49 protein-coding genes and 1 pseudogene (2 of these 50 running past the window's edge) are annotated in these 57185 nt (G+C 70.6%); 15 read left to right on the forward strand and 35 right to left on the reverse strand.

What is annotated here, in order from left to right; translation table 11 throughout:
- Nucleotides 1-321: the end of an Mrp/NBP35 family ATP-binding protein gene (locus ACLF6P_RS16575; RefSeq protein ID WP_415951121.1), read on the forward strand. The gene continues 864 nt to the left of window position 1, outside the view; 321 of the gene's 1185 nt are visible here — the last part of the coding sequence; its start codon lies beyond the left edge, outside the window; the stop codon is at nt 319-321.
- A gap of 110 nt (nt 322-431) precedes the next feature.
- Here the strand turns inward: ACLF6P_RS16575 and ACLF6P_RS16580 are convergent, their stop codons facing one another.
- From ACLF6P_RS16580 to sigE, 5 genes are all read right to left on the reverse strand, one after another.
- Nucleotides 432-1046, reverse strand: a complete 615-nt coding sequence (locus ACLF6P_RS16580; RefSeq protein WP_415951122.1) for a hypothetical protein — start codon at nt 1044-1046, stop codon at nt 432-434.
- 212 nt (nt 1047-1258) lie between these two features.
- Nucleotides 1259-1708: a sec-independent translocase gene (locus ACLF6P_RS16585; RefSeq protein ID WP_415951123.1), complete on the reverse strand. Its 450-nt coding sequence runs from the start codon at nt 1706-1708 to the stop codon at nt 1259-1261.
- 169 nt (nt 1709-1877) lie between these two features.
- Nucleotides 1878-3977 (reverse strand): trypsin-like peptidase domain-containing protein, encoded by a 2100-nt coding sequence (locus ACLF6P_RS16590; RefSeq protein WP_415951124.1) that lies wholly within the window; start codon nt 3975-3977, stop codon nt 1878-1880.
- 231 nt (nt 3978-4208) lie between these two features.
- Nucleotides 4209-5327, reverse strand: coding sequence for an anti-sigma factor family protein (locus ACLF6P_RS16595; RefSeq protein WP_415951125.1), 1119 nt, complete (start codon nt 5325-5327; stop codon nt 4209-4211).
- On the reverse strand, nt 5324-6100 hold the full coding sequence (sigE, locus tag ACLF6P_RS16600; protein ID WP_415951127.1) for an RNA polymerase sigma factor SigE: 777 nt from the start codon (nt 6098-6100) through the stop codon (nt 5324-5326). The genes ACLF6P_RS16595 and sigE overlap by 4 nt, the downstream gene beginning before the upstream one ends.
- Nucleotides 6101-6307: 207 nt before the next feature.
- Between sigE and ACLF6P_RS16605 the strand changes: the two genes are divergently transcribed.
- Nucleotides 6308-7021 (forward strand): O-methyltransferase, encoded by a 714-nt coding sequence (locus ACLF6P_RS16605; protein WP_415951202.1) that lies wholly within the window; start codon nt 6308-6310, stop codon nt 7019-7021.
- A gap of 186 nt (nt 7022-7207) precedes the next feature.
- Here ACLF6P_RS16605 and ACLF6P_RS16610 read toward each other — a convergent pair whose 3' ends face one another.
- A complete protein-coding gene (locus tag ACLF6P_RS16610) occupies nt 7208-7375 on the reverse strand; it encodes a DUF3117 domain-containing protein (RefSeq protein WP_003966491.1) in 168 nt (55 codons plus the stop codon).
- Between the two features lie 353 nt (nt 7376-7728).
- On the opposite strand from ACLF6P_RS16610, the gene chcB reads away from it, so the two are divergent.
- Nucleotides 7729-8529, forward strand: coding sequence for a 2-cyclohexenylcarbonyl CoA isomerase (gene chcB / locus ACLF6P_RS16615; RefSeq protein ID WP_415951128.1), 801 nt, complete (start codon nt 7729-7731; stop codon nt 8527-8529).
- On the opposite strand, the gene ACLF6P_RS16620 is transcribed toward chcB, so the two are convergent.
- Complete coding sequence (locus ACLF6P_RS16620; RefSeq protein WP_415951130.1) at nt 8492-9100, reverse strand: DNA-3-methyladenine glycosylase I; 609 nt, start codon at nt 9098-9100, stop codon at nt 8492-8494. The genes chcB and ACLF6P_RS16620 overlap by 38 nt on opposite strands.
- On the reverse strand, nt 9097-9558 hold the full coding sequence (locus ACLF6P_RS16625) for a DivIVA domain-containing protein (RefSeq protein ID WP_415951131.1): 462 nt from the start codon (nt 9556-9558) through the stop codon (nt 9097-9099). Before ACLF6P_RS16625 ends, ACLF6P_RS16620 begins: the two co-directional genes overlap by 4 nt.
- A gap of 214 nt (nt 9559-9772) precedes the next feature.
- Here ACLF6P_RS16625 and folP point away from each other — a divergent pair, with 214 nt between their 5' ends.
- Nucleotides 9773-10642 (forward strand): dihydropteroate synthase, encoded by an 870-nt coding sequence (gene folP, locus ACLF6P_RS16630; protein ID WP_415951132.1) that lies wholly within the window; start codon nt 9773-9775, stop codon nt 10640-10642.
- Nucleotides 10643-10665: 23 nt separating this feature from the next.
- Here folP and ACLF6P_RS16635 read toward each other — a convergent pair whose 3' ends face one another.
- The 3 genes from ACLF6P_RS16635 to dapE form a co-directional block, all read right to left on the reverse strand.
- Nucleotides 10666-11625: a hypothetical protein gene (locus ACLF6P_RS16635; RefSeq protein ID WP_415951133.1), complete on the reverse strand. Its 960-nt coding sequence runs from the start codon at nt 11623-11625 to the stop codon at nt 10666-10668.
- 110 nt (nt 11626-11735) lie between these two features.
- Complete coding sequence (locus ACLF6P_RS16640) at nt 11736-12485, reverse strand: LOG family protein (protein ID WP_415951135.1); 750 nt, start codon at nt 12483-12485, stop codon at nt 11736-11738.
- Nucleotides 12486-12657: 172 nt separating this feature from the next.
- On the reverse strand, nt 12658-13794 hold the full coding sequence (gene dapE, locus ACLF6P_RS16645; protein WP_415951137.1) for a succinyl-diaminopimelate desuccinylase: 1137 nt from the start codon (nt 13792-13794) through the stop codon (nt 12658-12660).
- Nucleotides 13795-13984: 190 nt separating this feature from the next.
- On the opposite strand from dapE, the gene ACLF6P_RS16650 reads away from it, so the two are divergent.
- Together ACLF6P_RS16650 and ACLF6P_RS16655 are read left to right on the forward strand one after the other, a co-directional pair.
- On the forward strand, nt 13985-15016 hold the full coding sequence (locus tag ACLF6P_RS16650) for a heavy metal transporter (RefSeq protein ID WP_415951138.1): 1032 nt from the start codon (nt 13985-13987) through the stop codon (nt 15014-15016).
- Between the two features lie 276 nt (nt 15017-15292).
- Entirely contained in the window at nt 15293-15733 is a 441-nt protein-coding gene (locus tag ACLF6P_RS16655; RefSeq protein ID WP_415951139.1) for an ATP-binding protein, read from the forward strand.
- A gap of 252 nt (nt 15734-15985) precedes the next feature.
- On the opposite strand, the gene ACLF6P_RS16660 is transcribed toward ACLF6P_RS16655, so the two are convergent.
- A complete protein-coding gene (locus tag ACLF6P_RS16660; protein ID WP_415951140.1) occupies nt 15986-17089 on the reverse strand; it encodes a bifunctional succinyldiaminopimelate transaminase/glutamate-prephenate aminotransferase in 1104 nt (367 codons plus the stop codon).
- 282 nt (nt 17090-17371) lie between these two features.
- Nucleotides 17372-17692 carry a ferredoxin gene (fdxA, locus tag ACLF6P_RS16665; protein WP_018089397.1) on the reverse strand — a complete coding sequence of 107 codons (321 nt, stop codon included), beginning with the start codon at nt 17690-17692 and terminating at the stop codon, nt 17372-17374.
- A 140-nt stretch (nt 17693-17832) separates the two neighbouring features.
- Between fdxA and ACLF6P_RS16670 the strand changes: the two genes are divergently transcribed.
- Together ACLF6P_RS16670 and ACLF6P_RS16675 are read left to right on the forward strand one after the other, a co-directional pair.
- Nucleotides 17833-18855: a GNAT family N-acetyltransferase gene (locus tag ACLF6P_RS16670; protein ID WP_415951141.1), complete on the forward strand. Its 1023-nt coding sequence runs from the start codon at nt 17833-17835 to the stop codon at nt 18853-18855.
- A 72-nt stretch (nt 18856-18927) separates the two neighbouring features.
- Complete coding sequence (locus ACLF6P_RS16675; protein ID WP_415951142.1) at nt 18928-19755, forward strand: transglutaminase-like and tetratricopeptide repeat-containing protein; 828 nt, start codon at nt 18928-18930, stop codon at nt 19753-19755.
- A 52-nt stretch (nt 19756-19807) separates the two neighbouring features.
- On the opposite strand, the gene ACLF6P_RS16680 is transcribed toward ACLF6P_RS16675, so the two are convergent.
- The 6 genes from ACLF6P_RS16680 to ACLF6P_RS16705 all read right to left on the reverse strand — a co-directional run bounded on the left by ACLF6P_RS16680 (nt 19808) and on the right by ACLF6P_RS16705 (nt 26370).
- Nucleotides 19808-20425, reverse strand: a complete 618-nt coding sequence (locus tag ACLF6P_RS16680) for a response regulator transcription factor (protein ID WP_415951144.1) — start codon at nt 20423-20425, stop codon at nt 19808-19810.
- Nucleotides 20422-21726 (reverse strand): sensor histidine kinase, encoded by a 1305-nt coding sequence (locus tag ACLF6P_RS16685; protein WP_415951203.1) that lies wholly within the window; start codon nt 21724-21726, stop codon nt 20422-20424. The genes ACLF6P_RS16680 and ACLF6P_RS16685 overlap by 4 nt, the downstream gene beginning before the upstream one ends.
- Before the next feature lie 196 nt (nt 21727-21922).
- Complete coding sequence (locus ACLF6P_RS16690) at nt 21923-24187, reverse strand: hypothetical protein (RefSeq protein WP_415951145.1); 2265 nt, start codon at nt 24185-24187, stop codon at nt 21923-21925.
- Between the two features lie 268 nt (nt 24188-24455).
- Nucleotides 24456-25022 (reverse strand): DUF6113 family protein, encoded by a 567-nt coding sequence (locus tag ACLF6P_RS16695; protein ID WP_415951146.1) that lies wholly within the window; start codon nt 25020-25022, stop codon nt 24456-24458.
- Nucleotides 25019-25975 carry an N-acetyl-1-D-myo-inositol-2-amino-2-deoxy-alpha-D-glucopyranoside deacetylase gene (mshB, locus tag ACLF6P_RS16700; protein ID WP_415951147.1) on the reverse strand — a complete coding sequence of 319 codons (957 nt, stop codon included), beginning with the start codon at nt 25973-25975 and terminating at the stop codon, nt 25019-25021. Before mshB ends, ACLF6P_RS16695 begins: the two co-directional genes overlap by 4 nt.
- 200 nt (nt 25976-26175) lie before the next feature.
- On the reverse strand, nt 26176-26370 hold the full coding sequence (locus ACLF6P_RS16705; protein WP_415951149.1) for a hypothetical protein: 195 nt from the start codon (nt 26368-26370) through the stop codon (nt 26176-26178).
- A gap of 225 nt (nt 26371-26595) precedes the next feature.
- Between ACLF6P_RS16705 and ACLF6P_RS16710 the strand changes: the two genes are divergently transcribed.
- Nucleotides 26596-28773, forward strand: a complete 2178-nt coding sequence (locus ACLF6P_RS16710; protein ID WP_415951150.1) for a S9 family peptidase — start codon at nt 26596-26598, stop codon at nt 28771-28773.
- 183 nt (nt 28774-28956) lie between these two features.
- On the opposite strand, the gene ACLF6P_RS16715 is transcribed toward ACLF6P_RS16710, so the two are convergent.
- The 16 genes and pseudogenes from ACLF6P_RS16715 to ACLF6P_RS16790 all read right to left on the reverse strand — a co-directional run bounded on the left by ACLF6P_RS16715 (nt 28957) and on the right by ACLF6P_RS16790 (nt 50127).
- A complete protein-coding gene (locus ACLF6P_RS16715; protein ID WP_415951152.1) occupies nt 28957-30018 on the reverse strand; it encodes a hypothetical protein in 1062 nt (353 codons plus the stop codon).
- A 146-nt stretch (nt 30019-30164) separates the two neighbouring features.
- Nucleotides 30165-31064, reverse strand: a complete 900-nt coding sequence (locus ACLF6P_RS16720; protein WP_415951204.1) for a type II toxin-antitoxin system HipA family toxin — start codon at nt 31062-31064, stop codon at nt 30165-30167.
- A gap of 60 nt (nt 31065-31124) precedes the next feature.
- Nucleotides 31125-31436: pseudogene (locus ACLF6P_RS16725) on the reverse strand (HipA N-terminal domain-containing protein); the annotation flags it as partial.
- Nucleotides 31433-33130, reverse strand: a complete 1698-nt coding sequence (locus ACLF6P_RS16730; protein WP_415951153.1) for a DUF262 domain-containing protein — start codon at nt 33128-33130, stop codon at nt 31433-31435. The gene ACLF6P_RS16730 and the pseudogene ACLF6P_RS16725, both read right to left, overlap by 4 nt.
- Nucleotides 33131-33213: 83 nt before the next feature.
- Entirely contained in the window at nt 33214-34350 is a 1137-nt protein-coding gene (locus ACLF6P_RS16735) for an ABC transporter ATP-binding protein (protein WP_415951154.1), read from the reverse strand.
- A complete protein-coding gene (locus ACLF6P_RS16740; RefSeq protein WP_415951155.1) occupies nt 34343-35353 on the reverse strand; it encodes an ABC transporter ATP-binding protein in 1011 nt (336 codons plus the stop codon). The genes ACLF6P_RS16735 and ACLF6P_RS16740 overlap by 8 nt, the downstream gene beginning before the upstream one ends.
- An 8-nt stretch (nt 35354-35361) precedes the next feature.
- Complete coding sequence (locus tag ACLF6P_RS16745; RefSeq protein ID WP_415951156.1) at nt 35362-36351, reverse strand: ABC transporter permease; 990 nt, start codon at nt 36349-36351, stop codon at nt 35362-35364.
- Nucleotides 36344-37276 (reverse strand): ABC transporter permease, encoded by a 933-nt coding sequence (locus ACLF6P_RS16750; protein ID WP_415951157.1) that lies wholly within the window; start codon nt 37274-37276, stop codon nt 36344-36346. The genes ACLF6P_RS16745 and ACLF6P_RS16750 overlap by 8 nt, the downstream gene beginning before the upstream one ends.
- A gap of 59 nt (nt 37277-37335) precedes the next feature.
- Entirely contained in the window at nt 37336-38961 is a 1626-nt protein-coding gene (locus ACLF6P_RS16755) for a peptide ABC transporter substrate-binding protein (RefSeq protein WP_415951158.1), read from the reverse strand.
- A gap of 225 nt (nt 38962-39186) precedes the next feature.
- Entirely contained in the window at nt 39187-40254 is a 1068-nt protein-coding gene (locus ACLF6P_RS16760) for an ABC transporter ATP-binding protein (protein ID WP_415951159.1), read from the reverse strand.
- Nucleotides 40247-41305 (reverse strand): ABC transporter ATP-binding protein, encoded by a 1059-nt coding sequence (locus ACLF6P_RS16765; protein WP_415951160.1) that lies wholly within the window; start codon nt 41303-41305, stop codon nt 40247-40249. Before ACLF6P_RS16765 ends, ACLF6P_RS16760 begins: the two co-directional genes overlap by 8 nt.
- A gap of 11 nt (nt 41306-41316) precedes the next feature.
- On the reverse strand, nt 41317-42270 hold the full coding sequence (locus tag ACLF6P_RS16770; RefSeq protein WP_415951161.1) for an ABC transporter permease: 954 nt from the start codon (nt 42268-42270) through the stop codon (nt 41317-41319).
- Complete coding sequence (locus tag ACLF6P_RS16775) at nt 42263-43192, reverse strand: ABC transporter permease (protein WP_415951162.1); 930 nt, start codon at nt 43190-43192, stop codon at nt 42263-42265. The genes ACLF6P_RS16770 and ACLF6P_RS16775 overlap by 8 nt, the downstream gene beginning before the upstream one ends.
- Before the next feature lie 133 nt (nt 43193-43325).
- Complete coding sequence (locus tag ACLF6P_RS16780) at nt 43326-44987, reverse strand: peptide ABC transporter substrate-binding protein (protein WP_415951163.1); 1662 nt, start codon at nt 44985-44987, stop codon at nt 43326-43328.
- Between the two features lie 519 nt (nt 44988-45506).
- The gene (gene typA / locus ACLF6P_RS16785) at nt 45507-47414 is read right to left on the reverse strand and encodes a translational GTPase TypA (protein ID WP_415951164.1); all 1908 of its coding nucleotides are present in this window, start codon (nt 47412-47414) and stop codon (nt 45507-45509) included.
- A 292-nt stretch (nt 47415-47706) separates the two neighbouring features.
- Nucleotides 47707-50127, reverse strand: a complete 2421-nt coding sequence (locus ACLF6P_RS16790) for an ABC transporter family substrate-binding protein (protein WP_415951165.1) — start codon at nt 50125-50127, stop codon at nt 47707-47709.
- Nucleotides 50128-50490: 363 nt separating this feature from the next.
- Between ACLF6P_RS16790 and ACLF6P_RS16795 the strand changes: the two genes are divergently transcribed.
- The 6 genes from ACLF6P_RS16795 to ACLF6P_RS16820 all read left to right on the forward strand — a co-directional run.
- Nucleotides 50491-50781, forward strand: a complete 291-nt coding sequence (locus tag ACLF6P_RS16795; RefSeq protein WP_415951166.1) for a hypothetical protein — start codon at nt 50491-50493, stop codon at nt 50779-50781.
- Between the two features lie 115 nt (nt 50782-50896).
- The gene (locus ACLF6P_RS16800; RefSeq protein WP_415951168.1) at nt 50897-51736 is read left to right on the forward strand and encodes a hypothetical protein; all 840 of its coding nucleotides are present in this window, start codon (nt 50897-50899) and stop codon (nt 51734-51736) included.
- 58 nt (nt 51737-51794) lie between these two features.
- Nucleotides 51795-53744, forward strand: coding sequence for a fumarate reductase/succinate dehydrogenase flavoprotein subunit (locus tag ACLF6P_RS16805; protein WP_415951169.1), 1950 nt, complete (start codon nt 51795-51797; stop codon nt 53742-53744).
- Entirely contained in the window at nt 53741-54529 is a 789-nt protein-coding gene (locus ACLF6P_RS16810; protein WP_415951170.1) for a succinate dehydrogenase/fumarate reductase iron-sulfur subunit, read from the forward strand. Before ACLF6P_RS16805 ends, ACLF6P_RS16810 begins: the two co-directional genes overlap by 4 nt.
- Nucleotides 54530-54744: 215 nt before the next feature.
- Entirely contained in the window at nt 54745-56886 is a 2142-nt protein-coding gene (locus ACLF6P_RS16815; RefSeq protein WP_415951171.1) for a TPM domain-containing protein, read from the forward strand.
- Between the two features lie 96 nt (nt 56887-56982).
- Nucleotides 56983-57185, forward strand: the start of a protein-coding gene (locus ACLF6P_RS16820) for a PspA/IM30 family protein (protein ID WP_415951172.1). Its footprint extends 511 nt past the window's final position; only the first 203 of its 714 coding nucleotides appear in the window; the start codon lies at nt 56983-56985; its stop codon lies off the right edge, out of view.

A 57185-nucleotide genomic window follows, 5' to 3' on the forward strand; every position in this document is an offset into this window, starting at 1 on the left:
AAGATCGTCGGCGTGGTCGAGAACATGTCCGGCCTGCCCTGCCCGCACTGCGACGAGATGATCGACGTCTTCGGCACGGGCGGCGGCGAGAAGGTCGCCGAAGGCCTCACCAAGACCACCGGCGCCTCGGTGCCGGTCCTCGGCGCCATCCCCATCGACGTGCGGCTGCGCGAAGGCGGCGACGACGGCAGGCCGGTCGTCCTGTCCGACCCCGACTCGCCCGCCGGTGCGGCGCTGCGCTCCATCGCCGGCAAGCTCGGCGGGCGCCAGCGCGGCCTGTCCGGCATGTCGCTCGGGATCACACCGCGCAACAAGTTCTGAGAGCTGTCATACGAGGACGGGGCGCCCTTCACGGTGAGGGGCGCCCCGTCCTCGTATCCGCGTGCGCCCGGGCCGCGCGGCGGGATGCTCGGCACCACGCGGCCGCGCGCTCAGCCCTCGTACGCCGCCAGGTCCTTGACCATCGAGAAGCCGAGCCCGTACGCGCTCATGCCGCGGCCGTACGCGCCCAGGTGGACGCCCTGTTCGGTGGAGCCCGCGAGCACCCAGCCGAATTCGGACTCGCGGTAGTGGAACGGCCGTGGCACGCCGTCCACCGGCAGCGAGAGCGTCGACCAGTCGCCGCCGGTGAGATCGTCGGCGAGCACCCAGGCGGTCTCGGTCTGCTGGGCGAGCCAGTCGTCGCGCAGCGCGTGGTCCATCTGCCCCGGCCAGGTGAAGCTCAGCAGTCCCGCGCCCGCCAGCCAGGCCGCGGAGGAGACCGAGGTCGCCTCCAGGAGACCGGTCCCGTCGGCGCTGCGGCGCACGGGGTTGGACGGGATGCTCACCACCACCGCGAAACGCTCACGGTCGGCGCTCATGTCGGCGCGGACGACCGGTTCGTCACCGTGGCCGAGCGAGCCGTGCTCGACCGTGCCGTCCGCGGCGGCACCGACCTGCATCAGCCAGCGCGGTCCGGTGAAGGCCTCGTCGAGCGCGTACCACGGGAACGGTGCGAGCAGATACCCCTCGACCGTGCGCGCCCCGCTGTGACTCGTCGTCTCCATCTGTCGGCCGCCTCCTTCGTCCTGTTCCGTCCGCATTCGGCCCGCCCCCCTCGGGCGTCCTGAGTCGGACAACACCGTAGGAGGATAGCGATACCGCTCCTTGGGGACGGTTTCCGGCGGGGGCGGGCCGCGTCACGAGCGGCGCGATACGGGCGCGAGGGGACGGCGCGCGAGGGCGCACAGGGGCGCTTCGAGGGCGCGCCCGCAGCGGGTCAGGTGGCGTCGGAGTCGAACGGCGGGCGCTCGTCCTGGGCCGGGGCTGGCTTCTTCTGCAGATCCGGGCCCTTGGACAGGCTCGGCCTGCCGACGGAGCCACCGCTGTCCGCGGCGGGCTCACGGCCGTTCACCGAGTCCGCGACCTCGGCCATCTCCTTCTTCAGATCGAAGCCGTTGCGGATCTCGTCGATGCCGAGGTCGCCGCCGTGCTGGTCGATCTGCTTGCGGATGAACTTCTTGGGGTTCAGATCCTCGAACTCGAAGTCCTTGAACTCCGGTCCCAGCTCGTCCCTGATGTCCTGCTTCGCGCTGTCGGAGAAGGCGCGGACCTTCCGGATGAAGCCGGCGACATCCTGGATCACCTTGGGCAGCTTGTCCGGGCCGAAGACGAGCACGGCAAGGATCACGAGCGTGATCAGCTCCCAGCCGCCTATGTCGTTGAACACCTGTCGCTCCTTGCCCTGTCCTCGTCCCGTCGGAAGGTGGCCGCACAGACCTGTTTCCGGGCAGGTCCACGGTACCCGCCTCTCCCGGCGACCGGTACGGTCCGGCCGCCGGGAACGGTGATCGATCCCCGGACGTTTCGGTGAACGCCCGCTGTACGGGGCCCTGCTGTCAGTCGTCCGCCTCGCCGAGGGTCAGCGTGATGTCCCGCTCCTTGCCGTCGCGCTCGATGGTCAACTTCATCCGGTCGCCGGGCTCCTGGGCGCGGATCTTCACGATCAGCTCCTCGGCCGAATGGATCCGCTGGCCGTCCACCCCGGTGATCACATCCCCGGGCTCGATGCCCGCCTTGTCGGCCGGGCCGCCGGGCTTGACCGCGGGCGTGCCGCCGGAGCCCTCCTCGGCGACCTTCGCGCCGTCCCCGAAGAACTGGGGGTCGAGCGTGACCTCGATCACCGGATGGGTGGCGCGGCCGTCGTTGATGAGCTGCTCGGCGACGCGCTTGCCCTGGTTGATCGGGATCGCGAAACCGAGACCGATGGAACCCGCCTGGCTGCCGTCCGGGCCGCCGTTGCCCGCCGAGCGGATGGCGCTGTTGATCCCGATCACATGGGCCTTGGCGTCGACGAGCGGACCGCCGGAGTTGCCTGGGTTGATGGGGGCGTCGGTCTGCAGCGCGTTCACATACGAGACATCGCTGCCGGACTCGCCGCCGGCCGTGATCGGGCGCTCCTTCGCGCTGATGATCCCGGAGGTGACGGTGTTGGAGAGGTCGAAGGGCGCGCCGATCGCCACGACCGGGTCACCGACACGGACATTGTCGGAGTTGCCGAGCGGCAGGGGCTTGAGGCCCTTGACCCCGGAGACCTTCACCACGGCCAGGTCGTATCCGGCGTCGCGGCCCACGATCTTCGCGCTCGCGGTCTCGCCGCCGCTGAACGTCACGGAGATCTCGCCGCCGTCGTCTCCCGGCTCGACGACGTGGTTGTTGGTGAGGATGTGGCCCTTGCGGTCGAGCACGAAGCCGGTGCCGGTACCGGCCCCGTCGTCGCCGGTGACGTGCAGGGTGACCACGCTGGGCAGGGCGCTGGCGGCGATCCCGGCGACGCTGTCCGGGGCGCGGTCGCCCGAGTCCTCGCCGGCCTGGTCCAGTTCGACCGTTCCGACGCCGCCGTTGCGCTCGATATAGGCGCCGACGCCGCCACCGATTCCGCCGGTGACCAAGGCCAGTGCGACGGCCCCGAGGACGAGCAGCCCCTTCCGCGACTTCCGCTTCGGAGCCCCGACGTCACTGCCACCGGGCAGCAGCGGCTGCTGCCGCACCTGCCACGGGTCGTAGGCGGCCCAGGGGGCGGAGGGCGCGTACTGAGCGGCGGGCTGCTGCGCGCCGGGCAGGGTGGGCTGCTGGGGAGCGGCGGCGTGGGCATGGGCTGCGGCGCCGGTGCCGGTCGGGTGCGACGCGTGCGGGGCCCCCTGAGCGGCTGCGGCGGCGGGCCGGCCCTGCGGGGCGGTCTGCGCCTGGGCGGCTGCGGGGTGACCCTGCTGGGTGGCTGCGGGGTGGCTCTGCGGGCCGTCCACTGCCTGGGCGGCGGGCTGGGGCTGCTGGTTGGCCGGTGGCTGGGTGGCTGCGGGCTCGCCGCCCTGGCCCGGAAGGGGCTGGGCAGGTGCGGCGGCGGGCTGGCCATGGAGGGCCATGGGCTGGGCCGGTGCTACCTGTTGCTGGGTCTCAGGCACGGGCGCGCCAGGAATGGGTGCGCCACCGGGTATCTGCTGCCCCTGCGGCAGCGCGGTCCCCTGCGCGGGCGTGGCCACCGGATGCTGCACGGGCGGCGCGGGCGCCCAGGGCCCGGGCCCGCCGTACGGCGGCGTGCTGTACGGATCGGGCTCGTGCAACGGACTCGGACGCTCGGCAGGAGCGGACGCGACGGGCTCCACGGGAGCGGAGCCGACCGGCTCAGCGGGCACGGGGGCATCCGGCCCGGCGGACGCGGGCGCGGGCGCGACCGGCTCGGCGGACGCGGGCGCATCCGGCTCCGCAGGTGTGGCGGGCTCGGGGTTCGGGGCGCTCAGCGGGTAGTCGCCGTCCACGGCGGGCTGCGGTCGTGGGGCCTCGGGACCGGGGGAAGCATCCCGTGCAGGCTCCGACGGCAGGTGCGTCGGCCCCTCTTCCGGCGCCGCCCCCGTCGTCGGTGCCGTGGTCGTCGAGGCCTCCGTGCTTCGGGGTCGGCTCCACCACTTCGGCTTGGGCCCGGCGGGCTTGCCCTCGTCCATGCCTCTCCCCACGCAGCGCTCGGCGTCTCGATCCCGCGGCCCCAGGTTCGGGCGCGGGCTTGTGCGAGGTCCCGGCCGGTGCGGTGCGATCCTCGGCAGCGGCCGCACGGCGAAGTACGGCCGACCCGGATCCGCCCCCACCAGGCGCAACCCCCGCAGGGGGCCTGCCTCCACAAGGCGGCCCCACCCTGGGATTCAACCAGGTCTCCGGACGTGCGGGCAGCAGCAGGGTCAGTGGCCGCGCAGCGAAAGCCCGGCAGATGGGGACGGGTTGGGCGGTTCGCCCAACCCCGGCGCCGGGGAGCTCGCGGTGAAGGGAGGCGCGGAGCTCGCGAGCATCGGTGCAGCGGAGCTCGCGGCAAAGGGGGGTGTGGAGCTCGCGGCGAGGGGCGCCTCGGCGCCCGGAGCGAGCGGGACCTGGGCACCGGGGGCGAGCGGCTGCAGGGGCGCATACGGCAACTGGACGCCCACCGGACGTATCAGCGGCGGCAGGGCCGGCGGACGGTTCAGTATCGGCGAGGTGACGGGCAGCTGGTCCGGAGCCACCACCTCCGGAGCGGCCACACCGGTCGCCGCGACGGGCTTGGGCAGCTTCCCGGGCGCCTCGGCATCTGCACTCTGCCCAGCGCCACGCCGTCGGTTCGACTCGGCCGCCGCCCCTGCTCCCTGGCTGCGCGGCGGCGATGCATTGGCCCCGCCCCGCGCCTCGGCGCTGTCGACGGGCATCCCCGAGACGCCGCCGAGCGCGATCGCCGCCAGCGAGACCGCCCCGGCCGCCGCGAAGGCAAACCGCCGTCCACGCGAGGCGGATCCACGTGCCTCGCCGCCACGGCCCACATCGTGGATACGGAAGCCGCCCGCGCGGTCGCCGCCGGGCAGCATCCCGCCGCGGCCGCCGGAGGGCGCATACGAGAAGCTCTCGGGCCGCAGCCCGAGACCGCCCCCTCCCCGCACGCCGAAGACACCCTCGCCGAACGGGGCACCGAAGGGGTCACCCTTGCCGCCACGGGCGAAGGCCGAGGTCCGCTCCCCGCGGTCGACCGGGCCGGCCCGGTCGCCGCGGTCGAAGGGACCGCCCCGGTCGTCCTCGGGTCCGCCCGCGTCGGAGAGGCCTTGCAGCCGGGCGAGGAAGCTCTCCGAGGGCGGAGGGGGTGCCACCTCGGCGAAAACGGACTTCAGCCGCCGCTGGGCATCGGCCTCGGCCTTGCACCGGGCGCAGGTGGCGAGATGCGCGAGCACCCGCTCGCGCGTGTCATGGCCCAGCTCGCCGTCCACCAGGGCGGCGAGCCGGTCGCCCAGATGCTGCTCGGCCAGCTGTCTCTCGGCAGGATTGAGCTGTGATCCACTCACGCGGTCGCGCCCCCTCCCTCCACGGCGGGCGCGCCCACGAACGCCAGCGAACGGCGCTCGGCACGCGCCTCGGGCGAGCGGTGCTGCAGGGCCTTGCGGAGCTGGGAGCGGCCACGGTGGATCCGGCTGCGCACGGTGCCGAGCTTCACACCCAGGGTGGCGGCGATCTCCTCGTACGAAAGGCCCTCGATGTCGCAGAGGACGACGGCGGCACGGAACTCGGGGGCGAGGGTGTCGAGGGCCTGCTGGACGTCCGCGTCGAAGTGCGTGTCGTTGAAGACCTGCTGGGGTCCGAGCTCGCGGCTCGGCAGCCGCTCGGCCGCGTCGTCGCCCAGGGCGTCGAAGCGGATGCGCTGGCGGCGGCGGACCATGTCCAGGAAGAGGTTGGTGGTGATGCGGTGCAGCCAGCCCTCGAACGTGCCCGGCGTATAGGTGGACAGCGAGCGGAAGACGCGCACGAAGACTTCCTGGGTGAGGTCCTCGGCGTCGTGCTGGTTGCCCGTCAGGCGGTAGGCGAGGCGGTAGACGCGGCCGCTGTGCGTGCTGACGATCTCCTCCCAGCTGGGCGGAGTCCACGCCTGCGATTCCGCATCGGCGGCAAAGGTCGCGGTCTGTGCGGAAACGGCGGAGTGGTCAGCGGTGTCGGTCACGGATTTCGGCTCGCCCGCCGACCTGCGGAAACGGCGCTTGATTCGCGCCATCGTCCCGAGGTCACCGCGCGCAGCCGCACCTCCCCTGTCAGCTCTGGTGGTGTCCAGTGGAGCCCCTACCATAGCCACCTCGCCCGTTAGCTCAGGATAAGAGTCTTTACAAGAATTTGAAGTTCTCGGCCGGGGTTCGCCCGGTCGTTCGTACGCTTCGTCCCCCTGGTCCACTTCCTTCCCCCCCGTCTTGTGGCACCAGAACTTCCCGAGGGGTCCGCCCGCCCTCGCACTTCCTTTACAACGCCCGGTCCCATCAGCAGGTTCCCGCCCCAACGGATACAGTCACGGCCAGATGGGGCCAGGGGCCAGGCCTCCGGCACGGGGAGACAGGAGAGGGCCATTACCGGCAACCGGCCGCCGAGTTCGGCATTCGCCGACGCCTTCGTCGCGGAGGACGAGGCGCTGCTCTGGGCGCGCGAGCGCGCGCACGAGGCAGGGCTGCGCGCCGTCTCGCCCGCGACCGGTGCCGCCCTGGGGATGCTGGCCGCGACGGTCGGCGCCAAGGCCGTGGCGGAGATCGGCACCGGCACGGGCGTGTCCGGAATCCATCTCCTCGGCGGCATGCGGCACGACGGGGTGCTCACCACCGTCGACCCGGAGCCGGAGCGCCAGCAGTTCGCGCGCACCGCGCTGCGGGCCGCGGGTTTCGCGACGAACCGGGCCCGGTTCATCCCCGGGCGTGCCCTGGACGTACTGCCGCGGCTCGCGGACAGCGGGTACGACCTCGTCTTCTGCGACGGCGACCGCGGCGAGTGCGTCGACTACCTTGCTGAATCGTTGCGCCTCCTGCGCCCCGGCGGTCTCGTCGTGTTCGAAGGCGTCTTCGCGGAGGGCCGTACGGTCGACTCGGGGCCCCAGCCGGTGGAGGTGCTGCGCCTGCGGGAGCTGCTGCGGACCGTACGGGAGAGCTCGGAGCTCGTGCCGTCGGTGCTGCCGGTGGGCGACGGGCTGCTGTGTGCGGTGAAGCGGCCGGTCGGGGCACCCGCGTAACGCGGCCGCCCGGGCAGCTCGGGGTATCCCCGTGGCTCGGGGCATCCGCGTGGCTCGGGGCCCCGCCAGGCTCGGGCACTTGCCAAGCTCGGGGCGCCCGACCTCCGCGTACAACCCCCCAAAACGACACCACCCCGGCACTTGTTAGTGTGCCGGGGCGGTGAAGGGTGGTGCGCGGACGTTGCGTCAGCCGACGACCTTCTTCAGGGCGTCGCCGAGTGCATCGGCCTCGTCGGGAGTCAGCTCGACGACGAGCCGACCGCCGCCTTCGAGCGGAACGCGCATGACGATGCCCCGCCCCTCCTTGGTCACCTCGAGCGGGCCGTCGCCCGTCCGCGGCTTCATGGCCGCCATGCTCGTTCCCCTTCCTGAAACCAGCTCACGCAGCCGGCGGCCCCAGGCAGGGCGCAGTGTCACCGGCATCGAACACATTGCTTCCAGGCCATTATCCCGCATCGCAGGACCCGATGACCAACATCAGCCGGCATCGCTTGCGCAACGCACTTGAGCAAAACCACTCAATTCGGCGATGTGACTGCGATACTTCTCCGCTTCACACCCCTCAGCAGTCGTGAATTCTTTGATGTACGTCACACACCGGGGCCCGTACCCGGGGTGATCGGTCTGAGCCATGCTGTGCTGTGACGCGCGCGTGGTGACCATGCGTGCACCTGTACCTGTTGATACGTGACGAGGGGACGACCTTCATGGCCGACACCGTGCTGTACGAGGTGGGCGACGGGCTCGCGACGATCACACTGAACCGTCCCGAGGCCATGAACGCGATGAACACCGAGGCGAAGGTCGCCCTGCGCGAGGCCGTGCAGGCCGCGGCCGCCGACCCCGCGGTGCGGGCGGTGCTCCTGACGGCCACCGGGCGGGCGTTCTGTGTCGGGCAGGACCTCAAGGAGCACATCGGATCCCTGGAGGCGGACCGCGCCTCCGGCCGCGGGGAGACGATGTCGACGGTGCGTGAGCACTACAACCCGATCGTGCGGGCGCTCACCGAGATGCAGAAGCCCGTGGTGGCCGGGGTGAACGGGGTCGCGGCCGGAGCCGGGTTCGGGTTCGCGCTCGCCGCGGACTACCGGGTGGTGGCGGAGAGCGCCTCCTTCAACACCTCGTTCGCGGGGGTCGCGCTGACCGCCGACTCGGGTGTGTCGTGGACGCTGCCGCGTGTGGTCGGGCCCGGGCGGGCGGCGGATCTGCTGCTGTTCCCGCGTTCGGTGAAGGCGCAGGAGGCGTACGAGCTGGGGATCGCCAACCGCGTGGTGGCGGCGGAGTCGCTGGCCGAGGAGGCCGCGTCCGTGGCCCGGTCCCTGGCCTCCGGGCCGACGCTCGCCTACGCGGCGATCAAGGAGTCACTGGCGTTCGGAGCCTCGCACTCGCTGGCTCAGACGCTGGAGAAGGAGGAGGAACTGCAGGCCCGGGCCGGGGCGTCCGAGGATCACTCGATCGCGGTGGGGGCGTTCATCGCGAAGGAGAAGCCGGTCTATCTGGGGCGGTGAAGGCGCAGTCCGCCAAGTGGTCGTCGACCAGACCGCAGGCCTGCATCAGGGCGTAGGCCGTGGTCGGGCCGATGAAGCGGAGGCCGCGCTTCTTCAGGGCCTTGGACAGGGCCGTCGACGCGTCGGTGACCGCCGGGACCTCGGCGAGGGTGCGGGGAGCGGGGCGGGCGGCGGTGTCCGGGGCGAAGGACCAGATGAACGTGTCGAGTTCGCCCGGCTCCCACTCCGCGAGGACCCTCGCATTGGCGAGTGTCGCCTCGATCTTGGCGCGGTTGCGGATGATGCCGGCGTCGCCGAGGAGGCGCTCGGCGTCCTGCTCCGTGAAGGCCGCGACCTTCTCGATCCGGAACTCGGCGAAGGCGCGGCGGAAGTTCTCGCGGCGGCGCAGGATCGTGATCCACGACAGGCCGGACTGGAAGGCCTCCAGGCAGAGGCGTTCGTACAGGGCGTCGTCGCCGTGTACGGGGCGGCCCCATTCCCCGTCGTGGTACGCGATGTAGTCCTCCGCCGACAGGGCCCAGGGGCAGCGCAGTGCACCGTCGGGTCCGGGCTGTGCCTCGCCGCCGCTCATGCCTTCGGCCCTTCGGGCGTGTCGAAGCCGCCGTCATGCTCCATAGGTCCGGAGGGGCCGGAGGGGCCGGAGGGGCCGGAGGCATCGGAGGGTCCCCCGGGATCTGAGGGAGCGGGGGCCCCGTAGCCCTGGTCGAACAGGCCCGGGCCCGCCGAGGCCGTCGCCTGTACGCCCGCGAGGGAGCGCTCCAGTTCGGCGATCCGCGCGTCCCGCTCGGCGAGTTCGGCGCCGAGCCGGGACAGCGCGTCGTCGACCTCGGCCATGCGATATCCCCGTACGGCCGTGGGCAGGCGGAGTGCCTCCACGTCGGCGCGGGCCAGCGGGCGGTCCGCGGGCAGCGGGTCGATCAGGTACTGGGGCGGGGCCTCGGGCAGCACACCGTCCTCGGAGCCGCCGAGCACGGCGAGCGTGACCGCGGTGACGACCACGACCAGTGCGATGAGCAGGAACCAGAACACGTCGACTCCCCGGAGATGAGTTGGTCCGCGTCCGATCGTGCCATGCGGCACCGACAGTCGAGGACCGACAGTCGGGGACGGACCGCCGAGGACCGACAGTCGCGGACGGACCGCCGTCGACTGTTCGGCGGAGACCGGTCGGCGGAGACCGGCCAGCTAGGGTCTGCAGCGATGACCAGTGTGCGGAAAGAGTGTGCGGAAAGGGAGTGTGGCGATGCCGGGAGCGCTGAGGCTCGGGCGGCGGGAGTTCGGGCCGTATGAGCCGGTGATCATGGCGATCGTCAACCGGACGCCCGACTCCTTCTACGACCAGGGCGCCACCTTCCGTGACGAGCCGGCGCTCGCGCGGGTCGAGCAGGCCATCGCCGAGGGGGCCCAGATCGTCGACATCGGCGGGGTGAAGGCCGGGCCCGGCGAGGAGGTCACCGCCGAGGAGGAGGCGCGGCGCACGGTCGGCTTCGTGGCAGAGGTGCGACGGCGCTTCCCCGATGTGATCATCAGCGTGGACACCTGGCGGCACGAGGTCGGCGAGGCCGTCTGCGGGGCCGGGGCGGATCTGCTCAACGACGCCTGGGGCGGGGTCGATCCGAAACTCGCCGAGGTGGCGGCACGGCACCGTGTGGGCCTCGTCTGCACGCACGCGGGCGGCGTCGAACCGCGGACCCGGCCGCACCGGACCTCGTACGCGGACGTGATGGCCGACATCCTCCAGGTGACGACCGGGCTGGCCGAGCGTGCGGTGGAGCTGGGGGTGCCACGGGAGTCCGTGCTGATCGACCCGGGGCACGACTTCGGCAAGAACACCCGGCACAGCCTGGAGGCCACGCGTCGCCTCGGCGAGATGGCAGAGACCGGCTGGCCCGTCCTCGTCTCCCTGTCGAACAAGGACTTCGTCGGCGAGACCCTCGACAAGCCGGTCAAGGAACGCGTGATCGGAACGCTGGCGACGACGGCGGTGTCGGCCTGGCTGGGCGCGCAGGTCTACCGCGTGCACGAGGTGGCGGAGACGCGGCAGGTGCTCGACATGGTCGCCTCCATCGCCGGCCACCGCCCCCCGGCGGTGGCGCGCCGGGGGCTGGCATAGGGCGTGTCCTGCGGCCGAAGCGCTCAGTGCGAAGGCGCGGTTCGGGTACGGACGGGGTGGCCGTCCGTACCGTCGGTGAGCCAGGAGCCGTCGCCCAGGGGCACCAGCTCGTACGGGCTGGTCACCTCCACGGCGATCTCGTCGCCAGGCGTGCCGGTGCGCACGTCGACCAGGTGGTGGCGGAACCAGTCCTCCCCGTCCTGGCCCTCACCGCCCAGGGTGACGACGGCCGTGTCCCGGGTCAGATAGCCGCCGCTCCACTCCACGAAGGTCTCGTCCGGGTCGTATCCGAAAGCCGCTGCGGGCAGGGTGAAAAGCACCTCCCCGCCGGGATGCCGGTGGAAGGCGACATCCTCCTGTCCGTGGTGGACGGTCATGAAGTGCTGCCCGTCCGGTGCCAGAGCGATCAGGCAGCGGTCCCACCACGGGTAGGTCACCCATTCCGGTTCGCCGCCGGCCCCGGGCGTGGCCCTGAGGACGACGGCGCCGTCCTGGCCTTCCCCGATGTCGAGGTAGACGCTGCCGTCCACCGGGTGCACATGGTGGAAGGCGCCGTGTCCGGCCGTCCCGAGCTCCCGGCGGGCCAGCACCTCCCCGCTGTCGGCATCGTGCATGACCCACTGGTCCGCGCCGCCGCGGCCCGCCATCGCGTCCGGCCGGTACACCCACACGCGACGGCCGTCCGAGGACAGTGCACAGCCGGGGCGGTGGCCGTGGGGCCGGTCCGAGTACGGCTCGAAGTCCGAGGCCCAGACCAGCTCACCGGCGCGTGTGAGGCAGACGGCCCGGTTCGAAGTCGTGTACACGGCGCGCTCCAGGTCGGGCCGGACGGCCGACTCCACGACCTCGTCGCCGGGCAACGGCCGGAACACGGCGACGGGTTCCAGTGCGCCGAGCGCGCCGGAACCCGTCGTATAGGCGTAAATCACGTTGTCGCGGTGGCGCGTGAAGACGTTCCGGGGCCGCTCGGGGTCGGGAAGCATCCGCCGAGGCTAACCGCCGGATCCGGCCGGCCGACAGTTCTCGCCGACCGGTTCTCAGCGGCCAGGTTCCGCAGCCCGGCTCTCAGCGGCCAGGTTCCGCAGCCCGGCTCTCAGCGCCCCGTCTCCTTCGTCACCAGCGCCACCGCCTCCTCCACGCTGTCCGTGACGTGGAAGAGGAGGAGGTCGCGTTCGGAGGCCTTGCCCTCGGCGATGACCGTGTTGCGGAGCCAGTCGACGAGGCCGCTCCAGTAGGAGGATCCGAAGAGGACGATCGGGAAGCGGGTGACCTTGCGGGTCTGGACGAGGGTCAGGGCCTCGAAGAGTTCGTCGAGGGTGCCGAGGCCGCCGGGGAGGACCACGAAGCCCTGGGCGTACTTCACGAACATCGTCTTGCGGACGAAGAAGTAGCGGAAGTTGACGCCGATGTCGACGTGCGCGTTGAGTCCCTGTTCGAAGGGCAGCTCGATGCCGAGGCCGACGGAGATGCCCATGGCCTCACGGGCGCCCTTGTTCGCGGCCTCCATCGCACCCGGACCGCCGCCGGTGATCACGGCGAAGCCCGCCTCGACGAGGGCGCGGCCGAGGGCGGTGCCCGCCTCGTACTCGGGGGTGTCGGGCTTGGTGCGGGCCGAGCCGAAGACGCTGATGGCTCCGGGGAGTTCGGCGAGGGCGCCGAAGCCTTCGACGAACTCGGACTGGATGCGCATCACCCGCCAGGGGTCGGTGTGCAGCCACTCCGAATCCCCCTCGGAGTCGAGCAGACGCTGGTCGGTGGTGCCGGGCGTGATCTGCTCGCGGCGCCGCACCACCGGGCCGAGACGCTGCTCCTCCGGCGGGCCCTGCGCTTCCGAGTTGGCCATGACGTACTCCTTCCGCTGCGTACGGGCCAGGGTAAGTCGGGGCGGGTGGCCAGGGGCGGAATTGGCGGGGTGCGGGTGGTGGCCGGGGGCTTGCTCCCTGGGCTCCCTGGGCTCCCTGGGCTCCCTGGGCTCCCTGGGCTCCCTGGGCTCCCTGGCCATCGTTGCGGCTCGCCTACGTCGTCAGCCAGGCCCTCAGGACCTTCTCGCCCTCCAGGATCTTCGCCGTGTCGACGCGTTCGTCGATCTTGTGGGCGTAGATCGGGTTGCCGGGGCCGAAGTTGACGGCCGGGACGCCGAGGTCGCTGAAGCGGGAGACGTCGGTCCAGCCGAACTTGGGGCGGGGTTCGCCGCCGACCGCCTCGGCGAAGGCCGCCGCCACCGGGTGGTGCAGGCCGGGGCGGGCGCCGCCGGAGTGGTCGTCGACGACGAACTCGTCGACATCGCAGTCGGCGAAGTAGTCGCGGACGAAGTCGAGGGCCTCGTCCATGGAGCGGTCCGGGGCGTAGCGGAAGTTGACGACCAGGGTGCACGCGTCGGGGATGACGTTGCCCGCGACGCCGCCTTCCACGCGTACCGCGTTGAGGCCTTCGTGGTACTGCAGCCCGTCGACCACCGGCTTGCGCGGCTCGTACGCGGCGAGGGCGGCCAGCGCCTTGGAGGCGCGGTGGACGGCGTTGGCGCCCATCCAGGCGCGTGCCGAGTGGGCCCGCTCGCCCCGGAACTCCAGGAAGACGCGGAGGGTGCCCTGGCAGCCGCCCTCGACCAGGCCGTCGGTGCCTTCGAGGAGGATCGCGAAATCGCCCGCGAGCCAGTCGGGGTGGGCCTCGGAGACCTTGCCGAGGCCGTTGAGGTGCGCCTCGACCTCCTCGTTGTCGTAGAAGACGAAGGTGAGGTCGCGGTTGGGGGCGGGCACGGTGCGGGCGATGCGCAGCTGGAGCGCGACCCCGGACTTCATGTCGGTGGTGCCGCAGCCCCACAGGGTGCCGTCGGCGTCGAGGCGACTGGGGACGTTGTCCGCGATCGGCACGGTGTCGATATGGCCGGCCAGGATGACGCGCTCGGCGTGGCCGAGGCCGGTACGGGCCACGATGTTGTTGCCGAACCGGTCCACCCTCAGGTGCGGCAGCGCGCGCAGCGCCGTCTCGATCGCGTCGGCGAGCGGCTTCTCCGAGCCGCTGGGCGAGGCGAAGTCGACGAGCTGCGCGGTGAGCTTCGCGGCGTCCAGGTCGAGGTCGATCGAGTTCGGCTGGACGTGGGGCTCGGTGTCCGGCTGGGCGTTCGGGCTGTGCGGGGTCTGCTGGTCGGCCATGGTGGGGAGCCTAACGTCCGCTTCGCGTAGGGTCCGTGTCCGTCTGCTCCTCGGACTCCGCGCCCGCCGAAGACCCGGACTCCGCGCCCTCCGAGACCCGGACTCCGTGCCCTCCGAGACCCGGACTCCGCGCCCTCCGAGACCCGGACTCCGTGCCTGCGCGCTCCTCGGGCTCCAGTACGGTGGGCGCGTGCCCGAGCAGTCTTCCGAGAACGCGGGTCGCGGCCGTTTCCTCCGGTTCGGCGCGGCCGCTCTTGTGCTGCTCGGGATCGCCGGGTACGTGGCCGTGCAGTACGAGGGCGGCGGCAAGCCGCTGCCGCGCTGCACCGTGCTCGGTGCGGGCGGCGCCTCGTACGAGATGACGTACGAGCAGGCGCAGAACGCGGCGACGATCTCCGCCGTGGGCACCACCCGCGGGATGCCCGAGCGGGCCGTGACCATCGCGCTCGCGACCGCGCTGCAGGAGTCGGGGCTGCGCAACATCGACTACGGCGACCGCGATTCGGTGGGCCTCTTCCAGCAGCGGCCCTCTCAGGGCTGGGGCACGGTCGAGCAGATCATGGACCCGGTGTACTCGGCGGGGAAGTTCTATGAGCACCTCAAGGAGGTGCCCGGCTATTCCCGGCTGCCGCTGACGGTCGCCGCGCAGAAGGTGCAGCGCAGCGGGTTCCCGCAGGCGTACGCGAAGCACGAGCCGGACGCCTCGCTGCTCTCTGCGGCACTCACCGGGCGGGCCGCGGGCGCGCTGAAGTGCGAGGGGCCGCGGTCCGCGCAGGCCGGCGATCCGGCGAAGGTGCGCGATGCGCTGCGCAGGGACTTCGGGCGGGATGTGCTGCCGGATACGGAGTCGGCGGGCGCGGAGGTCGCCGGGGGCGGCCAGGCCGCCGAGGGTGCCGGACCGGACGAGCTGCGGCGCACGGTGGCCGTGCCGGTGACCACGGGTGCGGCCGGAACGGATGATCCGGCGCGGCGCGGCTGGGAGCTCGCGCAGTGGGCGGTGGCGCATGCCGACGGTCTGCGGCTCGAGCGGGTCGCGTACGACGGGCGCGAGTGGGTCGCGGGTGAGAACGGCGGCCGGTGGCGCGAGGCGGAGGGCGGCTCCGGGGCGGAGGGCGGCTCCGGGGCGGAGGGCTCCGAGGCGGGTTCTGATACGGGGTCGGGTACCGGGTCGGGGGCGGATTCCGGCGCTGCGGACCGGGTGCTCATCGTCACCGCCGCCTGAACGGCCCTCACCCGTACGGGTTAGCCCGGCGGCGGACGCGCGAACGTAGGACCACATTTTCTACGCAGCTTGCCGCGGCGCCCAGAACCCTTGCGCCCCAAGGGAAGTGACGCTTCGCCACGCCCAGGCGAAGGATCCGTTTCATCCGGTTTGACCCGAGACGATGATGCGACGCATTGCCAACTCTTTACGTTGCCGAACCGCAACCTTCCCGCGCTTCGAGCGGTAGTCACGGCGCAAGGCCAGACGAACGATCTTCCGCCCCGAAGGAGCACCATGTCCCTCCCCCTGACCCGCCGGATCGCCCGTGCCGCGCTGCTCACCGCAGCGGGAGCGGCCTCCGCGGTCGGTGCGGCCGGCTCCGCGAGCGCCGCCGGCCTCCCGGCCGCCCCCGACCTCGGCGGCCTCACCGCCCTGGACGGCGCCGGGCTCGGCAGCACGGTCACCGGCCTGGCGGGCACCGCCGGTTCGCAGGCCGTCGAGACGGCGCTGCCGGCCGCGAACAAGGCCCTCGGCGACACGAGCAGGGCCGCCACGCCCGCCGCGGAGCAGGCGACGGGGCAGGACGGCCTGCCGGTCGTCGGAAACGCGCTGCCGACCGACGCCCTGACCGAGCAGGGCCTCACCACCCAGGGGCTGAGCGCCAACGGTCTGCCGATCGCCGGCGCCGGACTGCCCACCGACGCGCTCATGGGCGGCCTGCCGATCGGCGGTTGATCCGGCACGCACGGACAGCGGCCGATCCGCCGGCGCACGCGTGCCGCACCGTCGTACGCGCCGCACCGTCGTACGGACGCGGAAGGGGCCCGGGAACGTTTCCCGGGCCCCTTCGCGTTGCGCGAGGACAGTGCGAGGACGCGAAGACACATGACATGCGGAGGGGAGGGGGACAAGTGCCGTGCGGCCGTCTCACCTGCCGTACGGGCGTCTCACCTGCCGTACGGGCGTCTCACCTGCCGTACGCGCGGATCAGGCGCCGCCGCCCAGCCGCCGCACGGCCTGCGCGACCCGCTCGTCGGTCGCCGTGAACGCCACGCGCACGAACCGCTCCCCCGCCGTCCCGTAGAAGTCGCCGGGGGCGACCAGGATGCCGAGGCCGGCGAGGTGGCCGACGGTGTCCCAGCAGTTCTCGTCGCGGCTCGCCCACAGGTAGAGGCTCGCCTCGCTGTGCTCGATGCGGAAGCCGTGCGCGAGCAGCGCGTCCCGCAGCGCCGCGCGCCGGGCCGCGTACCGGGCGCGCTGCTCGGTGACGTGCGTGTCGTCGCCGAGCGCGACGGCGGCCGCGGCCTGCACGGGCGCGGCGGTCATCATGCCGCCGTGCTTGCGGATCTGCAGCAGGTCCTGGAGCAGGGCCTCGTCGCCCGCGAGGAACGCGAAGCGGTAGCCGGCCAGGTTGGAGCGCTTGGAGAGCGAGTGCACGGCGATCAGGCCCTCGTACGAGCCGCCGCAGACCTCGGGGTGCAGCACGCTGACCGGCTCCGCCTCCCAGCCGAGCTCCAGATAGCACTCGTCGGAGACGACGAGGACACCGTGCTCCCGGGCCCAGGCCACGGTCCGGGTCAGTTCGTCCTTGGTGAGGACGCGCCCGGTGGGGTTGGAGGGCGAGTTCAGCCAGAGAAGCTTCAGGCCGGCCGGGTCGAGCTCGGCGGGGTCGTCGTACGTCACGTGGTCGGCGCGGGCGAGGCGCGCGCCCACCTCGTACGTGGGGTAGGCGAGCCGCGGGTGGGCGACCCGGTCGCCGGGGCCGAGGCCGAGCTGGGTCGGCAGCCAGGCCACCAGCTCCTTGGAGCCGACGGTCGGCAGTACGTTGCGGTGGGTGAACCCGCGGGCGCCCAGGCGCCGCTCGCACCAGCCGACGAGCGCGTCGCGCAGCTCGGGCGTGCCCCAGACCGTGGGATAGCCGGGCGAGTCGGCGGCGGCCACCAGGGCTTTCTGGATCAGCTCGGGCACCGGGTCCACCGGCGTGCCGACCGAGAGGTCCACGATGCCGTCCGGGTGCGCGGCGGCGGTGGCCTTGTACGGCTCCAGCTTGTCCCAGGGGAACACGGGCAGACGCGCGGAGACTGCGCTCACGGGGGTGCTCACTTTCTCGTACGTACGTGAAAACACCAGTGCCCCGACAGGCAACGTTTGCCCGTCAAGGAGCGGCGTCCGGTGCGTGCTCTCGTCGCGCCGGCCGGAATCCCTCGTACTGGACGTACTTGGGGTTTCGGGCGGTGCGGCGAGAGTGCGTGCCGGGCGTCGCGACGGGGCGAACGTTGCCTGTTGGGGCACTGAGGTCCCGTGGCGGACAGTGGGGTGCACTGCCCGCTACGGGACCCTGAAGGCGTGGTCCGCCGGTTTCGCCAGTACGGCTTACTGGTTCTGCGGCGGCAGTGCGGCGATGAACGGGTGGTCGCGCTCGATCAGGCCGAGCTTGCTGGCACCACCCGGGGAGCCGAGCTCGTCGAAGAACTCGACGTTCGCCTTGTAGTAGTCCTTCCACTCCTCGGGAGTGTCGTCCTCGTAGAAGATCGCCTCGACCGGGCAGACCGGCTCGCAGGCACCACAGTCGACGCATTCATCCGGGTGGATATACAAGGACCGGGAGCCCTCGTAGATGCAGTCGACCGGGCACTCCTCGATGCACGCCTTGTCCTTGACGTCGACACAAGGCTGCGCGATGACGTAGGTCACGCTGTCGTTCCTCCTCGATAGGGCGCTGGCGGGCCGCTTGGGCCTCCGCCACCTGGCGCGCGGGAGCGCGGCGTCGTCGATGCCCGCCTCTAGTATCTCCGTTCCGGGGCGTGATCCGAACAGGAGGGGCGGACTGAGCAGTGGAAATCATCGGTGGCGGTCTCATGAAAATCCGCATCAACCGGTCCGACGTGGGCAAACGGGTCTCGGTCCGGGCACTCACAGAGGCCGGAACCCCTGGTGAGAAGTTCACCGACACGGTGGGGGTTCTCACATCATGGGATGACGATGTGCTGCTCATCACACGCCGGGACGGCTCGATCGTCCGCATCGTGGACTCCTTTTTGGTCGCCGGGAAGATCGTGCCCGCCGCGCCCGCCCGCAGACGCGGTCCCGCGGCCACGTTCGAGGAGCTGGCACGGGCGACCGCGCGCGGCTGGCAGCCGGTCGAGAGCGAGTCGCTCGGGGACTGGGAACTGCGGTACGCGGACGGCTTCACCCGGCGGGCCAACTCCGTGCTCGCGCTCGGCGACCCCGGAGTGCCGCTGGACGAGGCGCTCGGCCTCGTACGCGAGTGGTACGCGCGGCGCGGGCTGCACGCGGACGTGCAGACCTCGACCGGGGCCGAGGGCACGCATGAGCTCCTGTGCGCGGAGCTGGAGAGGCGGGGCTGGGCGCAGCACACGCCCGCGCAGGTGTGGACGGGCGCGCTCGCGCCGCTCGGCGACGCGGATGCGGACGTGAGCGGGGTGCGCCTCGCGCGGACCTGCGACGAGGCCTGGCTCAGCCGCTACCAGCGCTTCGGGGAAGGCTCACCCGCCGTGCTCAAGGTGCTGCACGGCGGGCCTTCGGTGTGGTTCGCCTCGGTGGCCTCGCAGGAGGGAGCCGGTTCGGGGCACGGGGTGCCCGCGGCGATCGGGCGGTGTGTGGTCGACGGGCGGTGGGCCGGGTTCATGGCCGTCGAGGTCTCCCCCGAGTACCGGCGGCGCGGGCTCGCCACCGCGGTGATGACGGCCATGGCGCGGCAGGCGTTGGAGGAAGGCGCCTCGGCGGCCTGGCTGCAGGTGGAATCCGGCAACGAGGCCGCGAAGGCGATGTACGAGCGGATGGGCTTCGCCCCGCATCACCACTACCACTACCACCGGGCCCCGGAACCGGCCTGAGAGCGTGCCGGCGGACCCGTCCGGATCAGACCGCTCGGGCCCGGGCGCGGTTTGCCCATACGCTCTGGGTCCATGAGCGAGCCGACGTGGCGTGAGCAGTTCGCCGAGGAGGCCCGGGCCGAGCGGCCGGACCTCGCCCTGCTGTGTCTGCTCATCGGGGCGGAGGCGGACGGGGCCGGGGACTCCTCGGCCATCGACGCGGCGCAGATCGAACTCGACCGGCTTGCCGGGATGCTGCCGTACCGGCCGGGCGGGGCACAGGCCTGGGCGCGTGCGGTGGGGGACCTGCTCGGTGAACGCTGCGGGTTCCACGGCACGCCCGCGGACTACCAGCGGCTCGAGTCCTCGCTCCTGCACCAGGTGCTGCGGCGCCGCAGGGGGCTGCCGATCCTGCTGTCCGTGGTGTGGATGGAGGTGGCACGGCGCGCCGGAGCGCCCGTGTACGGGGTGGCGCTGCCCGGGCACTTCACGGTCGGCTTCGGCGAGCCGGAGGACGAGCCGCTGCTCGCCGATCCCTTCGACGGGGGGCGGGTGCTGAGTTCCGCGGATGCCTCGCTGCTCGTGGCCGGGGCGACGGGGGCGCCGCTCGATCCCTCGATGCTGCGGCCCGCGACGACGCTCTCCATCGTGCTGCGGATCCTCAACAACATCCGGGCCTGGGCGGCGGCGCGGCCGGAGCACTCCGGGGTGGCACTGTGGGCCGTCGAACTGTCCCTGCTGCTGCCCTCGCATCCGGCACGGCTGCGGTACGAGCGGGCTCAGCTGCTGGCGCGGCGAGGGGAGTTCGTGCGCGGGGCGGAGGAGCTGGAGGCCTACGCCTCGGTGCTGGATTCCGTGGAGCCGGGTGCCGCCGAGCTGGTGCGGGGGGAGGCTCGGGCGGCTCGGGCCCGGTTGAATTGAGAGTGCGGTGGGTGGCGCCTGCCGCGGCTGAGGATGCCGGACGGGCGGAGAACTACAGCCAGCCCTTCTCCCTCGCGATGCGGACCGCTTCCGCCCTGTTGCGGGCGGCAAGTTTCTGGATGGCCGTGGACAGGTAGTTGCGGATCGTGCCCTGGGAGAGGTGGAGGCGGGTGGCGAGTTCCGCGTTCGTCGCGCCGTCGGCCGCCTCGCGCAGGACCTCGCGTTCGCGGTCCGTCAGCGGGTCGGCGCCCTCCGCGAGGGCGGCCGCCGCGAGCGCCGGGTCGATGACCTTCTCGCCGGCGAGCACCTTGCGGACCGCCTCCGCGAGTTGCGCCGCCGGGGCGTCCTTGACGAGGAAGGCCGAGGCGCCGGCCTCCATGGCGCGGCGAAGGTAGCCGGGGCGGCCGAACGTCGTCAGGATGACCAGCTTCAGGTCCGGGAAGCGCGGGTGCAGGAGTGCCGCCGCCTCCAGACCGGTGACGCCCGGCATCTCGATGTCCAGGAGGGCCACGTCGGGGGTGTGGGTGCGGACCGCGTCCGCCACCTCGTCGCCGCGGGCGACCTGGGCCACCACCTCGATGTCGGGTTCGAGGCCGAGGAGCGCCGCGAGTGCCTCGCGGACCATCGACTGGTCTTCGGCCAGGAGCACCTTGATCGTTTCGGCGGTCATGAGGCGGATCCTGCCATGCCCGCGGAACCTGCCTGCACGCTGCCTTGCCCGGACTCCGCTCCCCCGGCCCCGTCCCGCGCTCCCCCGTCCCCCACGGGAACCCGGGCCGTGAGGCGGAAGCCTCTGCGGCCGGGAGCGGCCTCCAGGGTGCCGCCGACGGCTGTGAGGCGTTCGGTGAGGCCGGTGAGGCCGTTGCCGGACGCCAGGGTGGCGGGAGTCAGGGTGGCGGGCGGTGCGGAGGCGGTTGTTCCGGTCTCCCGCGGGGCGGAGACCGCGGGTGTGCCGCGGCCGTTGTCCTCGATCGTGAGCTCGCACATCGGTCCGGTCGGGGCCTGGTGGACGCTCAGGGTCACCGTGCAGCGGTCGGCGCCGGAGTGGCGTACGACGTTGGTGACCGCCTCGCGCAGGCACCAGGCCAGAGCCTCCTCGCAGGGCGTGGGCAGCTCGGTGGCGGAGGCGGGGACGGACGTGGGGACGGTCGCGACGATGCCCGCGGCGGCCAAGGCCGTACGCGCACCCGCCAGTTCGCCGGCGAGGGTAGCGCGGCGATAACCCGTGACCGCTTCGCGTACGTCGGCCAGTGCCTGTCGGCTGACCCGCTCGATGTCGGCCACCTGCTCGGCGGCGCTGTCGGGGCGCTCGGGCAGCATGCGGCCCGCGAGTTCGCTCTTGAGCGTGATGAGGGAGAGGGAGTGGCCCAGGAGGTCGTGCAGGTCCCGGGCGAGCCGGAGCCGTTCCTCGTTCGCGGCGAGTTCCGCGACGGTCGCGCGGGCCTCGCGGAGCTGGATCGTGGTGTGGATGAGCTGCCGTACGCCCGCCATCGCGAATCCGATCATCAGGGTCAGCAGGCCGAGCGAGACGACCACTTCGCCGATCGGCTCCGTACGTACGCCGGTCGCCAGCATCACGGCCGTGACCAGCGGAATCGCCCAGGCCGCGTGACGGAAGGGCAGAACCGCGCCGGTCGCCACGGTGACGTAGACGAACAGGCCGAGCCAGTCGTCCCCGTACGCGTGGGCGAGCACCGCGGCGAGCGCGCACAGGAAGGCCAGGGACAGGCTCGGGAGCGGCCAGGAGCGGATGCGGGAGGTGTACCGGAAGACGAGGGAGAGGTACGTGGCGACGAAGACGGCGAGGCCGGTCCAGCCCAGGGCCGTGGCCGCCGGGGCGTGGTTGCCGTCGGCGAGGTCCTGCACCGGGGAGGTGAGGAAGACCAGCCAGATGCCGATCCACACCAGCTTGGACACGAGCACACGGCGCTTCGCCGGCGGGCTCAGGTCGCTCTTCGCCGGCGGGTTCAGGTGACCTTTCTCCGGTGGGCTCAGGTGGCTCTTCGCCGACGGGCGGCCGACGGGAGGCGGAGTATCGCCGCCGGGCGGGCGGTCGCGGTCGGTGGTCACGCCGTCGGTGCTTCCTTCCGGTACGGCCATACGGGGAAGCCCGGCGCCCGTTGTACGGGGCCGGGCTTCGCCTGGATCAGCGGGGAGCGGGCTCGGTTCAGCTCGGGTCGGACTGGATCGTGACGGTCCGCTCCGCGGGGGTCTTCCCGCGCAGCGCCTGGCGGATCGCGCCGATCACGTCCTGCTCGGTGACCGCGGTCTGCTCGCCGTTGCCCCGCGTGATCAGGACATTGTCGAAGGTGCTGCCGTACATCTCCTTGAGGGTGGCGGCGTCGTACTGTTCGGTGAGCTTGCCGTCCTCGGTCGCCACCACCTTGACGAACTTGTAGATCGACTTCTCCGGGGAGAACGGGATCGACTCGCCGGATTCGGCCCTGATCGTGATCAGGCCGGACATCGCGGGCGTGGCGAACTCCTTCATCATCCGGTCGACCTCGGCCTTGGTGACCTTGGGCGCGGCGGTGGAGACGGGCAGTTCGACCGGGGTGCGCCTGCCGGTCTCGACCTGCTCGCGGTACGCGGCCTCGATCACCGCGATCGCGCCCTGCTCGTTGACCTTCGTGCCGCCCTTGCCGTACACCGGGGTCGCCTTGCCGGGCGAGAGCTTGATGCCGCCCTCGCCGCCGGAGGAGTCGCCCGCGATGCGCTGCAGGGCATCGGTGAGCTTCTCCTCGTCGACCGGCATCTCCGCCTCGACGACGCGCTCGCCGCCGAAGAGCGAACCGATCACGGAGACCGGGTTGTAGTCGCTTCCGGCGGCCGCGCGGACGGTCGCCTGGGCATCGAGCGAGAGGCCTGCCTGCTCGGGTTCGAGGATGACCTTCTTGCCGTTCACGGAGAGTTCGAGCGGCTGGGTGGTGCGCTCGCCGAGCGCGGCGTCCAGCTTCTCCACGGCGTCGTCACGGGTGCCGCCGCCGATGTCGACGCCGAGCACCGTGGTGCCCTTGGGCACGTCGGAGTGGTTCATGAGCAGGCCCGCACCGTAGGCGACACCGAGCAGGCCGAGGACGCCGCTCGCCACGAGGACCAGCTTGCTGCGGCCCTTCTTGGCGGGCCGGGAACTCGCGGCCGGAGCGGCGGGCGCGGGCTGCGCCGGCTCGTCCGCACCCGCGGACGAGCCCTGCGGTGCGAACGGGCTCGGCTCGAAGTCCTGACCGGGCGGCGGTGTGGCGAGGCCGCTGTTCAGGGTGGCGCCGGAGACCTGTCCCGGTGCCGGGATCGGGGCGGGGGCCGGGGCCGGCTTCTGCGGGGTGAGGACTGCGGTGTCGTCGCTCATCCGCGGCGGTTCGGAGCCCTCGCGCAGGTAGGCGGGGGTGTCCGGCTGCTGAGGGCCGGGGCCCTGCGGTCCGGAGGCGCCGGGGCCCTGCGGTCCGGAGGCGCCGGGGCCCTGCGGTCCGGGGGCGGAGGGGACGGCCGGGCGGCGGAACGGGGTCGGCGGCGGGGCACCTTCCCCGGTCGCCGGGCCCGTGGTGGGGCCGGAGGGGGCGGTGACACCGGGGGGTGTCGGGCGCGGGCCGTTCGGGCCGTTCGGGCCGCCGAGCGGGCCGCGCGGCGGCGGGCCGCCGGCCGGGCCTCGGCCCGGGGTGCCGGGGGCGCCGGGGTGCGGGCCGGAGGGCGAGGTGGTGGGGGCGGAGGGGCCGGCGCCTTCCGCGAGGTCGCTGAGGGCGCTTCTCGGGCGCGTGGGCTCACCGCCCTGCGCGGGGCCGCCGCCCTGCCCGGGGCCGCCCTTGCGGTACGGGAGGTCGCCGCGCGGCGGGGTGCCCTGCGCGGGTGCGCCGGGAGCGGCGGTGCCCGGTCCGGGCGCGCCAGCCGCACCGGGACCGCCCGGTCCGCCCGCGCCACCATGGCCGCCGGGACCACCCGCGCCGCCCGAAGCGCCGGCGGCCTTCCCGCCGCCCGCCGGCTTGCGCGGCGCGAACCAGTCGCTGGTCTTCTCCTCGCCCTTCGCCCCGCCGGAGTCCGCGGCCGCGGGCTCCTCGGGAGCGGGCTCGGGTGCGGGCGCCGGGTGGGCCTTCGGCACCCCGGGGATGTCCTCGAAGGGAGCGGAAGCGGAAGCGGAGGAAGGAGAAGGAGAGGCGGAGGACGGGGAGGAAGGCGCCTCGCCCTGCTCCTCGTTCACGGGTGTGCGCATGACGACCGGCGGGATGGGCCGCGATCCGGGGATGTTGATCCGGATCCGGGTGGTCAGCGTGGTCTGCGTCTCGGGCTCGTCGGCCGCGGGCGCGGCCGCCTCCATGCGGTCCGCGTCCCGCTCCGCGTCCGGTCCGCCCGACTCGGTGCCGTACGGCGGTGTGCCCGAGGGGTAGGCGGAACCCCCGCGCCCCTGGGGCCCGGAGGACGGAGTGTCAGTTTCACGACTCAAGGCAGGTTCTCCCGATCGGCTTCACCGCCCGGCCTTCGTCTCGACGAACGGTCCGGGTCACGGACGGTCCGAATCACGGACTTTCCCGGTCCCGGTCTGCAAACGACCGTGTGTGGACGGCCCGGCGGCGCGCACCACCATACTGGCCGCGCCCGACGCGTATACCCGGACCGCCCTCAAGAGCGGGCGGCCGGACGCCTCCGGGGCCGCTCGCCCCCGATGCGCCCGGAGAGCGTTCCGACGGGTCGGATCAGTACGTCTCAGTACGTCACTTGGCGAGTCGGGCCGCCAGGCCGCCGGGGCGCGCGGGCGCACCGAACGTGGCACAGATCACAGCCACCGCCATGCCTCCGAGAAGGTAGAGGTACGAGCTCCCCATCGTGCCGAGGAGCAGGTCGCCCTCGGGCCTGCTGCGACTGAGGAACAGCACGCCGAGCAGCCAGGACGCGGCGGGCACGAAGGCACCGGACCGTGCGCCGAGCCCGCGTGCGCCGCCGTGGAACAGGCCGGCGGCGCCGAGCAGCGCGAGCAACAAACCGCCGGGGAACCAGGCGGATTGGAGCAGCACACCGGCGAAGGCGACCAGCACACCGAGAACGGCGAGGAGGACGTACACCGCGATCCGCAGACCCCGGGACAGCTCACCTGCGGGCTGCTCCACGGCCTGTTTCGGCGTCCGGCCGGACTCCTGCTTCGACGCCTGCTTCGACGCCTGCTTCGATGCCTGCCGGGAGGGCTGCTCCACGGCCTTTCCGGACGAAGCGGGCGTCCGTCCGCTGTTCGCGCGGGGGGACTTGGGGCCGCCTTTGGCGCGGGAGGGTTCGCGGGTGCTCATGCCTGGCCCCCCTGCGCCGCCGGTCCGGTGGCGGGACCGGCGGAGTGATGGCTGATGGCTCCGCTGTCGAGGCCGGCGAAGAGGTCGTCCTCGAGTTCGCCGGTGGCGGCACCCGCCTCGCCTCGTACCAACTCGTAGTACTCGTCGGCGAGGAGCGGCTGGGCGAGCCGGTTGGAGAGCGCGAACCAGGGTTCGCGGACCTCCACCTGGGTGACATGCGCACGCATCGCCGCGGCCTTCGCGGCGCCGTACGGACCGGCCGCGATCTTCGTGGTGATGACGGCGTCGTCGATCACGCCGGGCACGTCGCCGATGTCGGCCGCCCGGGTCCACGGCAGATCGGCGAGTGCCTCGCGCAGGGCCGTGAAGCGCTCCTCGGCGACGGAGCGCGGGACGCGGTTGTAGTAGATCTTCGTGATGGTGTGCGCTTCGCCGAGGTCGCGGCGGAAGGCGCTCTCACCGGCGAGCTCGGCGGCGCGCAGGGCCACGCGGTGGGCCTTGATGTGGTCGGGGTGGCCGTAGCCGCCGTTCTCGTCGTAGGTGACGAGCACCTGCGGGCGCACCTCGCGGATCACCGCGACGAGCTCAGCCGCGGCCTCGTCGGGGTCGGCCGCCCAGAAACCCGCGTCGTTGCTGGCGAGGCCCATCATCCCGGAGTCGCGGTAGCGGCCCGGGCCGCCGAGGAAGCGGTGGTCGGTGACGCCGACCTCCTTCATGGCCCGGTCGAGTTCACCGATGCGGTGGGCGCCCAGGGTGTTCTCGCGGTCGGGGGCGATATGGGCGAGATCTGCCGGAATGACCTCACCCTCCTCGCCGAGCGTGCAGGTCACGAGGGTGACGTGGGCGCCCTCGGCCGCGTACCTGGCCATGGTGGTGCCGTTGTTGATCGACTCGTCGTCGGGGTGGGCGTGCACCAGGAGCAGGCTCCGACGGCGGGCGGGGTCTTCGGTCATGGGGCCAAGCGTACGAGGCCCCGCGGCCGGAACCCGATGTCCCCGCGGCCGGAACCCGATGTCCCCGCGGCCGGAACCCGATGTCCCCGGGCCTGGAAGCCGAAGCCCCCGCGCCCGGAAGATGAAGTCCCCGCGCCTGAGGCCCGGCCCCAGGGCGTGTTGCGAAGGTCGCTGCTGCCCCGCGACGTCCGGCACACGCCCTAGAACTTGATGTCCCCGAGCATCGTCGCGATGTTCGTGGTCACGTCGCTGATCGTCGGGGCCACCGAGGAGCTCGCCAGGTAGAAGCCGAGCAGGACGCAGACGAGTGCGTGACCGGCGTTCAGACCTGACTTCTTGATGAAGATGACGACGAGGATCGCAAACAGCACCACGGCCGAGATCGAGAGTGCCACGCGGCCTGCCTCCAAGCTCAAGTCCTGTGACCCATAAGGGAGTACGGGCCTCCGCCGGGTTCCTACCACCCGCTGCCACGGATCATAACTTTCCGTGGGTCTGCATGGTTGGTGCACGGCAGCACAGGGGGGCGCACGTGTTCCGCTCGGGGAGGGCTCGGGCGGGCTCGGAAGAGGTCAGTCCACGGGGAGGCGCGGCGGCTTGCGGATCAGTAGCCTCGGGGGATGACCTTCGGACAGCAGTCTTTCCCGCGTCAGCATGCGCGGACACAGAGATTTTCGCTCGGCACCCCGCGCGCGTTCACCGTGTCACCCGATGGAGAGCGCGTGAGCTTCCTGCGCTCACGTTCGGGTACCGATCGGGAGACCCTGCTGTGGGTGCTCGACCTCGAGGACGGCACGGAGCGGATCGCCGCCGACCCCCAGGTGCTGCTCGGCGGCGCCGAGGAGAAGCTGTCCGCTGCCGAGCGAGCCCGGCGCGAGCGGAGCCGGGAGTTCGGCGCGGGCGTCGTGGCCTATGCGACCGACGCGTCCGCGGAGTTGGCGGCCTTCTCGCTGTCCGGTCGCCTCTTCACCTGTGAGCTGCGTGCCGGAACCTCGCGTGAGCTGCAGGTTCCCGGTCCGGTGATCGATCCGCGGCCTTCGCCGGACGGCCGGTTCATCGCGTACGTCTCGCAGGGGGCGCTACGGGTCGTGGGCGCCGAGGGCGAGGACGACAGGGCACTCGCGGAACCGGACGGCGCCGAGGGGGCGGAGGGGGCCGAAGGAGCCGAAGGCTCCGGCGACTGCGAAGTCACGTACGGTCTCGCGGAGTTCGTCGCCGCCGAGGAGATGCAGCGCTACCGGGGCTTCTGGTGGTCGCCCGAGTCCGACCGGCTGCTCGCCGCCCGCGTGGACAACTCCCCGGTACGGCGCTGGTGGATCGCCGACCCCGCGCACCCCGAGGCGGCCCCGGCGCAGATCGGATACCCGGCCGCGGGGACCCCCAACGCGGATGTACGGCTCTTCGTCCTCGGCCTGGACGGCTCGCGCACCGAGATCGCATGGGACCGGGAGCGCTATCCGTATCTGGCCCGTGTGCACTGGTCGTCGGCGGGTGCGCCGCTGCTGCTCGTACAGACCCGTGACCAGGGCGGACAGGTGTATCTGGTGGCCGATCCGGCGGACGGTTCGACCCGGATGGTGCATGCGGACGAGGATCCGGCCTGGCTGGAACTGTTCGTCGGCACGCCCGCCTGGTCGCCCAGCGGGCAGCTCGTGCGGATCGCCGACGAGGGCGGGGCCCGGGTGCTCGCCGTCGGCGAGCGGCCGCTGACCGGGGCGCAGTTGCAGCTGCGCTCGGTGCTCGACATCGGCGAGAGCGATGTGCTCGTCCAGGCGGCCGCGGGCGAGGAGGCGGCGCGGCCGGAGACCGGTGAGGTGCATGTCTACCGGGTCAACGAGCTGGGTGTGGAGCGGATCTCGCAGGATCCCGGGGTGCACACGGCGGTACGGTCCGGCGATGTCACCGTGCTTGTGTCGTCCCGGCCCGAGCAGCCCGGTGTACGGGTGCGGGTACTCGTCGGCAAGGGGGCAGGCAAGCAGAAGGCGGTCATCGCGTCGTACGCGGAGCAGCCGGTCATCGCACCGCGCGTACACCTGACCGAAGCGGGCGCACGGCGCATCCCGTGCGCCGTGCTGCTCCCCACGAGCTATACGGAGGAGGATGGTCCGCTTCCTGTGCTGCTCGATCCCTACGGCGGGCCGCATCACGCGCGGGTGGCCGCGGCGCACGATCCGTATCTCACCTCGCAGTGGTTCGCGGACCAGGGCTTCGCCGTGGTGATCGCGGACAACCGCGGGACCCCCGGGCGCTCCCCCGCCTGGGAGAAGGCGATCAAGGACAACCTGGCGTCGGTCGTCCTGGAGGACCAGGTCGACGCGCTGCACGCGCTCGCCGAGCGCTTCCCGCTCGACCTGGGGCGGGTCGCCATCCGCGGCTGGTCCTTCGGCGGCTACCTCTCCGGGCTCGCGCTGCTGCGGCGGCCCGATGTCTTCCACGCGGCGATCGCGGGCGCGCCGGTGACCGACCAGCGGCTCTACGACACCCACTACACCGAGCGCTACCTGGGCGACCCCAACAAGCAGCCGCAGGTGTACGCGGAGAACTCGCTCGTCACCGACGAAGGGCTGTCCGGGGCGGCGGAGCAGACGCGGCCGCTGATGATCGTGCACGGGCTCGCGGACGACAACGTGCACGTGGCGCACTCGCTGCGGCTCTCCTCCGCGCTGCTCGCGGCGGGGCGGCCGCATGAGGTGCTGCCGCTCTCGGGGGTGACGCATGCGACGCCGCAGGAACAGGTCGCGGAGAATGTGCTGCTGCTTCAGGTGGACTTCCTGAAGCGGTCGTTGGGGATGGTGTGAGGATGGCGTGAGGGTTCCGGGTGGCTTCCGGACGGCTCCGGATGGGGTTCGGGTGGCTCCGGGTGCCTTCCGGTTGAGGTCCGGGTGGCTTCCGGTTGGGGTCCGGGTGGCTCTGGGTGGCTCCGGGTGGCTTCCGGTTGGGGTCCGGGTGGCTCCGGGTGCCTTCCGGTTGAGGTCCGGGGTTCACCAGCCCGGTGGGGCGGGGGACGGTGGGGGCGGCGGTCCGTAGGCGCCGCCGCCCGCAGGGGCCCAGGCCCCGTAGCGGCGCTCGTAGCCGAAGCACAGGACGATGAGGGTGCCGAGGCCTGCGAGGACGTACCAGAACGGGGTGAGGATGCCGAGCTGGGAGCGGACGGAGAGCTCTGCGAACATGCGCAGCGCATGCCCCTCCATCACCCAGTGGACGCCCATCGCCCCGTACACGACATACACGGTGGCCGCCGTCATGCCCAGGGCGCGGGCGAAGCTCGCGCGTTGCATCGCGGCGACCACGGCGGCCAGGGCGAGGAGGGCGGTGCACCAGGGCAGCCAGGACGGGGGCGGGGAGAGCGGGGTCAGCAGGGTGCTGGGCCCTGCGGCCGCCCCCGGGGCCGTCGCCGGACCGGCCACGACGGAACCGGATCCGGTTCCGGTCAGATGGTGCTGGTAGAGGTCCCAGCCGAGCCTTCGGGCCCGGTCGATCTCCCAGGCGATGCCCGCCACGGCGGCCGAGCCCAGGACGAGGAGCGTGGTGACGGCCGCGCCCAGGAGCGGGCGCAGCGGCTCCGCGTCCTCGCCGAAGGCGGCCGGGTGCGCGGTGCGTTCGCCGGGTGGGCGGCGGCCGAACGCCGCGAGCATCAGCAGGACCAGTCCGAGGCCCACGGTGACGGCGGCGCTCGCGAGGGCGCGCTCGCGCAGGGCGAAGGCACCGAAGCGGGGCTCGTCGGTCAGCAGCCAGATGCTCGGGGTGCGGACGGCGACGGCCAGGAGCCCGGCGGCCACCAGGGAGGACGTGGCGGAGGGTGAGCGGATGACGGTCACGGCCACGGCCGCGCAGGTGAGGAAGAGGACGAGGTCCGTCAGGTCGGAGTACAGCGGGTTCTGGGCCCCGTGCGCCAGGCCTGCCCAGGAGCGCCACAGGCGGGCGGGGTGGTCGGCCTCGTACAGGTCGAGGATGATCCAGGCGGCGCCGATCAGGGCGATGGCGGTGGCGGCCGCGGATCCGGCCAGGCGTGCGCCACCCGTCAGTATCTGCGGCTCCCCCATACGCGGCGTTCTTCCCCACCCCACCCCTTCCCGAAACCGGGGCGAAGCCCCGGGGCCCCTTGGGGCCGCGCAGCAACCGCAAGGGGGAGGGACTCCGGCACAACGCGGTCGTCCGCGGGACCGGCGAGCTGTTCGTGTTTCTCCGCTCAAGCCTCTCCGGACGACAGAAGGGTCTGGGTCCTGCTCCTGATCCATTGGTCGACGCTGTCGCACAGGCCGGGAGTGTCACTCAGTGCCTGCTGGTGCTCGGGCCAGTGTGTGCGGACGCGTTCCGCGGTGTCGGCGGCGACGGCGACAAGGTCTTGATGTGTGCGCCCCAGATGATGGTCGAGCCTGGCCTGGAGACGCTTGAAGGTTCTGAGCTGCACATTCTCGAACCGTTTGCTTCCGCCGAACTTCAGGCCGAGGTCCTCGGGTTCATCGGCGGGAGCGTAAGGGACGGTGGACACCAGGTCGTACACCGGGGAGAGTCCTGGCACCCGACGATCGGTGTAGATGAGCGACCAGTTCTTGAGGTGAGCGTCACCGTTTCCGATCACCGTCGAAAAGGCGATGCGCCGTACTGCCTCGCGCAGCGCGGCCCGGTCCCGGCCGCGATAGGCGAGAGCCACTACGGTCTCGAAAGTTCCCTCGTACTTGTCCTGCGGATACTTGTCGCGGACTTGGGCGAAGTCCTCGATGTGCACGGGGGTACGGTAAACATCGGGAAGCCGGTCGAAGCGGCGGACGGCGTAGGCCCATTCCTCATCGTTCGGCCACATACGGTCGGGGACGCCTTCGAGTTCGTCCCGGTGCATGAGGCGTACATCCGGGGCGTCGATGCCCACCGCGCGAGCCAGGGACATCATGGCGAACTCGTTCCGGGGGACGTCCGGATGCCGGTAGTCCGGGAATTTCACGAGCCAGTCGCCGTGCTGTCCGGCCGCCGGCACGGTCAGCCGGTCGCCACGGGCGAGCATGGAAAACTTCAGGGCGACGCCTGCGAGGGAAAACCGCCAGGTGGCCGACTCCGAAGCCGCCGTGAACGCTCCCTTGCCCGAACCCACATCCCCGTCGGGCCACTCCCAGTCGTCGTCGGGGCTGGTTGCGGGCATGACCTGGACGGCGCCGGGAAGGTCGTGACCCACCTGGGCCAGCAACTCCATCTCGCGGTCCAGGGAGACACCGCGCTCCTGAGCGATCCATTCGCGCAGGGGCCCTTCGGGGAGCAGATTCGAGAACCATCTGGGCAGGCGCAGAGCGGAGGATTACGGCCGCTCGAGGTTCTCCTCGAAGCGCAGGCCGAGGACAGGGCGGTGCGGGTCGTCGAGATACGAGGGGTGGAATGCGAACCGTGTGTGGTCGCCCTTCTGACACAGCGTTCCGATGCGCCGCCCGTGAAGGAGTACGGCGAAGTACTTCTCAGTGAGCGTGCTCATTCGGCCAGGTCGTCCAGTTCGTCAAGGTCGAGTGTGTCGAGGGATGGAGTGTCCTCGTAGTCCCATTCGGCCATGCGCTGCAGAAAGTCCTGCAGCTGTACGGCGATCCGTTCCTGGCGAAGCGTCAGGAACCCGCTCCGATCGCCTTGCAATAGGGCCTCGACCATGGAGCCGTCGACGCAGTGGGACGCAAGGACCGCTTCCCATGTCTCCTCGTCGAGGTCGACGGGCTTGGTGGAGAGCAGCACCGGGATCTCGTCGACGGGGTCGGTGTCGGAGGGGAGGAAGAGACGATTGGCGGCCAAGAGCTGCTGCTGGGGTGTCAGGCCGCGTGAAAAGACGCGGTGCGCCGCCATCGCAGCCGTGGTCTGGTCGCCGAGGAGCGTGGACAGGTCTTGCGCGTCGAACGGTTCACCGGTGACGAGCGACCGCGGCCGCAACGACCACCAAGCGCTGAGAATGACCTTCGCTGTGGCCTCGTTCGTCTTGAACCGGACGGGGTTGGGAGCAGTGGTGGGGGCGTCAGCCATCGCCGCCATCAGCCCGCTGATGGACCCCTGCTCGTCACCCTGCGTGATGCGCTTGGAGAGTGACCGCCCTACCTGGGTGAAGCTTCCCTTGAACACGGCCGGACCGGACACGGCGACGCGCCAGTACAGACGTCGCAGCAGTCGCAGCGTGTTCTCGCTCGGCTCGGGAAAGTGCCCGAAGAAGCGGGCCAGCACCACGATGAGGGCGCGATAGGCCAGCAGGGAGAGGTGCGGAACACCCGCCTCTGTCTGCAGAAACCGCACCGCTCGCACGAGGGCCTCCTCGCCTTCGGCGTAGGCGGTGTCCCGGTCCTCCCCGGGAAACTCCCGGACCGTACGGCGACCGCTCTCCTCGAACTCATTCCGGATGTCCCGGGCGGGGTCGGGCCCCCTGCGGGCCAGGACGGAGGCAAGGACCGTGTCGTCGTCGATCGTGCCGAACCCGGTACGTTCCGCCACCCGGTCGGCGATACGCGACAGCGACAGCCGGTCCTCGTGGCCGTCCTCCGGTCCGGCGAAGAGTGCGGAGAAGATCTCAGCCCGGCTGAGACGTTTTCCGTAGTTGTTCATGCGGTCGAAGATGTCGGTGAGGATCTTCTCGTCGTCCTGCCTCACCAGGTAGGCCGGCACCTTGAACTGCCGCAGCACCTTGGCGACGCGTTCGGCCTCGTCGAAGTACTCGACGGCGTCCTGTCCGTCCTTGCGGAACCAGCTGAGGAGCACCTTCAGGTCGAACAGCACGGGCAACGGAATGTGCTGCGGCTCACGAGTCTTCGGCTGGGCGATGAACTCGCGACGCGCGAGGTCGTAGTAGATGGAGAAGGGGGCGAAGTCATTGCCCTTGGGGTGCAGCGCGTTGGCGAGGCTCGTGATGCGCTGCTGACCGTCCACCACCCACAGCGTCTCCTCGGAGGGGGGAGCGTCGATGGTGAGCCGGCCGAGGGTGAGTTCTTCGGCAGGTGACCGGCGGACCCAGAGCAACAGACTTCCGATGGGATAGCCCTTGATGATGCTGTCGAAAAGCCGGATGACGTCTTGCGTGCCCCAGCGGAAGTCACGCTGGAAATGTGGAACACGGACCTTCCCGTTCCAGGCGTGCGTCACCAGGTCCTCGAGATCGTACGTGAAGGCGCTCGGCTGGGTATCGAGTCCTGGCGTGCCCATGGTCGTAGGTCCTCCCGTTGATGAGTACCCAAGACTGGCGGTTCCCTCCGATATTCGGCAAGTGAGTTGGGATCTTCCAGTGGTCAGTGATCGCTGGAGGCGCCCCCGACTCCCTCCCCGTCGTCCTCACCCTCACCCCCGCCCTCGACTTCGTCCGGAACCACATGCTTCTCCTCCGCGAAGTGGCAGGCCGACGGGTGGGCCGTCGGGCCGGTGGTGAGGCGGAAGGTGGCGGGGACCGCGAGGGCCGGGACTTCGAGTTCGCAGCGTTCCTGGGCCTTCCAGCAGCGCGTGCGGAAGCGGCAGCCCGAGGGCGGGTTGGCCGGGGAGGGGACGTCGCCGGACAGGATGATGCGTTCGCGGTGGAGGCGGGCGTCCGGGTCGGGGACGGGGACGGCGGAGAGGAGTGCCTGGGTGTAGGGGTGCGTCGGGTGGTCGTAGATCTCGCGGTCGGTGCCGACCTCGACGATCCGGCCGAGGTACATGACGCCGACACGGTCGGAGATGTGCCGCACGATCGAGAGGTCGTGGGCGATGAAGACGTAGGAGAGATTGAATTCGGACTGGAGTTGTTCCAGGAGGTTGACGACCTGTGCCTGCACGGAGACGTCGAGCGCCGAGACCGGCTCGTCGGCCACGATGATCTCGGGCCGCAGGGCGAGTCCGCGGGCGATCCCGATGCGCTGGCGCTGACCGCCGGAGAACTGGTGCGGATAGCGGTTGATGTACTCCGGGTTGAGGCCGACGACGTCCAGGAGTTCCTGGACCTTCTGGCGGCGTGAGCCCTTCGGGGCGACCTCGGGATGGATCTCGTACGGCTCGCCGATGATGTCGCCGACCGTCATCCGCGGGTTGAGGGAGGTGTACGGGTCCTGGAAGACCATCTGGATGTTGCGGCGGACCGCCTTCAGCGCGCGTCCGGAGAGCTTGGTGATGTCCTCGCCCTTGTAGCGGATCTCCCCGGCCGTGGGGTGCTCCAGGTTCACCAGGAGTTTGGCGACGGTGGACTTGCCGCAGCCGGATTCGCCGACGATGCCGAGGGTTTCGCCCGCTCCGAGGTCGAAGTCCACGCCGTCGACGGCCTTGACCGCGCCGATCTGCTTCTTGAAGAGGATCCCCTGGGTGAGCGGGAAGTGTTTGACCAGGCCGCGGACTTCGAGGATCGGCTCGCCCGCGGATGCCGCGGCGTCCTGCGGGGCCTCCTTCGTGAGCTCAGGCATCGCGGAGCGTCTCCTTCCAGAAGTGGCAGGCGCTCTGCCGCTCGCCGCCGCCGCCGGCGGGCGGCTCGACGCCCTCCGGGGTGACCTCGAACAGCGGCGGGAGGTCGGTGCGGCAGATGTCCTGGGCGCGCGGGCAGCGGGGGTTGAAGGGGCAGCCGGGCGGGATGGCCATCAGGTTCGGCGGCAGGCCCTTGATCGCGTAGAGCTCGTGGCCCTTCTGGTCGAGCCGCGGGATGGAGTCGAGCAGGCCCCGCGTGTACGGGTGGGCGGGGGCCTTGTAGATGTCGTGGACGGGAGCGCGTTCGATGATGCGGCCCGCGTACATGACGGCGATCCGGTCGGCGACGTCGGCGACGACGCCGAGGTCGTGGGTGATGAGGATCAGGCCCATGTTGAGTTCGCGCTGGAGTTCCGCGAGCAGCTCCATGACCTGGGCCTGGACGGTGACGTCGAGGGCGGTGGTGGGCTCGTCCGCGATGATCAGGGCGGGTTCGAGAGCGAGCGCCATCGCGATCATGATGCGCTGGCGCATGCCGCCGGAGAACTGGTGCGGGTACTGCGTGACCCGCTCCTTCGCGGCGGGGATGCGCACCCGGTCCATCAGTTCGACGGCCTTGGCCCGCGCGTCCTTCCGGGACATCCCGCGGTGCACCTCGAACATCTCGCCGAGCTGCGCGCCCACGCTCAGCACCGGGTTCAACGAGGACAGCGCGTCCTGGAAGATCATGGCCATCTGCGCGCCGCGGATCTTCCGCCGCTCCTCCTCCTTGAGCTTCAGGAGGTCCTGGCCCTGGAAGACGATCTCGCCGCCGGTGATCTTCCCGGGCGGCATGTCGAGGATGCCCATGACGGCCTGGGCGGTGACGGATTTGCCGGAGCCCGATTCGCCGAGCACCGCGAGGGTCTCACCGGCGTCCACGGAGTACGTGACGCCGTTGACGGCCTTGGCCACCCCGTCCCGGGTACGGAACTCGACCTGCAGGTCCTTGACTTCGAGCAGCATGCGGGCACTTACCTCAGCTTCGGGTCGAGGGCGTCGCGCACCGCGTCGCCGAGCATGATGAACGCGAGCACGGTGATGCTCAGGGCGCCTGCGGGCCACAGCAGTTCATGCGGGTAGTTGCGGATGTACTGCGAGGCGTTGGAGATGTCGATGCCCCAGGAGACGGTGGGGGGCCTGAGCCCCACGCCGAGGTACGAGAGGGTCGCCTCCAGCGCGATGTACGTGCCGAGCGCGATGGTCGCGACGACGATCACCGGGGCGACCGCGTTGGGCGCCACATGCCGCAGCAGCATCCGGGAGTTGGAGGCGCCGAGGGCGCGTGCGGCCTGGACGTAGTCGTTCTGTTTGGCGGTGATCACCGCGCCTCGGGCGATACGGGCGATCTGCGGCCAGCCGAGCAGGATGATGAAGCCGACGACCGGCCAGATGGTCGAGGAGACGACCACGGACAGGAAGACGAGGCCGCCGAGGATGACGGGGATCGCGAAGAAGACGTCCGTGAGCCGGGAGAGCAGCGCATCCCACCAGCCGCCGAAGAAGCCGGCGAGTCCGCCCATCACGGAACCGACGAGGGCCACGCCGAGAGTGGCGCAGATACCGACGGAGATGGAGGCGCGGGCCCCGTACACCGTCCTCGTGTAGACGTCGCAGCCCTGGGCGTCCGTGCCGAAGGGGTGACCGGGGCCGGAGGACTGGTGGGCCTGGGAGAGGCGGCAGGAGTTGGGGTCGCCGCTCGCGAGCAGGGAGGGCCAGAGCGAGATGAAGATCAGGAAGAGGATGAGGAGCGAGGAGATGATGAAGACCGGGTTGCGGCGCAGCTGGTGCCAGGCGTCGGACCACAGACTGCGGGCCTTCTCCTGCGCTCCGGTGTCCTCGGGGCCGCCGGGGGTCTTCTCCAGGGTCTCGGCTTCGCTCATGGCCAGGTCCATCGCGCCGCCCGCTCCGGTGGGTGCGATGGCTTCCTTGGAGATGTCGTCGGGGTCGTAGGCCTCAGGCATAACGGATCCTCGGGTCCAGGACCGCATACAGCAGGTCGACGATGAGGTTGGCCAGGAGGAAGACGAGCACGAGGATCGTCACGAAGCCGACCACGGTGGGGGTGTTGCCGCGCAGGATGCCGTTGTAGAGCTGGAATCCGACGCCGTGGATGTTGAAGATCCGCTCGGTGACGATCGCTCCGCCCATCAGGGAGCCGATGTCCGCGCCGATGAAGGTGATCACCGGGATCAGCGAGTTCCGCAGGAGGTGTCTGGTGATCACTCGGCGCCGGGGAAGCCCCTTGGCCACGGCGGTCCGTACGTAGTCGGCGCGGGCGTTCTCCGCGACCGAGGTCCGGGTGAGCCGGGTGACGTAGGCGAGGGAGACGAGGGCGAGCACGATGCCCGGCAGGATCAGCTCGTTCAGCGGGGCGTCGCTGGAGACGGTGGGGCGCACCCACTCGAGTCCGCCGAGCCCCTTGCCGAAGGAGAACTGCAGCAGGTAGCCGGTGACGAAGGTGGGGACCGAGATCACGATGAGGGTGAGCAGCAGCAGGCCCGAGTCGACGGGGCGGCCGCGCCGCAGACCGCTGACCACACCGAGGGTGATGCCGATGACGATCTCGAAGACGATCGCCACGAAGGTCAGCTTGAGGGTGACCGGATACGCGTCGGCCATCAGCTCGGTGACCTTCTGCCCGTTGAACGCGGTACCGAAGTCGCCCTGCAGGACGTTTCCCATGTAGTGCAGGTATTGCTGCCACAGTGGCTTGTCGAGGCCGAGATCCTCGCGGATGCGCTCGGCCGTGGCCGGGTCGGGCGCCTTGTCGCCGAAGAGCGCGGCGACCGGGTCGCCGAGCGCGTACACCATGACGAAGATCAGGAAGGTGGCTCCGATGAACACCGGGATCATCTGGAGCAGCCGCCGGATCACGTACCGTCCCATGACAGCTCCGGGGGTCGGAAAGGCCGCCCGGTGGCGGGCGGCCTTTCAGGCGAGTCGGTTCAGTTGACCTTGATCTGGTCGTAGACCGGGACGCTGAACTGGTTGAGGGACACGTCGGAGAGGTTCTCCGAATAGCCGGCCGAGCCGTTCTGGTACCACAGCGGGATCGCGGGCATCTGTTCGGCGAGGATCTCCTCGGCCTGCTGGAAGCTCTCGATCGCCGTCCCCGGGTCGGTCTCCTGGTTCGCCTTGTCCACCAGGTCGTCGAATTCCTTGCTGCTGAACTTGCCGTCGTTCGAGGAGGCACCGGTGTAGTAGAGCGGCTGCAGGAAGTTCTGGATCAGCGGATAGTCGGCCTGCCAGCCCGCGCGGAAGGGGCCGGTGAACTTCTCCGCACCGATCTGGTTGCGGAAGTCGGCGAAGGTGCCGATCGGGTTGACCGTGCAGGTGCCGCCGCCGAGCGCGTTGTTGATGGAGTTGCAGACGGCGTCCATCCACACGCGGTGGGAGCCGGTGTCCACGTTCGAGGAGATGGTGACCTTGCCGCCGGGCAGTCCGCCGCCCTCCTCGATGAGCTTCTTGGCCTCGTCGGGGTCGAACTTGCAGGCGTCCCCGCAGATGTCCTTGTAGCCGCCCTTCTCGCCGAGCGCCGGTGATGTCCAGTCCACGGCAGGGGTGCGGGTCTCCTGGAAGATCTCCTTGGTGATCACATCGCGGTTGATCGCCATGGACAGGCCGCGGCGGACCTTCTCCATGCCGTCCGCGGACCACTTCTCGTCGTACATCGGGAAGACGAGGGTCTGGATGATCAGGGCGGGCTGGTTGATGTAGCGGTCGCCGAGGTCGCTCTCGACGTTCCTGAGCTGCTGGGCCGGCACGTCGTCGACGAGGTCGAGGTTGCCGGCGATCAGGTCGGTGTAGGCGGTGTTGTTGTCGGTGTAGACCTTGAGGTCCACGCCGCCGTTCTGCGCCTTGTCGGGTCCCTCGTAGCCGTCCCAGGCGCGGAGCTTCATCTCCGAGCCCTTGGTGTACGACTCGATCGTGTAGGGGCCGTTGCCGACGGGCTTGGAGAGCCAGGCGTCGTGATCGTCGAAGAAGGCCTGGGGCAGCGGGGAGAAGGCCTGGTAGCCGAGGGTGTCGGGCCAGAGCGAGAACTTGTCCGTGAGCTCCACCGTGAAGCTCAGATCGTCCTTCACGACCAGGCCGCTCATGGTCTCGGCCTTGGCTTCGCCCGAGGCGGGGTGGACGTCCTCGTAGCCCTTGATGTTGCTGAAGAACGGCGCGTTCTTCTGGTTGTTGTCGATGTGGGCGCCGTAGTTCCAGGCGTCCACGAAGGACTCGGCGGTGACCTTCTCGCCGTTGCTGAAGGTCCAGCCGTCCTTGAGGGTGACCGTGAACTTCTGCGAGTCGGTGGTCTCGAAGTCCTCGGCGATCATGTTCTGGGCCTCGCCGGTCTCCGGGTCGTAGCGCACGAGACCGCGGAAGATCATGTCGAGGACCTTGCCGCCCTGGACCTCGTTGGTGTTCGCCGGCTCGACCGGGCTCTGCGGGTCACCCCACGAGGAGCGCACGATCCCAGCGCCGTCACCGCTTCCGCCGCTGTCCCCGTCGTCGCCGCATGCGCTCGCCGCGAGAGCGACGGTCACGGCGCATGCGACCCACTTGGCGTGTGTGGCTCCACGCATTTGGAGTGCCTCCTTCGACAGACCCGAACTCAGTTAGGGCCCAATACACCCCAAAACGGTGGATACCGCACTTCTACTGCGGCTTTCCGGGTCACGGCTGCGAAGGCGGCGCTCCACACGACGGGGCAGCACACGCGAAGGGGGCGGCACACGCGAAGGGGGCGGCACACGCGAAGGCGCCCGGAACCGTTGCGGTTCCGGGCGCCTTCGTGGTGCGCAGAGATGTCACGCCGCGTGCACGACGTCCTTCTCCTCGGCGAAGTGGCAGGCCGACTCGTGCGCGGCCGGGCCGTCCTCGCCCACGAAACGCTCTGGGATCGCGAGCAGCGGGACCTCCTCGGCACAGCGGTCCTGTGCCTTCCAGCAGCGGGTGCGGAAGCGGCAGCCCGACGGCGGGTTGGCCGGCGAGGGGACGTCACCCGTGAGGATGATGCGCTCGCGGCCCTCACGGCCCACGGGGTCCGGCACGGGCACGGCCGAGAGCAGTGCCTGCGTGTACGGGTGGGTCGGGTGCTCGTAGATCTGGTCCTCGGTACCGATCTCCGCCATCTTGCCCAGGTACATCACGCCGACCCGGTCGGAGATGTGGCGCACCACCGACAGGTCGTGGGCGATGAAGAGGTACGAGAGGTTCAGCTCGCCCTGCAGCTTCTCCAGGAGGTTGACGACCTGCGCCTGGATGGACACGTCGAGCGCCGAGACGGGCTCGTCGCAGATGATGATGTCCGGGTTGAGCGCGAGGCCGCGGGCGATGCCGATGCGCTGGCGCTGACCGCCGGAGAACTGGTGCGGGTAGCGGTTGATGTACTCGGGGTTGAGACCCACGAGGTCCAGGAGCTCCTGCACCCGGGCCTGCCGGCTGCCCTTCGGCGCCACCTCGGGGTGGATCTCGAAGGGCTCGCCGATGATGTCACCGACCGTCATACGCGGGTTCAGGGAGGTGTACGGGTCCTGGAACACCATCTGGATGTTCCGGCGGACCGCGCGCAGGGCCTTGCCGGACAGCTTGCTGATGTCCTCGCCCCGGTACAGGATCTCGCCCTGGGTGGCGCGCTCCAGGTTCATCAGGAGCTTGGCGACGGTGGACTTGCCACAGCCGGACTCGCCGACGATGCCCAGCGTCTCGCCCTCGTGCAGGTCGAAGGAGATGCCGTCCACGGCCCGCACGGCGCCGACCTGCCGCTTGAACAGGATGCCGGAGGTCAGCGGGAAGTGCTTGACCAGGCCCCGTACCTGCAGAATCGGCTCGCCCTGGGCGACCTTGGCGCCGGACGCCTTCTCGAGGTCAGCCATGGATCGTCTCCTTCCAGAAGTGGCAGGCGCTGCCGCGGCCGGGCAGCTCGCCACCGTCCTGCTCCGTCACCGGGTACAGCAGAGGCACCTCGGTACGGCAGATGTCCTGGGCCTTCGGGCAGCGCGGGTTGAAGGCGCAGCCGGAGGGCACCCGGGTCATGTTGGGCGGCAGGCCCTTGATCGCGTAGAGCTCCTCGCCGCGCTTGTCGAGACGCGGGATGGAGTCGAGCAGGCCCCGCGTGTACGGGTGGGCCGGCGCCTTGTACAGGTCGTGCACCGGCGACTGCTCCACGATCCGGCCCGCGTACATGACGGCCGTCTTGTCGGCGGTGTCCGCGACCACACCCATGTCGTGGGTGATCAGGATGAGGCTCATCCCGTATTCGGCCTGCAGCTCCGAGAGCAGGTCCATGACCTGGGCCTGGACGGTCACGTCGAGGGCCGTGGTCGGCTCGTCGGCGATGATCAGGTCGGGCTCGAGGGCCAGCGCCATGGCGATCATGATGCGCTGGCGCATACCGCCGGAGAACTGGTGCGGGTAGTCGTTCACCCGCTCCTTGGCCGCCGGGATGCGGACCTTGTCCATCAGCTCGATGGCCTTGGCCTTGGCTTCCTTCTTGGACATCCCGCGGTGCACCCGGAACATCTCGCCGAGCTGGTAGCCCACGCTCAGCACCGGGTTCAGGGCGGACAGCGCGTCCTGGAAGATCATTGCGATCTTGGAGCCGCGGATCTTGCGCCGCTCCTCGTCCGACATCTTCAGGAGGTCCTGGCCGCGGTAGAGGATCTCGCCCTTGGGGATGCGGCCGGGCGGCATGTCGATGATGCCCATGATGGCCTGCGCCGTGACGGACTTGCCGGAGCCGGACTCGCCCATGACGGCCAGGGTCTCGCCCGCCTTGACGGAGTAGCTGACGCCGTTGACGGCGTTGACGATGCCGTCCCGGGTCTTGAACTCGACGTGGAGGTCCCGGACTTCGAGCAGCGGCGTGTCCGCCGAGGTGTCCGGCGCGGCCTCGGGGAGGCCGTCGGTCTTGTTGATGGTAGTCACCTGCGCCTCCCTCAGCGCGACTTCGGGTCGAAGGCGTCGCGCACGGCCTCGCCGAGCATGATGAACGCCAGAATGGTGAAGCTGAGGATGAGGCTCGGCCAGAAGATCACGTGGGGCGCGTTGCGGATGTACTGACCACCGGAGTTGATGTCCATACCCCACGAGATGGTCGGTGCCTCAAGGCCCACGCCGAGGAAGGAGAGCACTGCTTCGGCTCCGATGTAGCCGCCGAGCGAGATCGTGGCGATCACGATCGCCGGGGAGATCGCGTTCGGCAGGATGTGCTTCATCAGGATGCGCCCGGTACCTGCACCGAGTGCACGGGCCGCCGCCACGTAGTCCTGCTGCTTGACGGTGATCACCGAACCGCGCATCACACGGGCGACGAGCGTCCAGCCGAAGAACGAGAGGACGAACACGACGACCATCGGGTTGGTGACCTCGAACGGGGTCAGGATCACCATGGCGCCGAGCAGGAACGGGATGGCCATGAAGATGTCGACGATGCGCGAGAGCACCGTGTCGACCCAGCCGCCGTAGAAGCCGGCCAGCATGCCGGTGATCACGCCGAGGGCGAACGAGATCAGCGTGGTCAGCAGACCCACCATCAGGGAGGCGCGGGTGCCGTGCACCATGCGGGCCCAGATGCTGTACGACTGGCCGTCGTAGCCCAGCCATCCCTCGTCGAAGACGTCGCCGTACGACGGCTTCATGAGGTACTTGTTGGCCAGGTCCGTGTGCCGGGGGTCGGCGTCGGTGAACAGTCCGGGGAACAGCGCCATGGTGACCACAAGCAGGATCATCGTGGCGGAGATCAGGAAGATGGGGCTGCGGCGCAGTTCCATCAGTGCGTCGATGGCGAGAGAACGCGGCTTGCCTACCGTCGGCTCGGCTTCCTGGACCGCCGGGGCGGCGGTCTCGGCCGTGGCTGTCGCGGTGGCGTCCGCGTGCGACAGGTCACTCATAGCGAATCCTCGGGTCCAGCACCGCGTACAGCAGGTCGACGACCAGGCTGGCGATGAGGTAGATGATGACGATCAGGGTGGTGATGCCGACGACGGTCGAACCCTCACGGCGGAAGAGCGCCTCGAAGAGCTCACTGCCGATGCCGTTGATGTTGAAGATGCCCTCGGTGATCACCGCGCCGCTGAGCAGCGCGCCGATGTCCACGCCGATGAACGTGACCACGGGGATCAGGGAGTTGCGCAGGAGGTGCATGCTCATGATCCTGCGGCGGGGCAGTCCCTTGGCGACGGCGGTGCGGATGTAGTCGGAGCGCATGTTCTCGGCGACCGAGGTCCTGGTCAGCCGGATCACATACGCGAGGGAAAGGGCCGCGAGAACCGCCGCGGGCATGATCAGCTGCCCCCAGTTCTCCGCGTCCTGCACCACCGGTTCGACGATCTTCAACTGGTAGCCGAAGAGCCACTTGGCCAGGAAGCCGAAGACGAAGATCGGCACCGAGACGAACAGCAGCGCCACGACCAGGATCAGCGAGTCCAGCCAGCGGCCGGCCTTCAGCCCCGCGATCAGGCCGAGCGGGATGCCGACCGCGATGGTGATCAGCACGGCCAGCAGCGTCAGCCGCAGCGTGTTGGGCAGGGCGTCCCCGATGACTTCCGAGACGGGGGTACCGCGGGCGATCTGCTCACCGAAGTTGCCGTGCAGCAGATTCCACAGGTAGTTGAGGTACTGCTGCCAGATCGGGTCGTTGAGACCCAGCTCATCACGCTTGCGCTCGACGAACGCCGGGTCGAACTGCCCCTCGCCGAAGAGCGCCCGCACGGGGTCGCCGGGCAGCGCGTACATGGCGAGAAACACAAGCAAGGTGACCCCGATGAAAACCGGGATCATCTGGAGCAGTCGCCTTACGACATAACGCCCCATAACTCCTCCATATGAACGGCAGGAAGGGCCGGGGGCACCCCGTGGGAGTGCACCCCGTGCGGCCCTTCCTCGACACCGGGCGCGCGTCGGGATTGCCGGCGCGCGCCCGGTATACGGCTAGTCGACGGGACGACTACTTCTTCAGGACCTGGACATCCTCGACGATCGAGAAGTTCGCGAGGTCGAAGTGGACGTTGGTCACGTTCTCGCTGTGGACGGCGTTGGTCGCGTAGTACCACAGCGGGATGGCCGGCATCGGCACGTCGTTCAGGAGGTACTTCTCGGCCTCCTGGTACTTCTTGACCGTCTCGTCGAGGGTCGCCGCGCTGTCGCCCTCGGCGAACATCTCGTCGACCTTCTTGTAGTTGAACTTGCCGTAGTTGGAGGGAGCCTTGGAGTGGTACAGCTCCTTCAGGAAGTTCACGTTGACCGGGTAGTCGAGCACCCAGCCACCGCGGTAGAAGGCCTTGGTCTTGCCGGCCTCACGGGCGTTCAGGTCGGACTGGAAGTCCGGGTAGGAGTCGCCCTTGCACTCGACGCCGGTCGCCTCGCGGATGCTGTTGCAGGTCGCCTCGACCCACTCCTTGTGGCCACCGTCGGCGTTGTACGAGATGTACATCGTGTTCTTCGGGACGCCGCCGCCCTCTTCGATGAGCTTCTTCGCGGCGGCCGGGTCGTACGAGATGGACTCGTTGCCGACACCGGTGCCGTAAAGGGTGCCCTTGAGGCCCGGCGCCGTCAGGGCGTCGGCCGGGATGCGGGTGCCGTTGAGGACGGTCTTGGTGATCGTCTCACGGTCGATGGCCTTGGAGATGCCCTTGATGAGCGCCTTCAGCTCGTCGTCGGACTTGTCCTTCCAGCCCGGAGCCTCGAAGTTGAGCTGGATGGACTGGATACCGGCCATCGGCTCGTCCACCGCACGGTCGCCGAAGTCCTCGTGGTACTTGGGGAGGTTGGTCGGCGAGACCTGGGTGGTGATGTCGGCCTGGTTGGACGCGACCGCGTCGTACTCGGCCTCAAGGGTCTGGTAGTTGACGAAGTCGACGCCGCCGTTCTTCGCCTTGTTCTTGCCCTTGTAGTCGTCGTAGCGGACGACCGAGATCTTCTTCTTGCGGTCCCAGCTGACGAACTTGTAGGGACCGTTGCCGACCGGCTTCTCGCCGAAGGCCTCGGGGTCCTTGATGGCCTCGCTCGGCATCGGGTAGAAGGAGCTGTAGGCCAGCTTGTAGTTGAAGTAGCTGACCGGGTTGTTCAGGGTGATCGTGAAGGTGTTGTCGTCGACGACCTTCAGACCCTCCAGCTCGGTGGCCGTGGGCTTGCCCTCTTCGGGGGCGAGCTTCTCGTAGCCCTTGATGTCCGCGAACCAGAAGGACAGCTTCTGCTTGTTCTCGCTGTTGGCGGCCCAGTTCCAGGCGTCCACGTAGGACTTGGCGGTGACGGCCTCGCCGTTGTGGAACTTCCAGCCCGGCTTCAGCTTGACGGTCCAGGTCTGGCCGTCCGGGGACTCGACCGACTCGGCGTTGCGCATCACCAGGTCGCCCTCGGTGGTCCAGTCCACCAGACCCGTCCACAGGGCGCGGACGACCTGGCCACCCGCGGTCTCCTGGGTGTTGGCCGGCTGCAGGAGCTCCTGCGGCTCGCTGTTGGCGAGCTTCACGATGCCGTTCGGGTCGATCTTGCCGCCCGAACCGTTGCCCTTGCCGCCGTTGTCGTCGTCGCTTCCACCGCAGGCAGTCGCAGCCAGTGCCACCGCGGCGGCTATCGCGACCCACTTGGCGCTCTTGGCACCACGCATGGGTTCCTCCTCATGAGTCCACTGTGTTCACTACAAGAGGGGGCACAGGAGATCTCGCCGACACCCCTGACGGCGGAGATCGAGTACCCCAGTGTGCTCGTGAGTCGGCGCTCCCCACAGCGCGTGACCCATTGACCCGAGCTCTACGCCGTCAACTATTAGCCATGGGCTACGAGCCGACCACACCCTTTTGGTCTCGGTTCGATCACACCTGACACCCACTTCTTCCGAAATACGGACAAACCGATCCGAGATAGATGCTCGCGAAACGGACTCGTTACACATCTATCGGTCAGGGGCGTCCGCTTTCCGGACGGAGCGGCGAGGAAAACCGGTTGCGCACCGACACGCGTCGCGTTCACGCTCGCACGGAGCGTACAGGCGGCGAGAGAAAGCTCACGAGGAGCGGGGCGGGCCGGCGACGGACCGACGGCGGGCAGCCGAACGGCCCGACTCTACGCCGGGGTTGGCGTGAAGTCGGGCCGTTCGACCAGCCTTGAAGCAGCCTTGACGCGGACGTCAGCTGTGCTTGGCGCGCGAGGCCGCGCGGGCGCGCTCCGTCTTGTCCAGGTTCACCTTGCGGATGCGGACGGCCTCCGGGGTGACCTCGACGCACTCGTCGTCGCGGCAGAACTCCAGGGACTGCTCCAGGGAGAGCTTGCGCGGCGGCACGATCGCCTCGAAGGAGTCGGCCGAGGCCGAGCGCATGTTGGTGAGCTTCTTCTCCTTGGTGATGTTCACGTCCATGTCGTCGGAGCGCGAGTTCTCGCCGACGATCATGCCCTCGTACACCTCGGTGCCGGGCTCGGTGAACAGGACGCCGCGCTCCTGGAGGTTGGTCATAGCGAAGGCGGTGACGGCGCCGGCGCGGTCGGCGACCAGCGAACCGTTGTTACGGGTCGCCAGGGTGCCGAACCACGGCTCGTGGCCCTCGTGGATGGAGTGCGCGATACCCGTGCCGCGGGTCTGCGTGAGGAACTCCGTACGGAAGCCGATCAGGCCGCGGGAGGGAACGACGAACTCCATGCGGACCCAGCCGGAGCCGTGGTTCGACATGTTGTCCATCCGGCCCTTGCGGACACCCATGAGCTGCGTGACCGCGCCCATGTGCTCCTCGGGCACGTCGATCGTCATGCGCTCGACCGGCTCGTGGGTCTTGCCGTCGATCTCCTGGGTGACGACCTGCGGCTTGCCGATGGTCAGCTCGAAGCCCTCGCGGCGCATCGTCTCGACCAGGATCGCCAGGGCCAGCTCACCGCGGCCCTGCACCTCCCAGGCGTCCGGGCGCTCGGTGTCCAGGACACGGAGGCTGACGTTACCGATCAGCTCCTTGTCCAGGCGGTCCTTGACCTGGCGGGCGGTGACCTTGCGGTCCTTGACCGCGGCCTTGGCGTCCGCGCCCTTGCCGGTGCCGCCGCGGCCGACCAGCGGGGAGGTGTTGGTGCCGATGGTCATGGAGATGGCCGGCTCGTCCACCGTGATCAGCGGCAGCGCGACCGGGTTCTCGGGGTCGGCGAGCGTCTCGCCGATCATGATGTCCGGGATACCGGCCACGGCGCAGATGTCACCCGGGCCCGCCACCTCGGCGGGCTTGCGGGTGAGCGCCTCGGTCATCATCAGCTCGGAGATGCGGACGTTCTGCACGCTGCCGTCGCGCTTCATCCACGCGACGGTCTGCCCCTTGCGCAGCTCGCCCTGCTCGACGCGGAGCAGTGCGATACGGCCGAGGAAGTTGTCGGCGTCCAGGTTGGTGACGTGCGCCTGGAGCGGGGCCTCCTCGTCGTAGGACGGGGCCGGGATGGTGTCCAGGATGGTGTGGAAGAACGGCTCCAGGCTGTCGGAGTCCGCGGGGACCGTGCCGTCGTCCGGCTTGGTCAGCGAGGCGATGCCGTCGCGGCCGCAGGCGTAGACGATCGGGAACTCGATCTGGTCCTCGTCGGCGTCCAGGTCCAGGAACAGGTCGTACGTCTCGTTGACGACCTCGTCGATCCGGGAGTCCGGGCGGTCCGTCTTGTTGATGCAGAGGATCACGGGCAGCCGCTGCTGCAGCGCCTTGCGCAGCACGAAGCGGGTCTGCGGGAGCGGACCCTCGGAGGCGTCGACGAGGAGGACGACACCGTCGACCATCGACAGACCGCGCTCGACCTCGCCACCGAAGTCGGCGTGGCCGGGGGTGTCGATGATGTTGATCGTGATCGGGTCCCCGCCGTCCTTGGGGTGATACTTCACCGCCGTGTTCTTGGCGAGGATCGTGATGCCCTTCTCACGCTCCAGGTCGTTCGAGTCCATGACGCGGTCGTCGACGGAGTCGAGCTGGTGCGCCGCGAAGGCGCCGGCCTGCTTGAGCATGCCGTCGACGATGGTCGTCTTGCCGTGGTCGACATGGGCGACGATGGCGACATTGCGGATGTCGTGGCGCGTGGGCACGTGCGGTGCTTCTCCCGGGACAGTGATGCTTGCGAGCGGCTGTGCGTATTTTCGGTGGTCCGATGTACGCGTTCGCCGCGCCGGGCTGGACACGCCACGGCCTTACCCCATCCTACGTGGGGTGGGCCGCGGCGGCCTGCGCGGCCCCCGGGAACCGGTCTGATCTGCGGTTTTTCGGCCCCGGGAGCCCATGTGGGGGTAGCGCACGGGTCACAGACGACCTTGCCCGCCGGCGGACCGGCGGGCAAGGGACTTGAGCGGGTTCTGAGCTACGGGTTCCGCTTCGCCGCCGCTACTCGTTCTCCTTCGCGGGCTCCGAGGCCCTCTCCGGCTTCCCGGGCTCGGCGGGCTTCTCCGGCTCGGCGGGCTTGGCGGGCTTGGCGGGCTTCGCGGGCTTCAGGTAGCCGATGTTCTCGTACGAGGGGGTCTCGAAGGCGAAGGCACCGACGTTCGCGAGGCCGGAGCGTACGGCCACCAGCTCGGGGCGCTGGTAGAGCGGAATCGATCCTGCGACGGCCCAGATCCTGGCGTCGGCCTTCTTGACCAGCTCACGCGAGGCCTCCTCGTCCAGCTCGGCCAGGGCCTGGTCGAAGAGCTGGTCGATGTGGTCGCTGCCGACACGGGCGTAGTTCTGCTCGACGTTCAGCGAGCCGTCGGCGGCCGGCTGCGGCTTGGCGAAGATCGGTCGGGCGTCGGTGGCCGGGTAGGCCGACGCGGGCCAGGAGTAGAGGGCCATGTCGAACTGGCCGGAGGCGATGTGGTCCTTGAAGTACGCGACATCGGGGACCTTGGTGATCTCGGCGTTGATGCCGATCTCCTCCAGCATCTGCCGGATCCGCTCACCCACCGCCCGCAGCTGCTCGGATCCCGGACCCGAGGGCAGCACGAACTTCAGGTTCAGCGCCTTGCCGTCCTTCGCGAGCGGCCCGCCGGCCGGCTTGGGCGCCGCGGTGCCCTTCGGGGCGTAGGCGCCCTGGGCGCCGCCGCGGTGCGCCTCCTCCTTCGTGCCGCGGTCCTCCTCGCGCTTGAGCTGCGCCTCGGGGTGGTGGTCCAGGCGGGCCTCGATACGGGGATCGGCGCGCGGCTTGTCGTCCTGCCGGCCGACGATGTACGTGCCGTCTCCGTCGGCCGCCTCGGACTTCTCGTCCTCCTCGGAGTCCTTGCCGGCCTCGGAGTCCTCAGAGTCCTCGGAGTCCTCGCGGTCCTTGCCGGACTCCGGACCCTTGTCTCCCTTGTCGCCCTTGCCTTCCTTATCCCCTGCATCGCTCTTCTCTGCTTTCCCTCCTTCCTCCCCCTTCTCCCCTTCCTCCCCCTTCTCCCCCTTGCTGCCCGCGGTCTCGGCCTCCCCGCCCTTGACCCAGCCCGCGTCCGCGAGCAGCGCGCTCGCCTCGGCGGTGTCCTGTTCGCCGATCGCGCCGCTGTTGTCGGTGTAGGCCTCCTGGCCGGCCAGGGCGACATGGCTGCCGACCGGGTCCGCCGGGAGCCCGAGGGGCCCCAGCACGAGCCGGGCCAGCTCCTCCCGGTCGATGGCGCGGGCCACGGCCCGCCGTACGCGTTCGTCGGCGAGCGGTCCCGCGGAGCCGTTGAGGGCGAGCTGGGTGTAGGCCGGTTCGAGGGACTTGCGGAGCGCGAAGCCGCTCAGGACCTTCTGCTCCTTCGCGTACACGCGGATCGCCGTGTGGGTCTTCTCGATCGCGGCGGCGGCCTTCTCGGCGCGCTCCTCGTCCTCCGGGTCGTGGGCGACGGCCCAGGCGCGCAGCGCCTTCGCCGGGGTCAGCTCGGCGCCGGGTCCGTGGTTGAGCGGGCCGCTCGCGCCCTTGTCGCGGGCGGCGAGCGCGATGCGCTCGGCGGTGGCCGGGCTCACCTCGGCGATGTCGAGCTCGCCCGCGGCCAGCGCCTCGGCGCGTTCCTTGCGCGGCACGGCCTTGAGGACCAGCTTCTCCAGCTTCGGGGGCGCGCCCCACCAGCGCGGGTTGCGGGTGAGGGTGATCTCCTCGGCCTTGCCGTCGACCTTCGCGATCCGGAAGGGGCCCGCCGTGGTCTTCAGCTTCCCCCGTGCACCGTCGTTGAAGGAGTCGGGCGTGCCCGTGATCTCCTTCGGGTACAGCGGCGAGAACAGGGAGCGCCAGTCGGTGTACGGCTTGCCGAAGGTGACCCGTACCTCCAGGTCGTTGGCGCCCTTCTGGATCTTCTCGATCCGCTCGTAGCCCGCGTTGCGCGCGGTCCAGAAGGCGGAGTCCGCACCGGACAGGGCGCGCCACTGGGCGGCGAAGTCGGCGGCGCCGATCTCGCGGCCGTCGCTCCACACGGCCTGCTGGTTCAGCTTGTACAGGACGACCTGCTTGGGCTCGGTCTCGACGACCTCGGCGCTCTCCAGGTAGTCCGCGTTGCGTACGGCACGGCCGCGCTCGTCCATCTCGTACATCGAGGGCAGTACGGCACCGGCGACCCTCGTGGTTGCCCGTCCCGCATCGGCCTGAAAGGCGTTGAAGGTCTCCGGGAGCGCGTCGACGGCCCAGGTCACGGTGCCCCCGTCGGCGATGCTCGCACGCTCGGCGGCCGCGATGTCCTGGGCGGCGAACGGGGTGCCGCCCGAGTCCTCGCTGCCGCACGCGGCGAGCGAGGGCAGCGCGAGCACGCCCGCGAGGAGGAAGACACTCGCCCGCACAGCGGGGCGGACGCGGGTGCGTACGGCGGGATCGCGTGAGGGCATGGCTGGGGACCTCCGGGGCTCGCCCGGCCACCGCGCTCGCCTGGGAGGTGCCGGGTTCGTTCACTTTTGGGGGTATTTGAGGCTGATCACACGTATACTGGCCCCACTGAAGGGGATCCCTCCGAGACGGCGCCCGCGACACGGCGGCGGGCGGCCAGAAGCCCACCCATGCGGCCCAATCCGGCCCCGTACCGCACCCGTACGCTCCGATCCGGCCCCCGAATGGACGCCCTCAGGCCCCCTGTCCGCCTCGTACGGGGGAATCCGCGCAGATCCCTTCACAATCAGGGATGTGACGCGCAACACTCGCAGGCGCACGATCCCATGGGATCCCGCCGCGACAAGGCGAGTGGAGGGCAAGTGATGTCCCTGCGCGATGAACTGACGGCCGCACAGCGCTGTCTCGAAGACCTGAACCGAGCGATCGCACGACTGGAACAGCAGGTGAGCCCGGGACTCGACATCCGCCGGGTACACACCGACGCCGAGCATCTGCGCGACAGTCTCACGCTGCTCCGGGAGGCCGCTGCGCCCGGAACGTCACCGCAGCAGCGCCCCGAGATGGTCGGCGTTCCCGATGCTCCCTACGACCGGTCCCTGTGGGCCGATGCCGATGACGAGGGCCTGGGCGCCAGCGACCGGCACGCGCCCTGAGCCGCCGGGCTCCCGAGCCGTCCAAGCTCCCGAGCCGACCGCGCTCCAGAAGCGCCCGTAACGCCTGAGCCACCCGCACCCCAGGACCGAGAGCCGTATCGACTGGAGACCGACGTTGGCCACTGGCACAGATCCCCATGCCTCCAGGAAGTTCAGTCAGGACGAGGGCGGGGTGCGCGGCGCGGGCCGTGCCGCCATCGCCGCCCCGCATCTGCGCACGGACCGCTGGTGGCTGCAGCCCGCAGTGACCTTCGCGGGGCTGCTCGCCTTCGTCGTCTACTCGACGTGGCGGGCCTTCGCCAATGCCGACTACTACGCGGCGCCCTATGTCTCGCCGTTCTACTCGCCCTGTCTCGCCGAGAACTGCGAGCCCATGAAGGGCGGCCCCAACTGGGAACTCTTCGGCAGCTGGTGGGGGCTCTCGCCCGCGCTGCTCATCCTGGTCTTCCCGCTGGGCTTCCGGCTGACCTGCTACTACTACCGCAAGGCCTACTACCGGAGCTTCTGGGCCTCTCCCCCGGCCTGCGCGGTCGCCGAGCCGCACGGCAAGTACACCGGTGAGACCCGCTTCCCGCTGATCCTGCAGAACCTGCACCGCTACTTCTTCTACGCGGCCGTCCCGGTGGCGGGCATCCTCACCTACGACACCGTGCTCGCCTTCCGCGACGAGCACTACGCGTGGGGCCACATGGGCCTGGGCACCCTCGTCTTCCTGCTCAACATCGTGCTGATCTGGGCGTACACCCTCTCCTGCCACTCGTGCCGGCACATCGTCGGGGGCAAGCTCAAGCACTTCTCCAGGCATCCCGTGCGCTACCGGATGTGGCAGTTCGTGGGCCGCCTGAACGGGCACCACATGCTGCTCGCGTGGGCCTCGCTGATCAGCGTGGCGCTCGCCGACTTCTACGTCTATCTGGTCGCAAGCGGCGCCTTCGACGATCCGAGGTTCTTCTGATGACGGGGTGCGTGCGACTCATGACGGGGTGCCTGCGACTGATGACGGGGTGCATGCGATGACGACAGTGGAACGGCAGCAGTGGGACGTCGTCGTGGTGGGCGCGGGCGGCGCCGGTCTTCGGGCCGCGATCGAGGCGCGGGAGCAGGGCGCGCGGACGGCCGTGATCTGCAAGTCGCTCTTCGGCAAGGCCCATACGGTGATGGCCGAGGGCGGGATCGCCGCCTCCATGGGCAATGTCAACGAGGGCGACAACTGGCAGGTGCACTTCCGCGACACCCTGCGCGGCGGCAAGTTCCTCAACCAGTGGCGGATGGCCGAGCTGCACGCGAAGGAGGCCCCCGACCGCGTATGGGAGCTGGAGACCTGGGGCGCGCTCTTCGACCGCACCCGGGACGGAAAGATCTCGCAGCGCAACTTCGGCGGGCACGAGTACCCGCGCCTCGCGCACGTCGGCGACCGCACCGGCCTCGAACTGATCAGGACGCTGCAGCAGAAGACCGTCTCCCTTCAGCAGGAGGACCACCGGCGGCACGGCTCGTACGAGCACGGCCTGAAGGTCTTCCAGGAGTGCACGGTCACTCGGATCCTGAAGGACGACGTGGACGGGAAGGTCGCCGGGGTCTTCTGCTACGAGCGGGAGACCGGGCGCTTCTTCGTGATCGAGGCGCCGACCGTGATCCTGGCGACCGGCGGCATCGGCAAGTCCTTCAAGGTGACGTCCAACTCGTGGGAGTACACGGGCGACGGGCACGCGCTCGCGCTGCTCGCCGGGGCGCCGCTGATGAACATGGAGTTCGTGCAGTTCCATCCGACCGGGATGGTCTGGCCGCCCTCGGTGAAGGGGATCCTCGTCACCGAGTCGGTGCGCGGGGACGGCGGGGTGCTGCGGAACTCCGAGGGCAAGCGGTTCATGTTCGACTACATCCCGGATGTCTTCAAGGAGAAGTACGCCCAGTCCGAGGAGGAGGGCGACCGCTGGTACGAGGACCCGGACCACAACCGCCGCCCGCCCGAACTGCTGCCCCGCGACGAGGTGGCGCGGGCGATCAACGCCGAGGTGAAGGCGGGGCGCGGTTCGCCGCACGGCGGGGTGTTCCTCGACGTCTCCTCGCGGATGCCCGCGGATGCCATCCGGCGCAGGCTGCCGTCGATGTACCACCAGTTCAAGGAGCTGGCGGACGTCGACATCACGGCCGAGGCGATGGAGGTCGGGCCCACCTGCCACTACGTGATGGGCGGGATCGCCGTCGAATCCGACACCGCGGCGGCGCTCGGCGTGCCCGGACTCTTCGCGGCCGGTGAGGTCGCCGGCGGGATGCACGGCTCCAACCGGCTCGGCGGGAACTCCCTCTCCGATCTGCTCGTCTTCGGGCGGCGGGCCGGGCTGCACGCGGCGCGGTACGCGGCCGGGCTCGGCGAGGCGCGGCCCATGATCGAGGAGGCGCAGATCGACCTGGCGGCGGCGGAGGCACTGCGGCCGTTCTCCGCGGAGGCGCCCGAGGAGGGTACGGATGCGCCGCCGACCGCGGAGAACCCGTACACCCTGCACCAGGAGCTGCAGCAGACGATGAACGACCTCGTGGGGATCATCCGCCGCGAGGAGGAGATGGACACCGCTCTGAAGAAGCTCGCCGAGCTGCGGGTACGGGCCCGGCGGGCCGGGGTCGAGGGGCACCGGCAGTTCAACCCGGGCTGGCATCTCGCGCTCGACCTGCGGAACATGCTGCTCGTCAGCGAATGCATCGCGCGCTCCGCGCTGGAGCGCACCGAGAGCCGCGGCGGGCACACCCGTGAGGACTATCCGGACATGGACCGGGTGTGGCGCCCGGTCAACCTGCTCTGCCGCCTCGCCGACCCGACGGGCAACCTGGCGGCGACGGACCCGGTGCGCGGCCAGATCCGCCTCAGCCGCAGGCGGACCGATCCGATCCGCCAGGACCTGCTGGCCCTCTTCGAGAAGGAGGAGCTGGTCAAGTACCTAGCCGAAGAGGAGCTTTCCGAGTGAGCACAGATGCGTCGACCGCTTACGAAGCCCACTTCAAGGTCTGGCGCGGGGACACCGAGGGCGGCGGCCTGGAGGACTTCGAGGTCGAGGTGCACGACGGGGAGGTCGTGCTCGACATCGTGCACCGGCTGCAGGCCACCCAGGCGCCCGATCTCGCCGTGCGGTGGAACTGCAAGGCCGGGAAGTGCGGGTCCTGCTCCGCGGAGGTCAACGGGCGGCCGCGGCTGATGTGCATGACCCGCATGTCCACGTTCGCGCGGGACGAGACGATCACCGTGACCCCGCTGCGGGCCTTCCCGGTCGTACGGGACCTCGTCACCGACGTCGGCTTCAACTACACCAAGGCCCGCGAGGTGCCCTCCTTCGTACCGCCCGAGGACCTCGCCCCCGGCGAGTACCGGATGATGCAGGAGGACGTGGACCGCTCGCAGGAGTTCCGCAAGTGCATCGAGTGCTTCCTCTGCCAGGACACCTGCCATGTGGTGCGTGACCACGAGGAGAACAAGGGCGCCTTCGCGGGTCCGCGGTTCCTGATGCGGGTCGCCGAACTCGACATGCACCCGCTGGACGCGGCGGCCGAGGAGGGACTCGACCGGAAGAGCACCGCGCAGGAGGAGCACGGGCTCGGCTACTGCAATATCACCAAGTGCTGCACCGAGGTCTGCCCCGAGGGCATCAGGATCACGGACAACGCGCTGATCCCGCTGAAGGAGCGGGCCGTGGACCGCAAGTACGACCCGCTGGTGTGGCTGGGGAACAAGATCCGGCGGCGCACGGAGCAGTGAGGCGCCGGAGGTCGTAAGACGCCGGGAGTCGGCAGGCGCGGGGAGACCTCAGGCGCCGAAAGCCTCAGGCGCGGGGAGACCTCAGGCGCGGAAAGCCTCAGGCGCGGGGAGACCTCAGGCGCGGAAAGAGGTCAGGCGCAGGGAGTCGGGCGCCGGGGTCGTGGCCGGGAGCGGCCCGGTCGCGACCCCGCAGATGCGGACATACGCTCGCATATGTGACGCCACCCCGAACGCTGCCGCACAGCGCCGCGCGGGCGGTGCTCGCCGCCCTGTTCGCGGTGGCGCTGCCCCTGCTCTTGGCCGCCCCCGTACGGGCCGAGGACCCGGTGACGCTGTCGCGGCAGGGGCAGATCACCGACAAGGTGGGCGCGGTCGGCGGGCGCAAGGACGAGGTCGCGCGGGCCCTCGACCGGCTCTACGACGACCACGGGCTGCAGCTCTTCGTCGTCTACGTACGGGACTTCTCCGGGCAGGGCGCCCAGGCCTGGGCGGACACCACCGCCGAGCTGGGCGGGCTCGGCATGAACGACATCCTGCTCGCCGTCGCCACCCACGACCGGCAGTACGCCTACTCCGCCGACCAGGACTCCGGGCTGAGCAGCGCGCAGCTCCAGGTCGTCGCCGCCACCGCGATCGAGCCGGCGCTGCGGCAGAACGACTGGGCGGGCGCCGCGATCGGTGCGGCGAACGGCTACGGCGCGGTCGTCGCGGGCTCCCCGGTGCCGACCCCGGCGATCACGCCCGGTGACCCCGATCCGGGCGCCGCCGAGGACCACGGCCCGGCGACCGGGGACTTCGTGCTCCCGGTGATCGCGGTCGGCAGCGCGGGCGCGCTCGCGGTGTACGCGTACGCGCGCGGCAGGCGGCGGAAGAACGGTGGCGGCGGCACCCGGGGTCGGGTCTCCGGATGGCAGCAGGGCCCTGCGCTCACCGCGCTGCCCGCGCTGGACAAGCGGGCGCGGCTGCTGCTCGTACAGACCGATGACGCCGTACGGACCTCCGCCGAGGAACTCGGCTTCGCCGCCGCGCAGTTCGGTGACGCGGCCGTCAAACGCTTCCAGGACGCCGTGACGTACGCGCAGACCGAGCTGACCGCGGCCTTCCGGCTGCGTCAGCAGCTCGACGATGCCCCGCCGCGGCAGCGGCATGATGTCTCGCCGGAGGATGACGCGACGAAGCGGCGGATGCTCGACGAGATCGTCTCGCGCTGCACCGAGGCGAACCGGAGGCTCGACCTGGAGAGCGCCGATTTCGACCGGCTGCGGGCCCTGGAACGGAACGCGCCCCAGGCGCTGCGGCTGGCCGAGGGCACGTACGAGGAGATCGACGCGCGGACGACGGCGGCCCTCGGGACCCTGACGAGTCTCACCATGCGGTACGCGGAATCGGCGGCCGCGCCCGTGAGCGGGCATCCGGCGGAGGCGAAGGAGCGGCTGGACTTCGCCACGGACCATCTGGAGCAGGCCCGCGAGGCCGTCGAAGCCGGCGAGAACGGGACGGCCGCCGTGTATCTGCGCGCCGCCGAGGGCGCCCTCGACCAGGCGGGCACGCTCGTGGACGCCGTCGAGCGGCTCGCGGACGAGCTGCGGCAGGCCGCGGAGAAGCTGCCCGGGGCGCTCACCGAGACGGAGACCGATCTGGCCGATGCCCGCGGACTCCTCGAGGGCACGGCACAGGGCACGTCCACGGCGGATCTGCGCGGGCGGATCGCGCGGGCCGAGTCGGTCCTCGAAGACGTACGGGGTGAGATGGCGGCCGGGCGCCACGACCCGATCGACGCGCTGCGGCGGACCGAGGAGGCCGATGCGGTGCTCGACGAGGCGCTGGCCGGGGCGCGCGAACGGGAGGTCGCCGAGCGGCGGGCGCGCGGGCTGCTCGACCAGAGCCTGCTCACCGCGCGCTCCGCGGTCGGCGCGGCCGCCGACTACATCACCACCCACCGCGGCGGGGTCGGCAGCGAGGCCCGCACCCGGCTCACGGAGGCCCAGCGGCATCTCGGCCGGGCGGAGGCCCTCGCGGACGGCGATGCCCCGGCGGCGCTGGCGCAGGCGCGGCAGGCGGACTCCATGGCGCGGCAGGCGCGGGAGCTCGCCGAGCGCGACACCCGCTCCTTCGACCCGTACGGCGGGCCGATGGGCCGCGGGCGCCCGCGGTCCGGCGGGATGGGCGGGGCGGTGCTCGGCGGGATCATCCTCGGCGAGGTGCTCGGCGGGACGGGCGGGCGGCGCGGGGGCTTCGGGGGCTTCGGGGGCGGTTACGGACGTGGAGGCGGCGGGTTCGGCGGCGGCCTCGGCGGGCCGGGGAGCTTCGGCGGGGGCGGGACGCGGGGGCGGATGGGCGGTGGGGGCCGCTTCTGAGCCTGGCTCACCCGCGTACGGGGTGCGTTCCGTACGCGAGTGAAGAGCACATCGACCGAACCGACGTCATCCTCGTACGCGTAAAGGAAGTCCGCGATGTCCAAGCAGACCATTCTGGGGCGAGTGGCCCAGCTCGCGAAGGCCAACATCAACGCGCTGCTCGACCAGGCCGAGGATCCGCAGAAGATGCTCGACCAGCTGATCCGCGACTACGGCGACAACATCCGGGAGGCCGAGGAGGCCGTGTCGACGACGATCGGCAATCTGCGGCTGCTCGAAGCGGACCACAAGGAGGATGT

The organism is Streptomyces lothianensis, assembly GCF_047779955.1.
Taxonomy (GTDB): domain Bacteria; phylum Actinomycetota; class Actinomycetes; order Streptomycetales; family Streptomycetaceae; genus Streptomyces.

What these genes read in the sequence shown, in the direction of transcription:
- ACLF6P_RS16760 (WP_415951159.1), bottom strand. Translation starts at nt 40,254, where the DNA reads ATGGCTGACCTCGAGAAGGCGTCCGGCGCCAAGGTCGCCCAGGGCGAG.
- ACLF6P_RS16780 (WP_415951163.1), bottom strand. Translation starts at nt 44,987, where the DNA reads ATGCGTGGTGCCAAGAGCGCCAAGTGGGTCGCGATAGCCGCCGCGGTG.
- ACLF6P_RS16655 (WP_415951139.1), top strand. Translation starts at nt 15,293, where the DNA reads ATGTCCCTCCCCCTGACCCGCCGGATCGCCCGTGCCGCGCTGCTCACC.
- ACLF6P_RS16710 (WP_415951150.1), top strand. Translation starts at nt 26,596, where the DNA reads ATGACCTTCGGACAGCAGTCTTTCCCGCGTCAGCATGCGCGGACACAG.
- ACLF6P_RS16775 (WP_415951162.1), bottom strand. Translation starts at nt 43,192, where the DNA reads ATGGGGCGTTATGTCGTAAGGCGACTGCTCCAGATGATCCCGGTTTTC.
- ACLF6P_RS16680 (WP_415951144.1), bottom strand. Translation starts at nt 20,425, where the DNA reads ATGACCGCCGAAACGATCAAGGTGCTCCTGGCCGAAGACCAGTCGATG.
- ACLF6P_RS16750 (WP_415951157.1), bottom strand. Translation starts at nt 37,276, where the DNA reads ATGGGACGGTACGTGATCCGGCGGCTGCTCCAGATGATCCCGGTGTTC.
- ACLF6P_RS16730 (WP_415951153.1), bottom strand. Translation starts at nt 33,130, where the DNA reads ATGGGCACGCCAGGACTCGATACCCAGCCGAGCGCCTTCACGTACGAT.
- sigE (WP_415951127.1), bottom strand. Translation starts at nt 6,100, where the DNA reads ATGGTAGGGGCTCCACTGGACACCACCAGAGCTGACAGGGGAGGTGCG.
- ACLF6P_RS16635 (WP_415951133.1), bottom strand. Translation starts at nt 11,625, where the DNA reads ATGCTTCCCGACCCCGAGCGGCCCCGGAACGTCTTCACGCGCCACCGC.
- ACLF6P_RS16735 (WP_415951154.1), bottom strand. Translation starts at nt 34,350, where the DNA reads ATGCCTGAGCTCACGAAGGAGGCCCCGCAGGACGCCGCGGCATCCGCG.
- ACLF6P_RS16740 (WP_415951155.1), bottom strand. Translation starts at nt 35,353, where the DNA reads ATGCTGCTCGAAGTCAAGGACCTGCAGGTCGAGTTCCGTACCCGGGAC.
- ACLF6P_RS16695 (WP_415951146.1), bottom strand. Translation starts at nt 25,022, where the DNA reads ATGAGCACCCGCGAACCCTCCCGCGCCAAAGGCGGCCCCAAGTCCCCC.
- folP (WP_415951132.1), top strand. Translation starts at nt 9,773, where the DNA reads ATGCCGGGAGCGCTGAGGCTCGGGCGGCGGGAGTTCGGGCCGTATGAG.
- ACLF6P_RS16745 (WP_415951156.1), bottom strand. Translation starts at nt 36,351, where the DNA reads ATGCCTGAGGCCTACGACCCCGACGACATCTCCAAGGAAGCCATCGCA.
- ACLF6P_RS16590 (WP_415951124.1), bottom strand. Translation starts at nt 3,977, where the DNA reads ATGGACGAGGGCAAGCCCGCCGGGCCCAAGCCGAAGTGGTGGAGCCGA.
- chcB (WP_415951128.1), top strand. Translation starts at nt 7,729, where the DNA reads ATGGCCGACACCGTGCTGTACGAGGTGGGCGACGGGCTCGCGACGATC.
- ACLF6P_RS16610 (WP_003966491.1), bottom strand. Translation starts at nt 7,375, where the DNA reads ATGGCGGCCATGAAGCCGCGGACGGGCGACGGCCCGCTCGAGGTGACC.
- mshB (WP_415951147.1), bottom strand. Translation starts at nt 25,975, where the DNA reads ATGACCGAAGACCCCGCCCGCCGTCGGAGCCTGCTCCTGGTGCACGCC.
- ACLF6P_RS16755 (WP_415951158.1), bottom strand. Translation starts at nt 38,961, where the DNA reads ATGCGTGGAGCCACACACGCCAAGTGGGTCGCATGCGCCGTGACCGTC.
- dapE (WP_415951137.1), bottom strand. Translation starts at nt 13,794, where the DNA reads ATGGCCGACCAGCAGACCCCGCACAGCCCGAACGCCCAGCCGGACACC.
- ACLF6P_RS16770 (WP_415951161.1), bottom strand. Translation starts at nt 42,270, where the DNA reads ATGAGTGACCTGTCGCACGCGGACGCCACCGCGACAGCCACGGCCGAG.
- ACLF6P_RS16640 (WP_415951135.1), bottom strand. Translation starts at nt 12,485, where the DNA reads ATGGCCAACTCGGAAGCGCAGGGCCCGCCGGAGGAGCAGCGTCTCGGC.
- ACLF6P_RS16715 (WP_415951152.1), bottom strand. Translation starts at nt 30,018, where the DNA reads ATGGGGGAGCCGCAGATACTGACGGGTGGCGCACGCCTGGCCGGATCC.
- ACLF6P_RS16805 (WP_415951169.1), top strand. Translation starts at nt 51,795, where the DNA reads ATGACGACAGTGGAACGGCAGCAGTGGGACGTCGTCGTGGTGGGCGCG.
- ACLF6P_RS16580 (WP_415951122.1), bottom strand. Translation starts at nt 1,046, where the DNA reads ATGGAGACGACGAGTCACAGCGGGGCGCGCACGGTCGAGGGGTATCTG.
- ACLF6P_RS16620 (WP_415951130.1), bottom strand. Translation starts at nt 9,100, where the DNA reads ATGAGCGGCGGCGAGGCACAGCCCGGACCCGACGGTGCACTGCGCTGC.
- ACLF6P_RS16675 (WP_415951142.1), top strand. Translation starts at nt 18,928, where the DNA reads ATGAGCGAGCCGACGTGGCGTGAGCAGTTCGCCGAGGAGGCCCGGGCC.
- ACLF6P_RS16795 (WP_415951166.1), top strand. Translation starts at nt 50,491, where the DNA reads ATGTCCCTGCGCGATGAACTGACGGCCGCACAGCGCTGTCTCGAAGAC.
- ACLF6P_RS16790 (WP_415951165.1), bottom strand. Translation starts at nt 50,127, where the DNA reads ATGCCCTCACGCGATCCCGCCGTACGCACCCGCGTCCGCCCCGCTGTG.